Source organism: Pseudoalteromonas pernae (assembly GCF_039831865.1).
GTDB lineage: Bacteria > Pseudomonadota > Gammaproteobacteria > Enterobacterales > Alteromonadaceae > Pseudoalteromonas > Pseudoalteromonas pernae.
The window spans coordinates 525,539-583,209 of the sequence record NZ_JBDODM010000002.1 but is presented as its reverse complement, the minus strand read 5'-3'; the positions used below and the strand labels follow the sequence as shown (position 1 = coordinate 583,209).

At 45.3% G+C, this 57,671-nt stretch carries 54 protein-coding genes and 5 tRNA genes (2 of these 59 running past the window's edge); 39 read left to right on the top strand and 20 right to left on the bottom strand.

All coding sequences use genetic code 11. The features are described from left to right. A protein-coding gene (locus V1358_RS06905) for a hypothetical protein (RefSeq protein WP_347393014.1) crosses the window boundary here: on the top strand, positions 1-374 show its 3' end. It extends 586 nt beyond the left edge of the window; 374 of the gene's 960 nt are visible here — the last part of the coding sequence; its start codon lies beyond the left edge, outside the window; it ends in the stop codon at positions 372-374. 49 nt (positions 375-423) lie between these two features. Here the strand turns inward: V1358_RS06905 and V1358_RS06900 are convergent, their stop codons facing one another. Beyond that, a complete protein-coding gene (locus V1358_RS06900) occupies positions 424-3,390 on the bottom strand; it encodes a TonB-dependent receptor domain-containing protein (RefSeq protein ID WP_347393013.1) in 2,967 nt (988 codons plus the stop codon). Positions 3,391-3,816: 426 nt separating this feature from the next. On the opposite strand from V1358_RS06900, the gene V1358_RS06895 reads away from it, so the two are divergent. The 4 genes from V1358_RS06895 to V1358_RS06880 all read left to right on the top strand — a co-directional run bounded on the left by V1358_RS06895 (position 3,817) and on the right by V1358_RS06880 (position 7,304). Further along, the gene (locus V1358_RS06895) at positions 3,817-4,050 is read left to right on the top strand and encodes an OadG family protein (RefSeq protein WP_347391755.1); all 234 of its coding nucleotides are present in this window, start codon (positions 3,817-3,819) and stop codon (positions 4,048-4,050) included. A gap of 14 nt (positions 4,051-4,064) precedes the next feature. Further along, a complete protein-coding gene (gene oadA, locus V1358_RS06890) occupies positions 4,065-5,852 on the top strand; it encodes a sodium-extruding oxaloacetate decarboxylase subunit alpha (protein ID WP_347393012.1) in 1,788 nt (595 codons plus the stop codon). Positions 5,853-5,860: 8 nt separating this feature from the next. Beyond that, complete coding sequence (locus V1358_RS06885; RefSeq protein ID WP_347393011.1) at positions 5,861-6,991, top strand: sodium ion-translocating decarboxylase subunit beta; 1,131 nt, start codon at positions 5,861-5,863, stop codon at positions 6,989-6,991. Positions 6,992-7,124: 133 nt separating this feature from the next. After that, complete coding sequence (locus V1358_RS06880; protein WP_347393010.1) at positions 7,125-7,304, top strand: hypothetical protein; 180 nt, start codon at positions 7,125-7,127, stop codon at positions 7,302-7,304. A gap of 70 nt (positions 7,305-7,374) precedes the next feature. Here the strand turns inward: V1358_RS06880 and V1358_RS06875 are convergent, their stop codons facing one another. Continuing rightward, positions 7,375-8,691, bottom strand: a complete 1,317-nt coding sequence (locus tag V1358_RS06875; RefSeq protein WP_347393009.1) for a peptidoglycan DD-metalloendopeptidase family protein — start codon at positions 8,689-8,691, stop codon at positions 7,375-7,377. 152 nt (positions 8,692-8,843) lie between these two features. Between V1358_RS06875 and tyrS the strand changes: the two genes are divergently transcribed. Then, positions 8,844-10,046 carry a tyrosine--tRNA ligase gene (tyrS, locus tag V1358_RS06870; protein ID WP_347391759.1) on the top strand — a complete coding sequence of 401 codons (1,203 nt, stop codon included), beginning with the start codon at positions 8,844-8,846 and terminating at the stop codon, positions 10,044-10,046. A 52-nt stretch (positions 10,047-10,098) separates the two neighbouring features. Here the strand turns inward: tyrS and V1358_RS06865 are convergent, their stop codons facing one another. From V1358_RS06865 to folE2, 4 genes are all read right to left on the bottom strand, one after another. After that, positions 10,099-11,040, bottom strand: coding sequence for a cobalamin biosynthesis protein (locus tag V1358_RS06865; protein ID WP_347393008.1), 942 nt, complete (start codon positions 11,038-11,040; stop codon positions 10,099-10,101). Beyond that, on the bottom strand, positions 11,041-11,748 hold the full coding sequence (mtnN, locus tag V1358_RS06860; RefSeq protein ID WP_347391761.1) for a 5'-methylthioadenosine/S-adenosylhomocysteine nucleosidase: 708 nt from the start codon (positions 11,746-11,748) through the stop codon (positions 11,041-11,043). Positions 11,749-11,819: 71 nt separating this feature from the next. Next, the gene (locus V1358_RS06855; protein WP_347391762.1) at positions 11,820-12,419 is read right to left on the bottom strand and encodes a DUF2726 domain-containing protein; all 600 of its coding nucleotides are present in this window, start codon (positions 12,417-12,419) and stop codon (positions 11,820-11,822) included. A gap of 74 nt (positions 12,420-12,493) precedes the next feature. After that, positions 12,494-13,417 carry a GTP cyclohydrolase FolE2 gene (folE2, locus tag V1358_RS06850; protein WP_347393007.1) on the bottom strand — a complete coding sequence of 308 codons (924 nt, stop codon included), beginning with the start codon at positions 13,415-13,417 and terminating at the stop codon, positions 12,494-12,496. 382 nt (positions 13,418-13,799) lie between these two features. Between folE2 and V1358_RS06845 the strand changes: the two genes are divergently transcribed. Both V1358_RS06845 and arcB read left to right on the top strand, forming a co-directional pair. Further along, positions 13,800-15,434: a type 1 glutamine amidotransferase family protein gene (locus tag V1358_RS06845; protein ID WP_347393006.1), complete on the top strand. Its 1,635-nt coding sequence runs from the start codon at positions 13,800-13,802 to the stop codon at positions 15,432-15,434. A 42-nt stretch (positions 15,435-15,476) separates the two neighbouring features. Next, on the top strand, positions 15,477-17,810 hold the full coding sequence (gene arcB, locus V1358_RS06840) for an aerobic respiration two-component sensor histidine kinase ArcB (RefSeq protein ID WP_347393005.1): 2,334 nt from the start codon (positions 15,477-15,479) through the stop codon (positions 17,808-17,810). Here arcB and arcA read toward each other — a convergent pair. From arcA to V1358_RS06830, 3 genes are all read right to left on the bottom strand, one after another. Further along, positions 17,807-18,529, bottom strand: coding sequence for a two-component system response regulator ArcA (gene arcA, locus V1358_RS06835; RefSeq protein WP_347391766.1), 723 nt, complete (start codon positions 18,527-18,529; stop codon positions 17,807-17,809). The two genes, arcB and arcA, sit on opposite strands and share 4 nt — an antisense overlap. Positions 18,530-18,634: 105 nt before the next feature. Continuing rightward, positions 18,635-18,871 (bottom strand): YfiR/HmsC family protein, encoded by a 237-nt coding sequence (locus tag V1358_RS17765; protein WP_440589750.1) that lies wholly within the window; start codon positions 18,869-18,871, stop codon positions 18,635-18,637. 276 nt (positions 18,872-19,147) lie between these two features. Further along, positions 19,148-20,767, bottom strand: a complete 1,620-nt coding sequence (locus V1358_RS06830) for a sensor histidine kinase (RefSeq protein WP_347393004.1) — start codon at positions 20,765-20,767, stop codon at positions 19,148-19,150. Positions 20,768-20,862: 95 nt separating this feature from the next. Here V1358_RS06830 and V1358_RS06825 point away from each other — a divergent pair, with 95 nt between their 5' ends. After that, positions 20,863-21,330: a DUF3293 domain-containing protein gene (locus V1358_RS06825; protein ID WP_347393003.1), complete on the top strand. Its 468-nt coding sequence runs from the start codon at positions 20,863-20,865 to the stop codon at positions 21,328-21,330. Here V1358_RS06825 and V1358_RS06820 read toward each other — a convergent pair. Next, positions 21,299-22,345, bottom strand: a complete 1,047-nt coding sequence (locus tag V1358_RS06820) for a methyltransferase (RefSeq protein ID WP_347393002.1) — start codon at positions 22,343-22,345, stop codon at positions 21,299-21,301. The two genes, V1358_RS06825 and V1358_RS06820, sit on opposite strands and share 32 nt — an antisense overlap. Position 22,346: 1 nt before the next feature. Next, positions 22,347-23,072, bottom strand: coding sequence for a tRNA (guanosine(46)-N7)-methyltransferase TrmB (gene trmB / locus V1358_RS06815; protein ID WP_347393001.1), 726 nt, complete (start codon positions 23,070-23,072; stop codon positions 22,347-22,349). A 130-nt stretch (positions 23,073-23,202) separates the two neighbouring features. On the opposite strand from trmB, the gene mutY reads away from it, so the two are divergent. From mutY to V1358_RS06780, 7 genes are all read left to right on the top strand, one after another. Continuing rightward, entirely contained in the window at positions 23,203-24,279 is a 1,077-nt protein-coding gene (gene mutY, locus V1358_RS06810) for an A/G-specific adenine glycosylase (RefSeq protein WP_347393173.1), read from the top strand. A gap of 57 nt (positions 24,280-24,336) precedes the next feature. Continuing rightward, positions 24,337-24,609: an oxidative damage protection protein gene (locus tag V1358_RS06805; RefSeq protein ID WP_347391771.1), complete on the top strand. Its 273-nt coding sequence runs from the start codon at positions 24,337-24,339 to the stop codon at positions 24,607-24,609. A 117-nt stretch (positions 24,610-24,726) separates the two neighbouring features. Beyond that, positions 24,727-24,802 (top strand) — tRNA-Phe (locus V1358_RS06800). 61 nt (positions 24,803-24,863) lie between these two features. Then, a tRNA-Thr gene (locus V1358_RS06795) sits at positions 24,864-24,939 on the top strand. A gap of 7 nt (positions 24,940-24,946) precedes the next feature. Further along, positions 24,947-25,022 (top strand) — tRNA-Phe (locus V1358_RS06790). A 37-nt stretch (positions 25,023-25,059) separates the two neighbouring features. Further along, positions 25,060-25,135, top strand: a tRNA-Phe gene (locus V1358_RS06785). Positions 25,136-25,196: 61 nt separating this feature from the next. Beyond that, a tRNA-Thr gene (locus V1358_RS06780) sits at positions 25,197-25,272 on the top strand. Positions 25,273-25,419: 147 nt separating this feature from the next. Here the strand turns inward: V1358_RS06780 and V1358_RS06775 are convergent. From V1358_RS06775 to V1358_RS06760, 4 genes are all read right to left on the bottom strand, one after another. Beyond that, on the bottom strand, positions 25,420-26,772 hold the full coding sequence (locus V1358_RS06775) for a M28 family metallopeptidase (protein ID WP_347393000.1): 1,353 nt from the start codon (positions 26,770-26,772) through the stop codon (positions 25,420-25,422). 185 nt (positions 26,773-26,957) lie between these two features. Beyond that, the gene (locus V1358_RS06770) at positions 26,958-27,644 is read right to left on the bottom strand and encodes an LrgB family protein (protein ID WP_347392999.1); all 687 of its coding nucleotides are present in this window, start codon (positions 27,642-27,644) and stop codon (positions 26,958-26,960) included. Beyond that, on the bottom strand, positions 27,641-28,030 hold the full coding sequence (locus tag V1358_RS06765) for a CidA/LrgA family protein (protein ID WP_347392998.1): 390 nt from the start codon (positions 28,028-28,030) through the stop codon (positions 27,641-27,643). Before V1358_RS06765 ends, V1358_RS06770 begins: the two co-directional genes overlap by 4 nt. Next, the gene (locus V1358_RS06760) at positions 28,002-28,793 is read right to left on the bottom strand and encodes a crotonase/enoyl-CoA hydratase family protein (RefSeq protein WP_347391775.1); all 792 of its coding nucleotides are present in this window, start codon (positions 28,791-28,793) and stop codon (positions 28,002-28,004) included. The genes V1358_RS06765 and V1358_RS06760 overlap by 29 nt, the downstream gene beginning before the upstream one ends. Positions 28,794-29,069: 276 nt before the next feature. On the opposite strand from V1358_RS06760, the gene V1358_RS06755 reads away from it, so the two are divergent. The 5 genes from V1358_RS06755 to V1358_RS06735 all read left to right on the top strand — a co-directional run bounded on the left by V1358_RS06755 (position 29,070) and on the right by V1358_RS06735 (position 35,128). Next, positions 29,070-30,254 carry an efflux RND transporter periplasmic adaptor subunit gene (locus V1358_RS06755; RefSeq protein ID WP_347392997.1) on the top strand — a complete coding sequence of 395 codons (1,185 nt, stop codon included), beginning with the start codon at positions 29,070-29,072 and terminating at the stop codon, positions 30,252-30,254. Positions 30,255-30,265: 11 nt separating this feature from the next. Next, a complete protein-coding gene (locus tag V1358_RS06750) occupies positions 30,266-33,391 on the top strand; it encodes an efflux RND transporter permease subunit (RefSeq protein ID WP_347392996.1) in 3,126 nt (1,041 codons plus the stop codon). A gap of 109 nt (positions 33,392-33,500) precedes the next feature. Next, complete coding sequence (locus tag V1358_RS06745; protein WP_347391778.1) at positions 33,501-33,815, top strand: HI1450 family dsDNA-mimic protein; 315 nt, start codon at positions 33,501-33,503, stop codon at positions 33,813-33,815. Between the two features lie 9 nt (positions 33,816-33,824). Next, a complete protein-coding gene (locus V1358_RS06740) occupies positions 33,825-34,652 on the top strand; it encodes a DUF481 domain-containing protein (protein WP_347392995.1) in 828 nt (275 codons plus the stop codon). Between the two features lie 20 nt (positions 34,653-34,672). Further along, positions 34,673-35,128, top strand: coding sequence for a hypothetical protein (locus tag V1358_RS06735; RefSeq protein WP_347392994.1), 456 nt, complete (start codon positions 34,673-34,675; stop codon positions 35,126-35,128). A 31-nt stretch (positions 35,129-35,159) separates the two neighbouring features. Here V1358_RS06735 and V1358_RS06730 read toward each other — a convergent pair whose 3' ends face one another. After that, a complete protein-coding gene (locus tag V1358_RS06730; protein WP_347391781.1) occupies positions 35,160-35,645 on the bottom strand; it encodes an FKBP-type peptidyl-prolyl cis-trans isomerase in 486 nt (161 codons plus the stop codon). A 12-nt stretch (positions 35,646-35,657) separates the two neighbouring features. Continuing rightward, positions 35,658-36,563, bottom strand: a complete 906-nt coding sequence (gene ygfZ / locus V1358_RS06725; protein WP_347392993.1) for a CAF17-like 4Fe-4S cluster assembly/insertion protein YgfZ — start codon at positions 36,561-36,563, stop codon at positions 35,658-35,660. A 213-nt stretch (positions 36,564-36,776) separates the two neighbouring features. Between ygfZ and V1358_RS06720 the strand changes: the two genes are divergently transcribed. Next, positions 36,777-37,028: an FAD assembly factor SdhE gene (locus V1358_RS06720; protein ID WP_347392992.1), complete on the top strand. Its 252-nt coding sequence runs from the start codon at positions 36,777-36,779 to the stop codon at positions 37,026-37,028. Continuing rightward, positions 37,021-37,443, top strand: a complete 423-nt coding sequence (locus tag V1358_RS06715; RefSeq protein ID WP_347392991.1) for a protein YgfX — start codon at positions 37,021-37,023, stop codon at positions 37,441-37,443. The genes V1358_RS06720 and V1358_RS06715 overlap by 8 nt, the downstream gene beginning before the upstream one ends. Here V1358_RS06715 and nadB read toward each other — a convergent pair. Further along, positions 37,427-39,034 carry an L-aspartate oxidase gene (gene nadB, locus V1358_RS06710; RefSeq protein ID WP_347392990.1) on the bottom strand — a complete coding sequence of 536 codons (1,608 nt, stop codon included), beginning with the start codon at positions 39,032-39,034 and terminating at the stop codon, positions 37,427-37,429. The genes V1358_RS06715 and nadB overlap by 17 nt on opposite strands. Positions 39,035-39,238: 204 nt before the next feature. Here nadB and rpoE point away from each other — a divergent pair, with 204 nt between their 5' ends. From rpoE to pdxJ, 10 genes are all read left to right on the top strand, one after another. Beyond that, on the top strand, positions 39,239-39,820 hold the full coding sequence (rpoE, locus tag V1358_RS06705; protein WP_347391785.1) for an RNA polymerase sigma factor RpoE: 582 nt from the start codon (positions 39,239-39,241) through the stop codon (positions 39,818-39,820). A 1-nt stretch (position 39,821) separates the two neighbouring features. After that, positions 39,822-40,418, top strand: coding sequence for a sigma-E factor negative regulatory protein (locus tag V1358_RS06700; protein ID WP_347392989.1), 597 nt, complete (start codon positions 39,822-39,824; stop codon positions 40,416-40,418). Between the two features lie 6 nt (positions 40,419-40,424). Further along, positions 40,425-41,366, top strand: coding sequence for a MucB/RseB C-terminal domain-containing protein (locus tag V1358_RS06695; RefSeq protein WP_347392988.1), 942 nt, complete (start codon positions 40,425-40,427; stop codon positions 41,364-41,366). Between the two features lie 8 nt (positions 41,367-41,374). After that, entirely contained in the window at positions 41,375-41,824 is a 450-nt protein-coding gene (locus V1358_RS06690) for a SoxR reducing system RseC family protein (RefSeq protein ID WP_347391788.1), read from the top strand. Positions 41,825-41,892: 68 nt separating this feature from the next. Next, positions 41,893-43,680, top strand: coding sequence for a translation elongation factor 4 (gene lepA / locus V1358_RS06685; protein WP_347392987.1), 1,788 nt, complete (start codon positions 41,893-41,895; stop codon positions 43,678-43,680). A 21-nt stretch (positions 43,681-43,701) separates the two neighbouring features. Then, a complete protein-coding gene (gene lepB / locus V1358_RS06680; RefSeq protein ID WP_347391790.1) occupies positions 43,702-44,637 on the top strand; it encodes a signal peptidase I in 936 nt (311 codons plus the stop codon). Positions 44,638-44,639: 2 nt separating this feature from the next. After that, entirely contained in the window at positions 44,640-45,317 is a 678-nt protein-coding gene (gene rnc, locus V1358_RS06675) for a ribonuclease III (RefSeq protein WP_347391791.1), read from the top strand. Further along, complete coding sequence (gene era / locus V1358_RS06670) at positions 45,307-46,218, top strand: GTPase Era (protein ID WP_347391792.1); 912 nt, start codon at positions 45,307-45,309, stop codon at positions 46,216-46,218. The genes rnc and era overlap by 11 nt, the downstream gene beginning before the upstream one ends. Positions 46,219-46,223: 5 nt before the next feature. Then, positions 46,224-46,919: a DNA repair protein RecO gene (gene recO, locus V1358_RS06665; RefSeq protein WP_347391793.1), complete on the top strand. Its 696-nt coding sequence runs from the start codon at positions 46,224-46,226 to the stop codon at positions 46,917-46,919. Positions 46,920-46,925: 6 nt separating this feature from the next. Further along, positions 46,926-47,657 carry a pyridoxine 5'-phosphate synthase gene (gene pdxJ / locus V1358_RS06660; protein ID WP_347392986.1) on the top strand — a complete coding sequence of 244 codons (732 nt, stop codon included), beginning with the start codon at positions 46,926-46,928 and terminating at the stop codon, positions 47,655-47,657. Between the two features lie 85 nt (positions 47,658-47,742). Here the strand turns inward: pdxJ and V1358_RS06655 are convergent, their stop codons facing one another. Continuing rightward, a complete protein-coding gene (locus V1358_RS06655; protein WP_347392985.1) occupies positions 47,743-48,087 on the bottom strand; it encodes a DUF6559 family protein in 345 nt (114 codons plus the stop codon). Positions 48,088-48,185: 98 nt separating this feature from the next. On the opposite strand from V1358_RS06655, the gene V1358_RS06650 reads away from it, so the two are divergent. Both V1358_RS06650 and V1358_RS06645 read left to right on the top strand, forming a co-directional pair. Further along, positions 48,186-48,401, top strand: a complete 216-nt coding sequence (locus V1358_RS06650; protein WP_347392984.1) for a DUF1289 domain-containing protein — start codon at positions 48,186-48,188, stop codon at positions 48,399-48,401. 167 nt (positions 48,402-48,568) lie between these two features. Further along, positions 48,569-49,051, top strand: coding sequence for an MgtC/SapB family protein (locus tag V1358_RS06645; protein ID WP_347391796.1), 483 nt, complete (start codon positions 48,569-48,571; stop codon positions 49,049-49,051). A gap of 474 nt (positions 49,052-49,525) precedes the next feature. On the opposite strand, the gene barA is transcribed toward V1358_RS06645, so the two are convergent. After that, positions 49,526-52,285 (bottom strand): two-component sensor histidine kinase BarA, encoded by a 2,760-nt coding sequence (barA, locus tag V1358_RS06640; protein WP_347392983.1) that lies wholly within the window; start codon positions 52,283-52,285, stop codon positions 49,526-49,528. A gap of 79 nt (positions 52,286-52,364) precedes the next feature. Here barA and rlmD point away from each other — a divergent pair, with 79 nt between their 5' ends. The 4 genes from rlmD to pyrG all read left to right on the top strand — a co-directional run. Further along, the gene (gene rlmD, locus V1358_RS06635; protein ID WP_347392982.1) at positions 52,365-53,672 is read left to right on the top strand and encodes a 23S rRNA (uracil(1939)-C(5))-methyltransferase RlmD; all 1,308 of its coding nucleotides are present in this window, start codon (positions 52,365-52,367) and stop codon (positions 53,670-53,672) included. A gap of 8 nt (positions 53,673-53,680) precedes the next feature. Continuing rightward, positions 53,681-55,846, top strand: a complete 2,166-nt coding sequence (relA, locus tag V1358_RS06630; RefSeq protein ID WP_347392981.1) for a GTP diphosphokinase — start codon at positions 53,681-53,683, stop codon at positions 55,844-55,846. Further along, complete coding sequence (gene mazG / locus V1358_RS06625; RefSeq protein ID WP_347392980.1) at positions 55,843-56,640, top strand: nucleoside triphosphate pyrophosphohydrolase; 798 nt, start codon at positions 55,843-55,845, stop codon at positions 56,638-56,640. The genes relA and mazG overlap by 4 nt, the downstream gene beginning before the upstream one ends. Positions 56,641-56,749: 109 nt before the next feature. After that, a protein-coding gene (gene pyrG, locus V1358_RS06620; protein WP_347391802.1) for a CTP synthase crosses the window boundary here: on the top strand, positions 56,750-57,671 show its 5' portion. It continues 713 nt past the right edge of the window; only the first 922 of its 1,635 coding nucleotides appear in the window; its start codon is at positions 56,750-56,752; its stop codon lies off the right edge, out of view.

Sequence of the window (57,671 nt, the reverse complement as noted above, 5' to 3'; positions counted from 1 at the left end):
CAGGCCAAGCGAAGGAAGTTGGTTCTGATGCACTCGCGCCTGCGGCTATGGTTATATTTATTCAGGCAGATATTTACCAGCACAACAACTATGGACCCGCATGCAGTGCTCAGAAACAGACCCAGTGTGATGGCCTGAATCAATACCAAGTGCTCTTTGATGAGTTGGCAAAACAAAGCGACATTCCGGTGTTGCTCGTTCATGGTGATACCGCTGAGTTTTGTTTTTCTCGGCGCGAGTCTGGATTGTGGCACTTAAATGCGCCGGGTGATTTTCGAGTGCTAGATATCGCTCAAGTGACGGTTAACACCCAAAGTGATGAGGTTTTCTCCCTTACAACCCTTTTGGGGGCAGCACCGAGCCAATGTGAATAAAAAAACCGCGCAATGTTAAGTGCGCGGTTTTATATCGTTCGGGAAACGATTAGAACTGGAAGCGAACGCCCAATTTAAACTTACGTCCTAGAACGTCATAGTTACTCGGGAAGGTGTTACCTGAGTTTGAACTCGTATCACCTGCTTCACCACCTACTACAGGTGCATCTTTCTCAAATAGGTTATCAATACCTAGACTTGCTGTGATATTTTCGGTGATATGATAATTTGCATATAAATCAAAGTAATCATATGAGTCGATACTTCTAAAATCTTCGAAGTAATCATCGACAACAATCGGCTCTACGTCGATACCGTCAATGTGACGCCATTGCAATGATACAGTGAAGTCATCCATCGCCCAGGTGGTACGTTGAACCCATCTTAGCTCAGCAAGCGGATCACAGCTGGTGCTGTAGTAGCCTTTACAATCAATCACACGTGCTGTATCAGAGCTTTGTGATTCCTGAGTAAGGTATTTATTGATAGTTCCTGAGAACTGCAACTCACCCATGCTGTCTAGTGGCCAAGCAAAGTTGAAACCGAGCTCGACACCTTCAGCGCGAAGGTTCTTCAAGTTTGTGGTGTATTGTTCAATACCCGCACCGGCAACGGTTAAGTCACCACCAACACGTCTGATCTTGGCACACTCAGTTGTATCTCCTAGCTCATAACAGGCATCTAAAATCTCCTGTGCTGAGAATTCACCGATAATGTCATCGATGTCGATATCATAGTAGTCCAAGCTGATAGTGAAGTTTTGTAACGTATCGAACTCAGGTGTCCACACGATACCAGCGGTAAACGTCGATGCCTCTTCTGCATCAGGTGGATTCAATGGATCACTACCAGAGATAACCTGTACCTGACCTGAGATGACATCTTGTACGTTACCTACTTGCGCATCACTCATACCTGTTGACACACAAAGAGCACGAAGCGTTGCGTCGATATTACCTGCGTTACCCACAGAACAAGGGTCACCGCCGGCATTATCAAGTCCAGTTACAACCGGAGAAGCAATTTCCCCCACGTTTGGTGCGCGTGTTGCTTGTTGCTGCATTACACGAACAAGTACGCTGCTCACTGGGCGCCAGTTGAAACCTAACTTCCATGTTTCATTCGAGCCCACCGTGTCGTAATCAGCCCAACGGAAACCAAACTCAACATCGAGCGTTTCAGCTAAGGCCATGCTGTCCAGTACAGGTAGGTAACCTTCCAAGAAGAGTTCGTCGACTGTGAAGCCACCCTCGATAGGAAGCTGGTTACCACCGGCACCACCTTGACAGCTTGCAGGAGCAAGTTTCAAACACTCATCAGGCTCAAATAAACCTTTCTCTTTACGATACTCATAACCGAAGCTCATCGCCAGCGGTGCACCCGCACCAGGAATTTCGATAAACTCGATTGGACCATTCACCGTTGCAGTAGCAATACGTTGGCTATATTTTTGTTGCTGCAGCGCAATCGCTGTCGCATAGCCTGCCATTTCGTCTGTAATGGTACCAAAGCCGCCAAAAAGATTAATAGGCACACAGGTAGGGTCGCCATTTAGACAGGTAACGCCATCAGCTGTATCTAATGCATTTTGGATGTTAGTGAGGTTGGTGTAACCACCACGTACGGTAGTACGGTTGGACTCACCATATTGGAAGCTCACGTCATATTGCCAATCGTCAAAGAAGTAACCATTTACACCAGTCACGAATTGGAACAAGGATGTATCGTAACGCTCAGTACGTGCTCCTAATTCAAGAGTACGACGTCGTAGCTGTACGGTGAGGTAGTCTTCTTCGTCTACCACACCATTACCATTGACATCATTCCAGTTGTTGGCGCCCAGTAGGTTGTTCGCTAATGCTGTATTCCCTGCATCAATCATAAATTGGCGTGCTTGGTCGCCAATCAGTGGGTTGAATAATGGTAAGTCAAACGAAGAACCAAATGTGCCCGAAGGTGCTACTTGGGTATCAACGGAAATAGAGCTGTAGGTCAGTGATGAGTAGACCTCATGCTCGTCATTCAAGCTGTAGTGTGCCAATGCAGTACCAGAGTATCTTTCTGATGGTGTTTGGTAGAAGTTATAAGGGTTGAAGTTGAATACACTACAGGTATCAGCAGCGAGTGTACCATCGTTTCTAAATTGCCCAGATGAACTTGCGCCACCGCCGACGATAGCGAAACGTGTCGGTATAGCCGTTGTTGAACCGCCGCTTTCTACTGAGTTAGGAGCCTCACATTCTGGCGGTGCTGGGATAGGTGGCTCACCATTGAGAAATTGCTCATAGTTAGCACCTGAGTCCGTTTCGATGCCTAAAAGGCCAAGCGGACGATCGCCCAGACGGATATCTTTACGTTTTGTCCAATCTAACGACAATACAACGTTACCGCGATCATCGGCTAAATTGGAACCAATGGTGAGCGAGATATTATCTTTATCACCATCGTTTTCATCGGTTACTTGGTGTGAAGTATTCAGTGCAATACCTTCGAAGTCATCTTTGAGCACGAAGTTAACTGCACCGGCTATAGCGTCTGAACCATATACTGCCGAGGCACCACCTGTGACCACATCAATACGCTCAACAAGTGCCGCGGGTATTACGGAGGTGTCTACTGAACCGTTGTAGTTGTATGGGATCATGCGGCGGCCGTTCACAAGGATCAGCGAGCGTTGTGAGCCCAGACCGCGAAGGTTTACGGTAGCTGCACCAGCCGAGCCGTTGTTAACGTTACTACCATCACCAGGAATCGTAGATGGCAGAGTTCTGAGAACTTGTTCTACTTCGGGTTCTTGTTGGAAGGCAAGCTCTTGCTCACCAATTGAAGTGATAGGACTCGCTGATACCGCACCGGGTTGGCGAATACGACTCCCTGTTACCGCGATGACTTCTATGTCTTTGTTAGCTTCTTCATCTTCGCCAGCTGCAAAAGCAGTGGGTGAGGTAAGAGCTAAAGAGGATATTCCGACGCCGAGGGCGAGCTGAAGCGCCAGCGTAAGTCTGGATTTTAACATTGTCTTTCTCCCTAGTTATTAGAGTTATCTAATACTACAGGGACAATCAAACAGCGGTTGTTCCTAATTAGTGAGCTATAGCTTAGACCTAATAATCGAGTAATGCCAAAGGCTTAAATGAAAATAAATATTTTCGAATAATTGGTATTACCAATTATTCTTTATTTCAATTGTTAGCATAATTGCAGCATCTGCGATGATCTTATGATGTATAAACATTCGTTATATTGGATATTTTTATCGAATATACATATTTCTTAGTTTTTAATTTCGCTTTATTCGCTTGAAAGTGTGGTGTTTAGTGGGTTTGAAGTAAAATCTCAGTATTGGTAATACCAATTTACAAGGTGTGGACTTTTCATATTTATTTGATATGGTGTTGAACTGTTGTTTAATAAAATTTAACAAAATAGCACTGGAGTGAGGATGAACATTGCAGATCTGATGCTAGAAGCAGCCGGGTTAATGGCAACGGGCATGCTAGTGGTTTTTGTCTTTTTGATGATTTTGATTGGTGCACTAAAGCTAATGTCTTACTTCTTGGCTGATGACTTACAAGCACCAACAAAAAGCCTAGCACCCAAGCAAGCTCAAGGCGGCGCTAACAAAGCGCACATAGCAGCAATCGCTGCCGCAGTTCACCAGTATAAAAAGCAATAATGAGGGGTAACACTATGTCTAAACTCAAATTAACCGAATTGGTTCTGCGTGATGCGCATCAGTCTTTACTTGCCACACGCATGCGCATCGAAGACATGCTCCCAATTGCAGAAAAGCTCGACAAAGTGGGGTATTGGTCTGTCGAATCTTGGGGCGGCGCTACCTTTGACTCATGTATACGTTACCTAGGTGAAGATCCTTGGGAGCGCATTCGTTTGCTTAAACAAGCAATGCCGAATACCAAACAGCAGATGCTACTGCGCGGCCAGAACCTGTTAGGTTATCGCCATTACAGTGACGACGTTGTTACCAAGTTCGTAGAGCGTGCTCATACCAATGGTGTGGACGTATTTCGCATTTTTGATGCCATGAACGATGTGCGCAATCTCGAAACGGCAATTAAAGCTGCGGTAAATATTGGTGCCCATGCCCAAGGTACAATTTCATACACGGTATCTCCGGTGCACACATTAGATATGTGGCTGACCCAAGCAAAGCAATTGGAAGATTTAGGGTGTCACTCGATCTGTATCAAAGATATGGCGGGTTTGTTGAAGCCATACGACTGTGAGCAGCTTATCACCGGCTTAAAAGAAACGGTGTCAGTGCCCATTGCAATGCAATGCCATGCCACTACCGGTTTGAGTACTGCTACCTATCAAAAAGCGATTGATGCGGGTATAGATATGCTCGATACCGCTATTTCTAGTATGAGCCAAACCTATGGTCACAGCGCTACAGAAACCATGGTAGCGATTGTAGAAGATACGCCACGTGACACCGGGTTAGACCAAACGTTGTTAGAAGAAATTGCAGCCTACTTCCGAGAAGTACGTAAAAAATACGCCCAGTTTGAGGGCAGTCTAAAAGGCGTTGACGGCCGCATCTTACTGGCGCAAGTACCTGGCGGTATGCTTACCAATATGGAAAACCAGTTAAAAGAACAAGGAGCCGCAGATCGATTGGATGAAGTGCTTAAAGAAATCCCGAGTGTACGCAAAGATTTAGGTTACTTACCTTTAGTTACACCAACGTCTCAAATTGTTGGTACTCAGGCCGTGCTTAATGTGTTAACGGGTGAGCGTTATAAATCTATTACCAAAGAGACTGCAGGCGTACTCAAAGGTGAATATGGTGCAACTCCAGCGCCTGTTGATACCGAACTACAACAACGTGTGCTTGAAGGTGCACAAGCGATAACGTGTCGACCTGCTGATTTAATTGATGCGGAACTAGATAAGCTGACAGCTGAGTTAAAAGAGCATGCAAAGAGCAGTCAACTAACGTTGGCAGATGAAGAGATTGATGATGTTCTCACCTATGCGTTATTCCCGCAAATTGGTCTTAAGTTCTTAGCTAACCGTGGCAACCCAGATGCATTTGAGCCAGCGCCCCAAGCGCAAGAGCAAGTTGCAGCCGTAACCAAGGCGCAACCACAAACACCAGCGAAGTCTGGACCTGAGCGCTACAGCATTAGTGTTGATGGTAAAGCTTATGACGTTATTGTCGCTCCAGGCGGCGAGTTAGAAAGCGTTCGTGCAGTGCAAGGAGAAGGTGAAAACCCTCCGCAGTCCGCCTCTGTGAGTGGAGGCGAAACTCTAAATGCACCTTTGACGGGTAACATTTTTAAAGTACTTGTTAAGCCCGGACAACAGGTGAATGAGGGTGATGTCGTTGTCATCATGGAAGCGATGAAAATGGAAACTGAAGTGCGTGCTTTACATGGTGGTGAAGTGGCAGAAGTATTAGTGCGCGAAGGTGACTCTGTGAGTGCCGGTGATGCGCTAATAGCATTGGCATAGGAGGTTTTATGGAAGGAGTACTAAACCTCTGGCATGCCACGGGCATTGCCAATTTTTCGGCCGCGCAATTGATTATGATTGCAGTAGGGTGTTTGCTCTTGTATCTCGCTATCGCACGTAAATTTGAGCCACTGCTGCTTGTGCCGATTGGCTTCGGAGCCTTGCTAACCAATATTCCTGTGGCCGGTATGGCTGATCCTGGTGGTATCTTGTATTACGTGTATTACATAGGTATCGACTCAGGAGTCTTCCCACTACTTATCTTTATGGGAGTGGGAGCACTGACCGACTTCAGTGCTTTGATTGCTAACCCGCGTATGTTGCTATTGGGAGCGGCTGCTCAGTTTGGTATTTTTGCTACCTTGTTCGGTGCAATTGCCCTGAACTACATTCCAGGCTTCGAATTTACTATGAAGGATGCATCTGCGATTGCCATTATCGGCGGCGCTGATGGCCCTACCGCTATCTTTTTAGCGTCGAAACTGGCACCCGATTTACTGGGAGCTATTGCAGTTGCCGCTTATTCGTACATGGCTCTAGTGCCTATTATCCAGCCGCCAATCATGCGCGCGTTGACTACCGAAGCTGAGCGTAAGATAGAAATGCCACAATTGCGCCCGGTATCAAAGAAGGAAAAGGTTATTTTCCCGCTGATGGTACTCGCGCTCACTGCAATGTTCTTGCCTGCTGCTGCGCCGTTAGTAGGAATGTTCTGCCTTGGTAACCTAATGCGTGAAAGTGGTGTGGTGGATAGACTCAGTGGCACTGCCCAAAACGAACTTATTAATATTACCACTATCTTTCTAGGGCTTGCTGTAGGTTCCAAACTCGCGGCAGACAAATTCCTGACAGTGGAGACACTCGGTATCTTGGCATTGGGGGCTCTTGCGTTCTCTATCGGTACCGCCTCAGGTGTGTTTATGGCCAAAGCACTGAATCGCTTCTCTAAATCGCCCATTAACCCTCTAGTGGGTGCAGCTGGAGTGTCTGCAGTGCCAATGGCTGCAAGGGTAGTGAACAAAGTAGGTTTGGAAAATAACCCTCATAACTTCTTACTAATGCATGCCATGGGCCCGAACGTTGCGGGTGTACTAGGCAGCGCGGTAGCTGCGGGGATATTACTCGCGCTCGTCGGCTAATAGGCTCTTCCTAGCCTTTGGCGCATCTTGGTTTTGAACTCACCAAGATGCGCTTTTTTTTGCTCTGCATTTGCTTAGTATTCAGTAATTTGACAACATAGCTTGAGTTGCGTCTCACATGGAGTAAGCGCTCATGAATGCCGTTATGATCATACTGATACTATTGGTTGCGTTAGTAGTACTGATCCCCCTACTGGAGCGCTATCAAAAGCGTATGGGCTTCGAAAAGATGACTAAATACAGTAAGTACATCCTTCCTTTGGTGGCTATAAGCTTGATTGTTAAACTCATCTATATGCTTGTAAACCAATGAATATGTGATGCCTTCAGACATAAAAAACGCACCTAGATAGGTGCGTTTTTCATGTCTTTACTGAATAACCTTAGTTATTCATCGCCAACTGCATTTCACGCTCTCGTGTCAGTTGAGCCAGTAATGTGTCCGCTACTGGTTTGAACTTAGCCAGTTCTGATGCCGGTAAAGGCTCTGATTTTGGCAGTTTCACGGTGCGCGGATTACGGTGTACACCGTTTACCAAGAACTCATAGTGTAGGTGAGCACCAGTAACACGACCTGTCGCACCCACAGTACCAATTAGCTGGCCTTGCTTCACTTTTTCGCCTTGTTTCACTTTGCGCTTATTCAAGTGAAGGTACTTGGTGACATAGGTATTACCGTGTTGGATAAACACATAGTTACCATTGTACTTGTTGTAACCCGCTTTGATTACTCGGCCATTACCCGCCGAAACAACCGGAGTACCCGTCTTCGCTGCGTAGTCAATACCGCGGTGAGGTTTCACCGTCTTAGTTACGGGGTGTAAACGGCGTGGGTTGAAATTAGAACTTATATACTTAAAGTTAACCGGTGCACGAAGGAACGCTTTTTTCATGCTGCGGCCTTGTGGCGTGTAAAAATTGCCATCAGTGTGTAGCACAGCAGCGTAATGCTCGCCTTGGTTAATAAATTCAGCGGCTAAAATTTTACCAGTACCGATGTACTCGCCATCGACATGGTGAGTTTCATAGATAAGACTGAATTGGTCGCCTTTGCGTAAATCATTGGCGAAATCCACATCCCAACCAAATATGGTCGCGAAGTTCATGATTTGCTTCTCGCTTAAACCTGCTGCGATACCCGCGGTCCAGAAACTACCGTTAATAGAACCTGATGCTGATTTAGTGAGTGTTTGAATTTCTTTTGAATCGATTGAAGTGTCGTAGCTGCCTTCACTATTTAAAGTGACAAACAAGGTATCTGTTTTGCTTAATACATATTTAAGCTGCTGTAGCTCGCCTTGTTCATTTTTTGCAAAGCTTAAAACCTCACCTGGATGAATCTTGGTGAGTTTTTTGGTTTCTTCGTTGGTATTAACCAACTTATAAAGAGTTTGCGCTGAGAATCCCGCACGCTTAAAAATAATCGCAAGGTTGTCGCCGTTATGCACTTCATAATCAGTGTGTTCATAACTAGGCAATGTGAGCGCTTCTTCAGCTGAGTTCAACTCAGTGATTTTTTCGTCTTCATCGAGTTTAACTTGTAACTCATAGCGCTTACCAACCTCAAGAGGTTTAACGTCGTTATCCCTTGAAGCCGTTGCTCTTTCCGTAGGTATAAGCATTAGGGTTACAATAGTTACGAGGAAACCCACAATGAGCATTTTGTGTTTTTTGGGGAGTTTGTGTACCACGTTAACCATAACCTACCTTTTTCGCTGATAAGGAAAACCATATCTAACCAAAGGCTGAGCATATACCTAATAATCAGCAAATACCAGTGTTTTGTGCATTTAAACCTGCGCCAAAGTACGCTAGAATCGCGCGGTTAGCACATTTTTTATCGGAGAAATAAATGACAGACTTGGACAAGGCACTTGCTGAAATAAAGCGCGGTGCTGAAGAAATTTTACTCGAAGATGAGTTGGTTGAACGACTTAAGTCGGGGAAAAAACTAAAAATTAAAGCTGGTTTCGATCCTACAGCCCCTGATTTGCATTTAGGGCACACAGTTTTAATTAACAAACTAAAAACGTTCCAAGACCTAGGTCATGAAGTTATCTTTTTGATTGGTGACTTTACTGGCATGATAGGCGATCCAACGGGTAAAAATGTAACTCGTAAGCCTTTAACCCGAGAAGATGTGCTAGCTAACGCAGAGACATATAAAGAGCAGGTATTCAAAATTCTTGACCCAGCTAAGACCACAGTGGCATTTAACTCACAGTGGATGGAAAAGCTGGGAACTGCGGGAATGATCAAATTGGCTGCGCGCCAGACCGTAGCACGCATGCTTGAACGTGATGACTTCAAAAAACGTTATGCAAATGGTCAATCGATTGCGATTCACGAGTTTTTATATCCTCTTGTCCAAGGTTGGGATTCAGTCGCGCTTGAAGCCGACGTTGAGTTAGGTGGTACTGATCAGCGTTTCAACTTACTTATGGGTCGTGAACTGCAAAAAGATGAAGGTCAGAAACCACAAACTGTGCTAATGATGCCATTGCTAGAAGGTACTGATGGTGTCCAAAAGATGTCTAAGTCTCTTGGCAACTACATCGGTATTACAGATGCACCAAACGATATGTTTGGCAAAATTATGTCTATCTCCGACGACCTTATGTGGCGTTACTATGAGCTACTAAGCGCATTAAGCATTGAGCAAATTGAAGCGCTTAAAGGCGAAGTGGCTAATGGTGTTAACCCGCGTGACATCAAAATTAAGCTAGCGAAAGAGATTATCGCTCGTTTCCACAGCGAAGAAGCAGCGCAACAAGCGCATGATGACTTCACTCAGCGTTTTTCTAAAAATGCGTTGCCAGACGATATTGAAGAGTTGTCTTTAAGCGTGGATGAACAAGAGGTAATGATCACCGCTCTTCTTAAAGATGCAGGTTTAGTAGCCAGTACTTCTGAAGCGATTCGTATGATTAAACAAGGCGCTGTTAAAATTGACGGTGAAACGAAAGTGACAGACAGTAAACTGATGATAGCGAAGGGCACAACCGCAGTTTATCAAGTGGGTAAACGTCGCTTTGCTAAGGTGACACTGAACTAAGCAGGTGCTTGTTCTTAATAAATACCATCAAGCCACCTTTTAGGTGGCTTTTTTATGAAGTAATCAAATAGCCTGCACAGATTGCTAGTATCCAAAGTGCATTTACTTGTTCGACAGTTTTTAATGCAACGGTAATATCATCGGCATTGGGTTGTCGATGTAAGCCTACGCGCATTCGGTTGTGGCGAACATTATTGTAAAAGGCTGGTCCCCCCAGTTGAACTTGCAAGCGAGCGCTGAAAAAACACAACACTAAACCACTGCTGCGGTGATAGAAGTGCTGCCCGTATACCTTTATAAAGCGCAAAATTTCCAAGGCATACTTCGTAAAGAGCAAGGGCAGGAGGTAGAGTATCAACGCGGGTGCTTGGCAAAGGGCGAGTAACCATTTACTTGCCACCAAATAGGCACTGTCCGGCGCAGCCACTTGTCTCATTGCCTGATGTAAATGCCATAACAAGGTATATGCAAACGCAGCGTGTGCACCAAAAATGCAAAAGAGCAACAAAGGCGAGAAATACTCTCTAAGCATACGCAATACTAGTGACTCAATTGTTGCTTTGGCAATGCCTGCTTCTGTTAACTTAGCAGTTTCTCGTACTGTAATGGTTGCTAAAATAGCGCGCGCGAGTGACTTTCGGTGTTGCTTTAACGCTTGGCGAATTCGTTTCGCTTTGTTTTGTAGTGGGTTGGCTGATAAAGACAAATAGAGTAAAAATGCTCCCAGCAATTCAGGGTAATAGACAAGCTGAGAAAACAAAGAAATAAGGACGAGAGGCACTAGCACGCATATAAAAATGCTGAGCACCGAGGCCATAAGCAGGTAGGTTTTACTTGCGCTGGCATGGTAGGTTCTCTTAGCGAGGTTATTAAAACCCAGTTGCACTAGGGTAAAGGGGTGATACCAAGAGAGTAAAGGCAGCCATCGCTCGAGCGCAATGACTGCTAGCACTAGCAATAATTCAAGATGATTGCTGAGTAACTCGGGTGTCATTTATAGGCTGACGTCTGACAGCTTTGATAGCATTGCCATAACCATAGCTGATGAGTTCTTCGATGCGACTTCTAAGTACGCTTCGAATGAATCTGGAGATTCTTTGCCTGCGATATCAGACAGTGAACGGATCACAACAAACGGTGTGTTCAATAGGTGGCAAGCTTGAGCGATGGCCGCACCTTCCATTTCCACAGCCAGCATAGTTGGGAATTGTGAACGGGTTTGTTCGATACGCACAGGATCACACATAAATGAATCACCAGTACACACTAGGCCAATGAGAGATTTGCATTGTGCTAGCTCGGCAATTGACTTCTGAGCTACGTTAACAAGCTCTGGATGCGAGATATAGGCAGCTGGCATTTGTGGTACTTGACCAAACTCATAGCCAAATGCCGTCACATCAACATCGTGGTGGCGTAACTCGCTGGCAATTGCAACATCACCAACTTCTAAACGTTGATCAAAACCACCTGCTGAGCCTGTATTTACGACGCAATCAGGTTTGAAGTGGTCGATTAATATGGTTGTTGCAACTGCGGATGCAACTTTACCAATACCCGATTGAACCAAAGTCACTTCTTGCGCGTTCAATTGCCCGTGATAGAAAGTGAAGCCACCTTTTTCTAGGACTTCTACATCACTCATGTGTTCACGTAAAATTGCAATTTCCGGCTCCATGGCGCCGATAATACCTACTTTCATAGCATCTCTAATTAAAATGGCAAAAACAGCCTTTAGTATATCAAAGGCTGTTCCAATATGGCATGTCGCTTTTAGATTTCAGCGAGTTGAGTCGAAGGAGATACAGCCGTTGATTGCACTTTTACTTGTGCTGGAGACAGCACAGCTGGGCGGCTAGACCTGCGTTTAACTGCTGGCTCAGGTTTTCCTAACTTGAACAAAATAGCGTTGCGAACATCTTCGACGCGGTAGCCGCTTTTAACTTTCATGCGAATATGGGGGATACCCGCGGTTTCTAGCGCACCACTAACAAACCAATCTTTTTGTGCTTTATGGCCGCCTTTATTGGCGTTGTTTACTAGATCGACCGCAGCGACAATAGTGAGCTTAGTTTTATCAAGGAGCACGTAATCAAGTTGTTTATTTTTAGACTTACTCAAGGCGATACGCTTGGACTTATTACTCAAGCCGGGTTTGCAATCAATCACGTCCGATAGCATAACGCGGCTAACAATGCGGTAATTATCTCCGACTGCACGCTCTAGTAGGGAAAGAAAAGCGCTTTCTACCTGAGTGTACATCTCTTTTTTACGCACAAATGGGTAGGGGTTTTCATTGTTGTCAGTGAACTTTGCGGCGATCACTGAAGCAATCACAACTAACACTAGAATTGATAACAGCGCGAATTCCATTTTTTACTCCAAAACGAATAATTGACACGCCTATTTCAAAGCAATAAGCGTGCCTGTTATTTTGGAGCTATTAATTACGGCTGGTAACCGCCTTCGAGGCCTTTGGTGGCAATCGCTACGGCATCATGCGCATGCAGCGACTCGTAGTGGTTGATACGTAGCCAAAAATCCAACACGGATTCTTGAGCATTAAGGGCTGCTTTGATTTTGCGCGCTGCATCTTCGCAGAACATCAAGTTTTCACCGTTAAGGCGTGCAAACTCTTGCTCATCTTCACGTTTAACAGCTGTTTGCACCGGTGTTTTCAGCGTATTTTCGATGTTGTTGATAAGACCAAGGAAATCGAATTCAGTTGCTTTGCCGCTCAAGCGTACTTTTATTTGTGCTACGGAACGTTGTGAATGCGGTGTCGCGCTAACCCCCTCAGTGGTCCCTAGCCAAGCGTGAACATCATTAAACTGGATTTCTTTATTGGCAAAATCACGTTCAAAGTTTGCTTGAATAAGTTGTCTTGCTAATGCTGCTGAGCAAGGGCAGGTTGACGAGTAGGTGACATCAACGCTCACTTCAAAATCGACGTTGCCAGCATTGATGCGAGCATCAACCTTCACAGGATAAAACTTCCAGCCACTATTGTTACTCAATAATGCCGGGCGACGCAGCGGTAACTCAAAAGCAAGAGTAATACGAGCTTGGTCACTAATATCATGATGAGAACTGATAAAAGCATCCAGTGTTGATGAAATCTCTTTCGGTGTGACTTGCTCGGCGTGTGACAGTTGGTCTAACGCCAAGAATAAGCGCGACATGTGGATGCCTTTGGCATCTTTATCAACAAGGTTTACGAACGCTTGTGCTTTAGCGTTGACGACAACGGGAGTAAGGCCTTTGGAAGCGACCAACATTGGTAGCTCAATATCGCTCATACCTACCCATTCCAATGTTTCTTGAACTGGTGCAGAGCTAGTGTTAGCAATGTCTGGCATGGCGTTTTGCATGGCCTTCCTCATGGGTAATACTGAAAAGCCCGCTATTCTACCTGAAAAATTTTAAATGTGGAGCGCTGCAGTGGGTTATATGATTGAAGATGAATTTGTGCTGAAAATGTTAAGAACAAAAGTGTAACTATTCCAAAACAGTGCAAACATTGTTAATATTCTGTGTTGCTCATTAGAGCTAATTAAACCCATAACTTGCAAAATAATAACAATGACCAGTCCCATGAAATCATTTCTATTAAGAGTTGCCTCGCTTGCGGTATTCGGGAGCTGTAGTATTTCTTCAGCTTTTGCGTCACCTCAGTTGTTACTGATGGCCGACGACCTACAGGTGTGTTCTAGCGAACATCTGAAATTTTGTAATACCCAATCAAGAGAAAGTTTGAATAAGGATGCTTATAAACAGCAGCCAATATTTAAAATAACTGATGAAGGGCTGGATCGTATTCGCGATATGGCTTGGACCGAGCAGCCTGAGATCCGTACTCAAGCAGCTGAAATCTTAAAAAAGGCGCGAAGTCACTTTGGTGATGATGCGTTTGGGCAAACCGAATTCGAGCGTTACTTGCGTCGTAGCGATTTCACGCTGAGTAATTCAGATGAAACTGCTCGCGAATTTTGGTTTAGCCTGTTTGAATTTGAACAGCAAAACTTTTTTGATTTGCTTGAACAAAAGCAAGCTAATAGTAAGCGTCGTTTAACTGCCCGTGTTGATTTTGAAGGCACTCGTGACTGGGTCACTAAAGATGCATTCAAAGAGCTGTTTAAAAATGCACAAGGTATTGCCGACTCTAAACGCAAACCGCGTATAGCATTTGTGACCGGCGGTAGCCGCGACCCATACCGAGATGTTGATTATTACCAAGCGCTGTTTGAGCAACTTGGTTTTGAGGCTCATTGGTTGCCTATAGACGGTGCGATGCAAACGCTAATAGGTGCTAAGGATCCGGCGTTATGTGATGATTTGGCGCAGTACCAGGTATCACGTTTAGCGAGTTTCCGTCGCGACAGCTTGTATCCAGATTTGTATGAAAAACAACAAAAACTGTGTCGTGACCCAGAGCAACTTTTCGACTTATTGCGTCGTTCAGATGCCTTGTTCATTGCCGACTCAAGCCCTTTGTTGCTTTACCACGCTTTCTACGAAGGTGTGAACAAACCAAGTGAATTGCTAGAAAAAATCAAAGATATGGTCGCAAAGGAGCAGATCTTTGTAGCAGCGCAAGGTGAGTCAGTTAATGCGCTTGTTGGTGGTCAACGCAATGCCACTATTCTTTCTGGCGAAGGCGTGCAAGTATTAGCCGAAAATCCAATTATTTACGCTAATGGGTTTGAGGCCTGTCGCCTAGGTGTTGATTGTATTTCAGTGGCGACAAGTCGTGAGCTAAGCTACATCCAATCAGGGGTGTTAGGTCTGTTTCCTTGGGGCACACTCGATACACAAGTGGCGCGCTACGGTAAACAACCACGATTAATTAAAGCGGGTGTTGAAAGTTCAAGCTCTCTGATCTTCGGCCTAGACAGCAACAGTTACGCTATCGTCAATAACCTAGACAAGGAAACGGATGATATTGAACTGCAAGTGTTTGGTGAAGGTGGCATGTGGATTGGTGACTTACGTCAATCTAATGACTCAATGTCTGTAGCCTCACAGTTTGGCCCATTTGACAGCTACTTCTTGACGCATGAAGACAGTATCAATTTGCGTGGTGGTATCCTAAATGTTGATTTAGCTGCGTGGAAGCAGGCGGTAAACACCACAACTGTCGGACCGTTAGTCAATTCTTCGACGCCGTTTAGCCGTTCAAACTATCACAAGCTTGGACAGATGCAATGTAACACTGGCGCAGCTACGGCCGGTGGTACTAGTGATATCGATACGCAAAGTTATGAGCTGACACTCAATGCCAGTGGTGCGAGTAATATGCGAAAAGGGGTATTAGTTAAAGGCGGGAAACGCATGGGTGTATGTTCTTTCGCAAGAATATCAACCCAGATACTGCCAAAGATACTCTAACTTGATTACAATAGAGGGGTTTGCAGCAAAACCCCTTTTTTTATGATTGACTCTTCCCTGAGCCCTTGGGTTCGTGTTCTAACCAATTTACTCGTCCGTTTTGGGATCTGGTATGCAGCCGCTATCGTGTATGGTGTCTTCATTATTGCTGCCTTAATCCTAAGCTCGATGTATTACTACGTCGCGACGGGCGAAGTGATGTTGTTAGATGTGCTTGCTGTTGTATTTTTCACAGCTGTTAGCTCGCCATTGGTGATCATGGTGGTCATGCAGTCGATTGCGCAATTACAAGATTCACAAAAATTTCTCGAAACGGCTACCAAGCAAGAAAAGCTTTTAAACCAGTCACTCAAAGACAATATCCGGCTGCTAAACACAGAGATCGATGAGCGTAAAATGGCGCTTAACGCCAAATATCGTGCGATCGATGAACTACGTAAAGAAATCGCAGAGCGTAAGAAAACTCAGGTAGAGTTGGCTCAACAAGGTATGCTACTGCGCTCTATTGTCGACTCCTCTCCTGACTTGTTCTACTACCGTGACCAAGACGGCGTCTTTGCGGGCTGCAACAAGATGTTTGAAAAAGTAATGAATCGCAGCTCCGACGAACTAATCGGTAAAAAGGCCGAAGATATTTACCCAGTCGAGTACTTACCCGATGTATTGAAAACCGACAGGCAAGTTGAGTCGACGCATGAACCCCTTACTCTGGATGTTAAATATCCTGTTGATGGTGAGGAGCATTGGTTTGAAATGCGCAAGTTGCCATTCATTAACGATGAAGGTGAATACATAGGACTACTAGCATTCGGCCGTGATATTACCAGTCGTAAAGAAGCTGAGCAGGCGCTGGAAACAGCATATAAAGACAAGGGCAAGTTCATTGCTACTTTATCGCATGAGCTCAGAACACCTCTTAACGGTATTGTGGGTCTTACCCGTATGTTGCTTGATACCGATTTGGGTAAGCAACAACGTAGCTGGTGTAACACTGTGTTCTCAAGTGCTGAAACCCTAGGTAATATCTTTAATGATATTATCGATTTGGACAAAATAGACCGCGAACAATTAGATATAGTAACTGAGCCTGTCAGTGTTGTTAATTTCCTCGACGATGTCGTGAACTTTGGTGCGCTTATTGCCGAACAAAAATCCTTGTCATTCGATGTGACTCGTGTGGGTGATCTTGACGTTTATGCGCATATCGATCCAACGCGACTGCGCCAGGTACTTTGGAATCTTATCAACAATGCTGTTAAGTTCACTCAGCAAGGCGGGGTTGAATTAGAATGCCGACATCAACAACAGGGTGATCATAGCTGGTTGATTATGACGGTTACGGATTCAGGCATTGGTATTCCCGAAGATCAGCTTACGCATATTTTCGATATGTATTACAAGGCCCCCGATGCCAGCGGTGCTAATGCGATAGGCTCAGGTATCGGCTTAGCGGTAACTAAGGCGTTGGTTAAAGCCATGGGCGGTGAAATTCAAGTCACTTCGAGCCAAGGCAAGGGAAGTTGCTTTATGGTAATGATTCCATTGCAATTGACCGAAGCGCCGGTACAACAAAATTTCAGCTGTAAAAGCTTGAACATTCTTCTTGTTGAAGATGTGCCCTTAAACGCAGAGATCGCTACCAACTTGTTGGAACAAAGAGGTCATGAAGTGATATGGGCTGAAACCGGTGAAGATGCGCTGGCGTTTGTTGAAACTGAAGATGATCTCGATTTAGTACTTCTCGATATGCAATTACCCGATATCAACGGTGATGTTGTGGCGCGTGAGATTCGCGCGAATAGCGAATTTGATGCCCTTCCTATTGTTGCGTTAACTGCGAATGTACGCAGCGCCGAGGAGGAGCTTAAAGGCATTAGTATTCAAGGTGCGTTAGCAAAACCTATCAATACAGCGAAATTGGACAAGATGTTAGCCACACTATTTGGGCTGGAGCGAGAGTGTGTGCAGCAAGCGGCTGCGCATAAGTTAGTCGCTCAGCAATCGTCAGCTAATGTGGAAGTGAATGAAGCGATTCTCGACAAGGAAATTATTACTGAATTCCTCGACTCTATGGGCGTTAAGGCATTTTCACGCAGTGCTGACTTGCTCGCAAAGTTGGCGCCAAAATATCAGCAAGAGCTGCTCGATAGCGTCGAAAATGATGTTGAAGAATATAAATCAGTTGCGCATAAACTAAAAGGTGCGGCGGGATCGGTTGGCCTTAAAGCGGTACAATTGCACGCTAAGAAAATGGAAAATGAGTGTTTGGATGTGACCGTTGCTGAGCGCCAGCAGTGGTTAGATGAATTAGAGACACAAATAAAAGAAGGGCTCGAGGCCCTTCAGTCATTCTTATCTAAACTAGCTGTTGATTAAGCGTTGTTATCAATCTTACCAATGAAGCGATAACCTTCACCGTGGATTGTGCTGATCAACTCAGGCGTACTTGCATCACTTTCAAAGTGCTTACGAATACGACGGATTGTCACATCAACAGTACGGTCATTGGCACGAAGCTCACGACCAGTCATGTGCTTGATTAATTGTTCACGGCTGAAAATACGGCCTGGAGAATCAAGCATTAGACGTAATGCGCGATACTCACCTTTCGGTAGACGCTTAGACTCACCCGCTGGTGAAGTTAGGCAGCGACTATTCTCATCAAGTTCCCATCCGTTGAAATTAACAACGCCATCTGAATCAAGCGCTTGTTCATCCTTACTCGCTGCGGTGCGTGTAATTAGGTTGCGCGCACGAATAGTTAATTCGCGCGGGTTAAATGGCTTAGTGATGTAATCATCAGCGCCGATCTCTAGACCTAAAATACGATCGACATCGTTGTCACGACCGGTTAAGAAAATAAGGCCAACATTACGTTTTTGACGTAACTCGCGCGCGAGGATCAGGCCATTTTTACCTGGTAAGTTGATGTCCATAACAACCAGGTTAATATCGTCATTGGTGGTAAGCTTGTCATGCATATCATCACCATCAATGGCTTCAATCACTTTGTAGCCTTCAGCTTCGAATAAGCTAACGAGGTTTAGACGAGTAACATCTTCATCCTCAACGATCAGAATGACTGGCGTTTGCATTGTTTATTAACCTTTTCGGAATAAATTATTTACATAAAGACGGAAAACAGGAACTTCCCGAATACTTGCGATTATAGGAGTATATCTAAATGTTAACAAGTAAAATCAATTTGGATAAAATTTAGAAACACTCAACAGCCTAGCTTGTATCTTAAAATTAACGTGCGCTAGGCGTTCTTTATTGACATACAATCGGATTATCTTACCCCATTGAATCAGCGAAACGATTCCCTTAGCGGTAAGAAGCTCAAAACTGTCCCCGATTATAAACGTATTCAGGAGCTGAATTTTGAGCCAAGGAGATAGTATATCATTCTCTTTTGTACCTTCAAAGTATGTGATATCGCATTAGCTAGAAAGTTCCTTACTTTTTAAACTTTTACTCGAATCTATCAGCTTGATGTACCGACTATTGACTCAAATCGTGATTTTGCTTGCTAAAAGTTACATGTAAGCTGCGTTTAAGTTGCAAGAAGTACACAGATCTCAAAAACGGCTATGGGGCAAAACCATTAAGTAGAGCAAGTGATGTGAGTAGTCAGCGCGAGACTAATCTGTCTTTTGTGCAGTTGTTAGCGTTTTAAAAAACACCTAGCAAAATGTGCTCAACACGTCGGTTTATTTCACTTCAGAATAGGGAAACTGCAATACAAAATGACTGCCGTTATCATCAGAATGAGCTAAGTAAACGCTACCACCAAGGGCCTGTGTCGCGAGATTATAAACAAGGTGTAAACCCAAGCCGCTGCCACCAGAACCGCGTGTTGTGGTTACAAATGGATCAAAGATTCTCGGTTGCAACGTTTGAGCTATGCCTTTGCCGTTATCTTTAAAGTCAATTTGCACTTGTTTAGCAGATACCGTGACCTTGATGTCAATTTGTGCAGGGTTTTGCAAATCGAAAGCATGAGTCATAGCATTACTTATTAGTTGTTGCAGAATTTGTTGAATTGGACCAGCTTTGGCACTAATACGAAGGTCTTGAGGGCAATCTACCACAACCTTAGGACTGACGGTTTCCATTTCTGTATGCATACTTGTCAATACGTCAGCTATCAGGCTATTGAAATCGATATTGGTGACATGTTCGTTGTCTTGTGTAACGGCCAATTTTTTGAAACTCGTTACCAGCTCCGCGGCGCGGTTAAGATTGCGATAGATTAAGGATAAGTTTTCTTCTCCATCAATTATGAAGCGACCTAACTGCTGCGAAGTGAGTGTTTTGTTCTCGAACGCACTGTGAATCTCCATCAAACGATCGCGCATCAGTGTTGAGGCTGTTATACCCAATCCCAGTGGTGTATTTACTTCGTGAGCGACACCAGCAACCATTTGTCCAAGAGATGCCATCTTTTCACTTTCTACGATTTGGCTCTGATATTGATGCATCCGCTCGAGCGTACTTAAAAGCTCTTGATTTGCTTCACGCAGTGCATCTGTGCGCTGACTCACTTTTTCTTCTAGGCTGTGGTTAAGCGCCTCAATCTCACGTTTATCGGACTCGTGACGTTCGATATGCTTTTCGGTGCGATGCAGCATAGTGTTTACACTGGCTGTCAGTAAGTTTAACTCGGTAATTTTGCTATCAGGTGCCTGCACCTTGTAGTTACGGTTTTTAGCAACGTTTTGTAGCAGTCGACTTAGCTTATTGATGGGCTCGCCGACATGGTAGTGAAACAGGCGGGCAATTGCATAGGCCAAAATAAGTATGGCTAAGCTCAGCAGTAAATCTATAATGATTTTGCGATGTACGTAGTTATTAATATTTTCAAGGCTGGCACGAATATAGACGTAGCCAACGACTTTGCCTTCAAAAGGAACGTCCGTAATGTACTCATAGAAGTCGCTCGTTAGTACGCCTTGTTTATACTTATCTATCTGAGCGACCTTATGCTTGTGCGATACTGGGGAGGTTCTTGCTGCATTGTAGCTGGCAAAAAATTCTATTTGGGTGCCGTCAACTTTGTAAACATGCACATTTTTTATAGATTGTTCAGTGGCAAATGCTTTGAGTCGGTTCTCTTCTATACTTTTGTTATCGGTTATCACCGAAGATTGCGCGTCAAAAGCGGTTAGCTCGGCGAACGTTTTAACTCGCTCTTTGAGCATTTTTTGTTGCTCTTGCATATCGATATACGTAGATATGGTAATCGAGATAACGAGGGTGATGGTGGCAACGGACATAATCGCATAAATCAGCGCTTTTCTAATGCTAGTTGTCGAACCGTTGTTTATCATTGTGAACAGTCAATTTTGTAATGCTAGAGTAACAATAAACTAGTTTAGCAAATCATTGAATAGGCGAAGGTTAAATAAAGGCAAATCTCACCATCATGCATCTAAACACTATCACTGAGGTTACATTAGACGCCTACCTCAACGCTTATTTCTATTTGCCAAATTTGCCCATAAGATACCAATCAGCATGTGTAATTACAGCTTGGAATCCAAACGGTGTGGCGGTCGGTGCGCGAAAAAACAGGCAACGTTCTCGGTTATTAGTTAACACCCACAAACACCGACTAATGAGCCGTGGTTATGGTGGTAACAAGGAGATGACTTACCGAGAGTTCAGTGTATTGCTTAAGGGGGATCGATCTCAGGCCTTACATCTGATGCAGTGCTACCATCAAAAAGGCGTGTATTACATCAATAAAGGTAAAATCGAGCTGTTGTTATCGGATGGACGAAGTTTTGAGCTTACAGGTACGGCGAAAAGCCGAGTGTTCAAGCGAAAACGCTTACCTCGGCTTAATAAGGCGCAGTACTTTAGCGGTTTTGATAGACCGCGAAACGCTTAGTTTTCGCAATTGTTTCGTGATGTTTGAATTGTGCCTCAAGTTGCGGAGGATAGGCCAAGAAACTATTCGCGACTAACGTTAGTTCACCACCGCGATTTAAATGCTCTTTTGCTGAGGCAAAGAATCGTTCGGTAATTTTGTAATCCGTTTTTAAACCAGTGTGGAAAGGTGGGTTACTTACAATTAAATCGAAACGCGATGTCACTTCACTTAGGCCATCGCTCAGTAGCACTTCACCTTGGATGTCATTGGCTGCAAATGTTTGCGATGTGGCGTAGCCGGCAAGCGCACTCACATCTAGGCCAGTAACTTTCAACTTCGGATTTCGCTTGGCACAGAAACTGGCGATAATGCCGGCGCCGCAGCCAAAATCTAATAACGTTTTAGCTTTTGGATACGCAGGTAAGCTATCAAGCAGCAGCGCAGTGCCATCATCAAGTTGCCCGTGATTGAAAACGCCCGGTAGACTAACCACTTTACAGCTGATCTTTTCACCCGCTACCTCACGCTCGAGTGTGAACGTTTTCTCGTAATCACTGATTGCAAACTCTGCAAGTGTGTCTATTTCAGAGTATTGGTACAACTGACAGTGTTTCGCTGAGTCGACTTTATGGCCGTGCGCTAACCCCTTGAGTTGTTTTTCAATAGACTTAACGCCACCTTTTTTCTCGCCAACAACCAGCAAAGTTGCATCGTCACTCATTACAGCGCGAATATTGTCGAGTGTCATCAAAGCTTCAGCTTTCGCCTTCGGGTAGTAGTAGATGACTAAATCGAACTTCTGTTGTGGCAGCTGATGCGACACTGAAGTTTCAATTTTTGCTACATTAAGATGTGTTTTAGCAAACTGGCCATCAGCAAAGTTGTAGCTGAAAAAGCAGATCGTTGCGTCGGGATTCAACTCCCTTAATTCATGAGCAAAGCCATCACAATTAAAGTTAACGACTAAAATTGAGGCGCCAGTTAATAGCTCTTCGGAGCGCAGCAACAACTGCGATGGGTTACTCAATTGCATCTTATTTCACACGCTCAAACATGAGATCCCATACACCGTGGCCTAGACGATGACCACGCTGCTCAAATTTAGTCAGCGGGCGAGCATCAGGGCGCGGCACATAGTCGTTTGTAGCTGATAAGTTGCTGAACTTCTCGGCACTTTGCATCACTTCAAGCATGTGCTCAGCGTAGTTTTCCCAGTCAGTTGCCATGTGGAACACACCACCGATTTTTAATTTGCTACGCAGATTTTCAACAAACTCAGGTTGCACGATACGACGCTTATGGTGGCGCTTTTTGTGCCAAGGATCAGGGAAAAACAGTTGTAACTTTGCCAATGAACTGTCTGCTATACAATCCGCAAGTACTTCAACCGCATCGTGTTCGAAAACACGCAGGTTAGTAATACCTTGCGCATCGGCATCCATCAAACAAGCACCTACACCTGGGCGGTGCACTTCGATACCGATGAAATTGGTATTTGGGTCGTTTTTGGCCATTTCTACCAACGACTTGCCCATACCGAAGCCGATCTCTAAAACAACGTCATTGTCGTTGCCAAATACCTTCGTGAAATCAAGTAGACCATCTTTGTGCTCAAGCCCCATCGTTGGCCAGCATTTTTCTAAAGAAGCGGCTTGCCCTTTAGTTAAGCGGCCTTCACGTTTTACAAAGCTGCGTACTTTGCGGATGTATTTTCCTTCGCGCTCGGCTTGCTCTAATGCCTGTTGTGTTGATTCACTCATGATATTGACTGTCTCTCATAAAAATGGGTGCGTATTATCCCCGCTTGCGTGTCTAAGTACAAGTAATGGGCTATTGATATTTGCCCAGACAATTATAGACTGAGCGCAATTTACAGAGCTTAAGAGTGAAATTGTGGAGTTATCGCAAGACGTAACGCAGTGGTTTGCTAAGCAAATTAAGGATTGGTATGAGCTTTATGGGCGCAAGACCTTACCATGGCAATTAGCAAAAACGCCTTATAAAGTATGGGTATCAGAGATCATGTTGCAACAAACACAGGTTGCTACGGTGATCCCCTATTTCCAGCGATTTATGGAGCGCTTCCCAACTATTGAGCAACTAGCGAATGCACCTGAAAATGAGGTCTTGCATTACTGGACGGGACTGGGTTATTACGCTCGAGCGAGAAATTTGCATAAAACAGCAAAAGAGATATGCGCTAAGTTCGACGGTGAGTTCCCTAATACGCTTGAGCAGGTAATGGCATTGCCGGGGATTGGTCGCTCCACTGCGGGTGCTATATTGAGTTTATCTAGAGGTGAGCATCATCCAATACTCGATGGCAACGTGAAGCGGGTGCTGGCGCGTTTCTTTATGGTCGAAGGCTGGTACGGGGTAAAGAAAGTAGAAAACCAATTGTGGCAACTGAGCGAACAACTCACACCGAAAGAAGGTGTGACGCAATTCAACCAAGCGATGATGGATTTGGGGGCCAGTCTGTGTTCACGTAGCAAGTATGATTGTGAGCCTTGTCCATTGCAGAGTCGTTGCCAAGCATTCAACGCCAATAAGGTAAAGGAGTTCCCACACTCTAAACCGAAAAAAGAAGTGCCTAAAAAAGCTTGTACCATGCTTATCCCCTTGTATAAGTCACAGACCTTTATGCAGAAAAGGCCAAATAGTGGCATTTGGGGCGGCTTACACTGCTTTTTGGAACATGCGAACGAAGATGATGCTATTGCCTATGCGGCGCAACAAGGTTGGCAAGGAGAGCAACATGAGTTAGAGCCGTTCACTCATGTATTCTCGCATTTCCAATTAACGATTCATCCTTTGGTTATTCACTTAAACAATGACATCAATACACTGGGCGAAACCTCGTTGATTGAGTACGACCTAGTAAAAGAACCGCAAGTGGGGTTGGCTGCACCCACAAAGAAGTTATTAAAGCAGCTTAAAAAGTATGTGGCGGATGTCAGCGCGTAAGCATTGATGTAAACTACCCGCAAAAGAGTATGACCAAACTGGTATAAGAGGAATGTTATGGCACGCACTGTATTTTGCCAAAAATTGCAAAAAGACGCCCCAGGTTTAGATTTTCAACTTTACCCAGGAGAAGTGGGTGAGAAAATCTTCAACAATATCTCCAAAGAAGCATGGTCACAGTGGCAGCAAAAGCAAACGATGCTGATTAATGAAAAACATTTGAACATGATGGACCCGGAACACCGTACCTTCTTAGAAGAGCAGATGGTAGGCTTCCTTTTTGAAGGGAAAGACGTGGAAATTGAAGGCTATCGTCCGCCGGAAAAGTAGGCTATTTGCTGGGATTTTCGGCAAAAAATCCCAGTTTGCATGAATTGTGTGCAAACGAATTGTTTATTTTAAAAAATGGTTGACTTGGTTTCCTAAAAACCGTTTAATACGCCGCACGCCCAGATAGCTCAGTCGGTAGAGCAGGGGATTGAAAATCCCCGTGTCGGTGGTTCGATTCCGCCTCTGGGCACCATTATTAAAGGTGTCTTTGATTATTCGAGGATACGTGCAATAAAATGCACACAGTTTTGTGTGCCTGCTTAGCTCAGTTGGTAGAGCAACTGACTTGTAATCAGTAGGTCGCCAGTTCGACTCCGGCAGCAGGCACCATTTATTCGCCCAGATAGCTCAGTCGGTAGAGCAGGGGATTGAAAATCCCCGTGTCGGTGGTTCGATTCCGCCTCTGGGCACCATTATTAGATTATGGTGCTTACCAAAACATCATATATCGCCCAGATAGCTCAGTCGGTAGAGCAGGGGATTGAAAATCCCCGTGTCGGTGGTTCGATTCCGCCTCTGGGCACCACTGTTTAAAGGTGTTCTCGATTTCGAGTTCACGTGCAAACGATTTGCACACAGCTTTGTGTGCCTGCTTAGCTCAGTTGGTAGAGCAACTGACTTGTAATCAGTAGGTCGCCAGTTCGACTCCGGCAGCAGGCACCATTTATAAACAAACCCCGATCAGAAATGGTCGGGGTTTTTTATTGTCTGCAATTTTCTCTTTTAACCATGCTACTAAAAAATTCAAAGAACTAGCCGAAAAAAAAGCGACACATAGGTCGCTTTTTTAAATGAACAATCATGCCCGTGTTAGTAAATCTTACCTTCACTTTGATCTTTCAAAGGCGCCACACGCGACGGTGTAAACTGTGCTCTGGCCAGCGGTGCACTTGCTTTTGCAAGCAACGTCACTGATTTATAGATTGAATCGAAGTCTAGGTTTGCTAACTCATCATTAGGGGTGTGGTAATGGTCGTTATTTTCCATATCCGTAGAGCTAAAGCTATGAGCTGGTACGCCCATACTCGCTAATGACGCGTTATCCGAACGATAAAACAGGTTTAATTTCGGATACGGGTTTGCTTGAATGTGGTTTTCTTCTGGCAAACTTTGGTTTAATACTGCTTGAAGGTCTGACTTATCAGCACCTGTCATCCATAAGTTACCGCTACCAAACGGTGAAGGTTTACCAATCATTTCGATGTTGATCATTGCGGTGATGGCATCAGGATTTTGTGTAGTTGCGAAATGCTTAGAGCCTATTAGCCCCATTTCTTCCGCTGTGAACGCAGCAAACATCAAGGTACGTTCGTTGTCAGCTAAATGCGCGTAGTGCTGAGCTAAATTTAGCATTGCGCCAGTGCCCGACGCATTGTCATTAGCGCCATTGTAGATGGTGTCGTGTTCGTCGCCGTGTTCTTCATCATGCTCGTGTTGCTCACCCTTTTTTTGACCAAGGTGGTCGTAATGAGCACTGAATAATACTACTTCGCTATCTTTTTTCTTGCCTGGAAGGACACCGATAACATTGGTCAGTCGTTGCGATTTAAGTTCGTTTTCAACCTTTACGTCCAGCGCTGAAACAGCCTCGTTTTGGCCTAAAATAAGCACCATCGCCCCTTGGTCTTTTAACTCGAGCTTCGTAAGGCCTGCATTGAAGTAGTTCTGATATCGAGAAAACATCTCTTCATGGGCATTATCGACAATAACAAGGTGATTCCCGCCCAGATGATTCAGTTCGCGCAACGTCGCACGCAAGTCCATATCAGCTGCAATGTGAGTAATTGTAGCATCACTAGGTTGTAACCATGTAAAACCAGATGACTGCGAAACAACTGCTAGTTTGCTGGTATCAACAGCTTGGTTATTTAGTGACACGGCAACATTTTTAGGCGTCACAGAATGCAGTTCAAATTGCTGCTTGAAACTGTTAGCGCCCGCCATAGGCTCTAATCCGATGCGCGTGAAGCGCTCGGCAATATAATCGGCAGCAATATCAATTTCAGGGCTAAAGCTTTTACGGCCTTTTAGGTCATCGCTTGCTAGGTAACTGATATCTTGCTCTAGTTGGCTGCGCTCAAAGTGCAGTTCTGATTGGGTCGAGCTGCACGCACTAAGTGTTGCCGCGGCAATAAAAGATAGTATTGGGAGACTTTTTCTCATTATTAATTCCCTAAAAAGAGTTAAGTTGCGGCCACTATGCATGTGCCTACGAATATGTGACGCAGTGTAAAGGATTCGCCAGTCAATCAGAAGAAATTAGCGTTTTTTACTGATGCGGATTTGTATAGAAATGTTTCTACTGTTTTTAGTAATGGCTTGTATGTGAGCTAATAATCCATTTAAAATCATGTGGTTATCTGTACAAGGAAAGGATAGTACATAGGTGTAATGATAGGTGTGAGGATGGCACTTAATGCCATTGCGGTGGACGCATAGGCTGCACTTATTTCATTATCGGCAATGGCGGTTGCTGTACCAATTCCATGGCAGGCAGCACCTAGTGCAAGCCCTTGTGCTGATTTATCTTGCACGCCTACAAAGCGCAACAAAGCAAAGCCAATTACTGCGCCAACGACGCCAATTAGGATAACCATAGATGCAGCGATACTGCCAATCCCCCCCAACTGTTGTGTGACTAGCAAGGTAATGGGTGTAGTTACGGATAAGGTCGCTAACGAGGCTTTGAGCTGTTCAGGCGCGCCTAACCAAGAGGCAATAACATAGGCTGAAGAGGTCGCAAGAATAATGCCCGCAGACACGCTGAGAATAATGGCAGGTAATTGCCGTTTGAGTTGATGAACCTGTTTGTATAAAGGAATAGCCAGTGCGACAACGGCTAGCTCAAGTAAGTAAATAAATGCGGCGGTTTTTTCGCTGTAATCGGAAACATCTAGGTTAAAACTCATCAATATCGCCGCGGAAGCAACAATGGTCCACAACACAGGGTTGAGTAGAGGGGAATTGAATCTACCATGTAAAGCGCGAAGCAATAAATACAACAACACTGTCAAGGGTATGGCGAACCACATCATGATGATTTCCCCAAGCGTTGCATTATGAGGCCAATACACATAAGCCCACACATAGGCACTAACAATAGGCACAGAGCAAGTACCAACCAATGCTGCGAAATAATGGCGCTGTGCTCAACTACTTTAGCTGCTGCGGGTACAAAGAACAGCGGCATAAAGTTGAGTAATGGATTGGCACCGGGTGTTAACCAATCGAGCTTGATCACTTTGAATTGCAGAGCAGCGAACAACGCCAGCATCGCACTCAAAGCCGGCGGAAAAGTCCACGCAAAGTAATAACTGACACCATAGGCAAGCACCAAAAAGCCGCTGAGAATGACCCAGCTAATCAACATCTTGAATGCGTTGCTAAGGTGCTTACCAGTTTTTTCGTTGTTTGAATTCATGCTTTTCGTCATGGGTTGCATTGTGAATGGCGATACGAGTGTTTTTATTCATCAATAATCGTATTTGCGCGAATGTTTCTTTGGCTAATTGACGGCGATGGTTATACCGGTAAGCCCCTTTATTTAAGCGTTTGATTGCCGCGATGGCGTCGGGTGAACGTTGCTTTAGCTCATCTACTAGTGACAGTGCCGCTTGCATGGGGTGTTCGTCAATACGCGACACTAGACCTATTTCATTTGCCTGCTCGGCGCTGATAGCATCAGCGTTCATGGCGAGGCGAAGGTAGTCATCGGCTTTTATAATACCTGGAACCAACAAACTAGCGCCCATGTCTGGACATAACCCCCAGCGCGCTTCCATCACGGCGAAGCTCGCTGTGGGAGTAACGATACGATAATCGGCTCCTAGTGCTATTTGCATACCGCCACCCCAACAGCGCCCTTGAATAACCGCAATAACGGGAACATTCAGCTCTTGCCAGCCAAGGGTAACGCGCTGCGCTAAATTCTGATTACCGGGTAACCACTTAAATAGTAATGACAATATGTGCTTGGGTTTTGCCATGACGCCTTTTACATCTAAGCCGGTACAAAAGTCTTCGCCTTCGGCATTGATAATTACTGCGCGGATATTGCGGTCTTTTTTCAGTTTTTTAATCACACTATCTAGACTTTTGAACATTTCAAAATTAAGAGAGTTGCGCTTTTGAGCACGCGCGAAAGTGACATGGGCAACGTGTTGATGAATTTCCAGGGTTATCATTTTTATCTCCTCTGACCACATGCAATTTAACCCAAACAATGTGCTATGTCATTTTGTCGTGCATTTCAATTAGTTAGTATGTAACTTAATTAGTGACAGGCTTTTTGATACAAACTAGTTATACAGGTAACAGAGCCGTACAGGGAGTAACAAATTAGTCTATATTCTCAATGAACTAGACGTTTATTGTCGAGTCAATGAGGCCACAATCCAATCGCGATGACCTAAATTGCGCTAAAAGCGAAAGCAGAAGATAAAAGACTGAGGAGAGGGAGTATGTCAGGCGTACCTTCGTTTAATAACATTACAAAGAGCTTAGTTGCCGCATCCTTATTGGGCGCAACTATGATTACAACACAGGGGTGCTCTGAGCAACCGGCAGTAACTCAAAATGCGCCAGCACCAGCGGTATCAGTGTATGAGGTGCAAGTAGAAGAAGTAGGGCGCTATCGAGAGTTTGTGGCCAGAACCGAGGCTTATCAAGAAGCAGATATTCGCGCGCGCGTATCAGGTGAATTAATTGAACGTACCTTTGTTGAAGGAGCTTATGTAGAGGAAGGCGACCTGTTGCTCAAAATAGACCCTTCAGAGTATCAAGCGAGTGTTAACGAACTTCAAGCATCATTGAAAAGCGCAAGAGCCAGTGCTGATCGCGCTGAGCGAGACTTGAAGCGCGGAAAGGAAATCGCGGGTGATGGCTTTATATCTGCCGCCGATTTGGACAAGTTACAAACTAATTTCGATCAAGCAATAGCGTCAGCAAAAGCAGCAGAAGCATCGCTAGAAAAGGCTCGCTTAAATTTAAGTTATACGGAAATTCACGCACCATTTAGCGGGCGTATTGGCAAAGTGTCATTTGATGTCGGCAACATAGTTGATCCCAGCTCAGGTTCGCTTGCTGAGCTCACTGACATCGATCCTATCTACGTTAATTTCCAAGTAGAAGAAGCGGATTACATCAGCTATCAACAAAAGCATATCGCCGATGGCGGTGATCCGAGTAAGGCGGCTATTGATATTCGCTTGCGCTTACCGAATAACACGGATTATACCCAACCCGGTGAATTGGACTTTGCCGACACCAAGATCGACAGAAGCACGGGCACAGTGGAGCTCAGAGCAAAGTTTAATAACCCTGACTCGATTGTAATGCCAGGGTTATTCGTGACCTTAATCGTTGAAAGCAAAGACAAACAACAACAAGCCTTGGTTCCCCAGGCTGCGGTGCAGGTAAATCAACAAGGTAATTTCGTTTTGGTTGTCAAAGAAGACAACACCGTTGGGCAACGTCTTATCCAGCTGGGTCGTCGCATTGATGCAATGTGGGTAGTGACCTCAGGTTTAGAGCAAGGTGAGCGTGTGATTGTTGAAGGTATTCAAAAAGTGCGTTCAGGTATCACTGTACAACCCGTTACTAAGCAGGTTGACAGAAAAACTGGGACTATCAGCGACAAAGCATAAGTGAGCGCACAATGATCAGCAAAACGTTTATTAATAGACCTAAATTGGCGCTGGTGATCTCTATTGTGATCACTCTTGCGGGCTTAATTTCACTGAGCCAATTGCCAGTTAATATGTATCCACAAATCACACCGCCACAGGTATCCGTAACCGCAGTGTACCCAGGAGCTAGTGCGCAAACGATTGAGGAGACAGTAATTCGCCCCATTGAAGAAAAAATCAATGGTGTGGAAGACATGATGTATATCGAGTCGACCTCGAGTAACAATGGCTCAGCGAATATCACTGTGTACTTTAATGTTGGTACTGACACCGACATGGCGCAGGTGAACGTGCAAAATCGCGTGTCACTCGCAGAACCTTCGCTGCCACAAGAAGTGCGTACGCAGGGGGTGTCAGTTAAGAAACGCTCAAGCAACATGCTCATGGGGGTCAGCCTGTATTCGGATGACCCGAATATGGATTTAATGTTCTTGAGTAACTACGCCACAAATTACCTTACCGAGCCGTTGGGGCGTATCCCAGGTGTTGCTGCCGTCGAAGTGATGGGCGATAAAACTTACTCTATGCGAATTTGGCTCAAACCAGACAAAATGGCCTCGTTAGGCGTTACTGTGGCTGAAGTACAAGCCGCCATTTCAGAGCAAAATACCCTTGTTGCTGCGGGCAAACTTGGCTCTGCACCTGCTTTGCCAAATCAGCAATTTGAATATGCCATTCAAGCGCAAGGCCGCTTGGTGTTACCTGAGGAGTTCGGGCAAACCATCATTCGGGCTAATCTAGATGGTGACTTTGTGCGCTTAAAAGACATTGCACGCATAGAGCGCGGCTCGAAAAACTATGGTGGTTCGGCAAAACTCAATGGCAAAGACACGGGCTTCATAGTCATTTATCAGTTAACTGAAGCGAATGCGACTGAAGTGGCAGCTTTGGTTAAAGAGCGTATGGTAGAGCTATCGCAACAATTTCCAGACGGCCTGAAATATAAAGTTCCTTACGACACCACCGAGTTTATTAATCGCTCCATAGAGGAAGTGGTGGTGACTCTTTATCAAGCTGTTGCCTTGGTTATTCTAGTGGTCTTTTTGTTTTTGCAAAACTGGCGTGCCACTTTGGTGCCAACCGTTGCTATTCCGGTGTCGCTCATTGGTACTTTTGCCGCCATGCTGGTAATGGGGTTCTCTGTAAATTTAATCACTTTGTTTGGTTTAGTGTTGGCCATAGGTATCGTGGTGGATGACGCTATTATCGTTATTGAAAACGTTGAGCGAATATTAAGAGAAGATAAGCTGCCCATCAAGGAGGCGGTAACCAAAGCCATGGAGCAAGTGGGCGGGCCAATTATTGCAACCACCTTGGTTCTACTCGCGGTATTCGTGCCTGTTGGCTTTATGCCGGGCATTACAGGTGAGCTCTATAAACAGTTCTCTGTCACCATTTCATTCGCGGTACTTATTTCATCAATCAACGCGCTAACCCTAAGTCCTGCGCTGTGTACCTTGTTGCTATCGGCTGACAATATGAAGCCGATAAAGTGGCTACGCCCATTTGAAAAGGGCATTACCAAATCAACCAAAGGTTATACAGGCATTGTTGGCTTTATGCTGAAACGCGCTGGGCGAATCGGCATTGTCGTTATCGCTTTGTTTGCAGCCACGGGCTGGTTAGCTAAAAATGTGCCATCAGGCTTTGTGCCTTCCGAAGACCAAGGCTTCTTATTTGTTGATGTGCAGCTACCTGATGCTGCGGCAACTGTGCGCACTGATAAGGTGATCGAAAAAATTGCCGCTATTGTGAGTAAAGATCCCGCTACCGAAGACTTCGTCGGCGTATCTGGATTCTCAATTCTAGGCGGTGCGGGTTCTAACAACGCACTGGGTATCATTGTGCTCAAAGACTGGGAAGAGCGGCAAACGCCAGAGCTGAGTATTGATAGCATTGTTCAGCGGCTACAAGGACAGTTGTGGGCGATGCCTGATGCGCAAGCGATGGTCTTTAATGTACCGCCGATCCCAGGGTTAGGTGCAAGTTCTGGTTTTGAATATCGATTACTCGACTCCGAAGGGCGTTCACCAGCAGAGTTAGCAGCGGTAATGAATGGTTTGATTTATGAAGCCAACAATCGCCCTGAACTTACAAGCGTATTTAGTACATTCCGTGCAAATGTACCGCAGTATTTCCTTGAGGTTGACCGCAATAAAGCCAAGGCTCAGGGGATTTCTCTAGGCAACATATTCCTGACCTTACAAGCGCAATTAGGGTCGCTTTACATCAACGACTTCAACCAATTTAGTCGCACCTATCAAGTGAAAATCCAAGCAGAGGCGCAGTATCGTGCCAAACCTGAAGATCTTCAATATTACTATGTGCGCAATAGTCAGGGCGACATGGTGCCACTGACAACGGTGGCGACACTAAAACCTATCCTTGGCCCAACAAGCATGGACCACTTCAATCTCTATCGCAGCGTCAGTATCAGCGGCAGTGCTGCAGATGGCTATTCAAGTGGTGATGCCATAGAAGTCATGAAGGAGTTGTCAGCGCAATTGCCTAATGGTTATATCTTTGATTGGGCAGGGCAAACTCGCCAAGAAATCATGGCAGGTGATGTGGCGGGCGTACTGTTTGGTTTAGCTATTTTGTTCGTATTCCTGTTCTTGGTGGCGCAATATGAAAGTTGGACTATCCCATTCTCGGTTATTGCTGCGGTGCCATTGGCTATATTTGGCGCCATGATCACCTTGTATATGCTCAGCATGACCAATGATATCTACGCCCAAGTTGGTTTCGTATTGTTAATAGGGATGTCGACCAAAACGGCGATACTCATCGTTGAGTTTGCGATGGAGCAACGGGCCGCGGGCAAGAGTATTCTTGATGCAGCACTGATGGCAGCGCAACAGCGTTTTCGTGCGGTATTGATGACGGCACTGTCCTTTATTCTTGGGGTATTACCATTGGTAATGGCTTCAGGAGCCGGGGCTGCAAGCCGGATTTCCTTGGGCGTCACGGTTATGTCAGGGATGATAGCTGCGACGGTTTTGGGTACCTTGCTTGTTCCGCTATTTTATACTTACATACAAAGTATGCGTGAGGCGATTAAGAGAAAATTTAGCAGTGAACCCAGTTCTCAATAAAGTTTAAACAAGCCGGGAATTTCCCGGCTTTTTATTGGTCGTAGTTCTGTGCACATTGAAGTTAACTTTTGATATCATCGTCGAAAACAACGTAAGTGAAGTGACAAACATGTCCGGACCCAGGTTATTTACCGAAGAAGAAATCACTCATCACGCGTATGAGGTGTTTCTTGAACTGGCACCAGAGCATTTGAGCGAGCAGGATATCGAAGACTTTAACGAGCATCGAGAGGCGCTTGGATTTATCGAGGAAAGTGCTCCGGGTGAGCATTGGCAAAATATCGTGGCGATGGAAATTGAGCCGCAATACTACAGTGAAGTAACGATAGGGCTTGAGTTGGAAAACGAAGACCTTATTTTTGCTCAAGTACTTATCAGCCGCGACCAAGATGCGCCGTTTTGTCACATTATTTGGAAAGAGTAAGTAGTCGTTATGCGTTTTTTGCCTCTTATTATTGGTTGTTGGAGTGTGAATTGTTGGGCGGTAGATCCCTTTGAAGACTTTCACGAATATGGCCAGTTAACAGACGCAGAAATTCACAAAATCCACAAAGGTGAAATGTTTTACGGTGATGCTGAATTCGGCTTCATCGTCACCAGTGGTAACACCGATTCGACCAGTTTAAAGTTCCGTGCCAACGTTTATCAGGATTTTACTCACTGGCGAAACCAGTTTAAGTTTGATTCCTTGTATCGTCGCGATGTCGATGGCGAAACGGGTAAAGAAACTATCTCCGCACAGCGCTTTTTCGCCTCAGGGCAATCTAACTACAAAGTTGGTTCCAAAGACGCATCTTTATTTTTGTACGCTGATTATGAAGACGATGAGTTTTCCGGTCTGAAATACAAAACTACCGTTGCAACAGGATACGGTAACCGACTATATCGTGGTGTGAAAAACACCGTGGATTTTGATATTGGTCCAGGTTTGTATTACTCGCGTGCCCAGCAAGGTGGCTTGAGCGAAGAGGAATTAGCGGCTCTAGAAGACAAAGACGTGACCGGTTATTTATTACGCCTAGCGTTACAATGGGAAAGAAAGGTTTCCAAACGAACTCGTTTCAATCAGTTCGTTAGTGCCGAACAATCCCTTTCAGGTCTTAATTCTCGCCTTAAATCAGAGACTTCACTGATCAGTCAGATCATGGGGCAACTTTCGCTAAAGTTTGCCTACTTATACCGGTATAATTCAAAACCAGAAAGCGACAAGCGTAATTATGACTCCGAGTTAAGCGCAACCTTTGTCTTTAGTTTTAATTAATCATTCGAGTAACGAATTATATGTATCAGCATAAACAGTATGCATGGGCTATTTTAGCCATTTTGGTGTGGATAGGCGCCTTTGTTTCTATGGCATTTTATTTGATGGGAGGAGACGGTCCTCTAATGTTGTTTGCTGCTGTGCTGGTGGTGTGTGGCTTCTTATTTCATGGACTAACGGTAAAAGTTGATGACCATGGCGTGCAGTGGTTTTTTGGCCCAGGCGTAGCCAAAAAGCAGGTAGCATTTGCGGATATTGAGGGCGTCGAAATGGTAAGTAACTCATTTCGTCATGGCATTGGTATTCGTATTACTCACGATGGTTGGGTTTACAGTGCTAGTGGCTTTTCCGCTGTGGCTATCGAAATGAAAGATGGCACATTTTATCGAGTAGGCAGTAACGATGCCCAAAACCTTGTTAGTGCAATTCGTAGGCACTTGCCACACAACACTTCAACATTAAAAAAGGACGCATAAGCGTCCTTTTTTATTTCATTGTATGCGCTGATTAGTGGTCGTGACCACAACCGCCAGCACCGTGTACGTGACCGTGAGCGAGCTCTTCAGCCGTAGCGTCACGCACGTCAACAACCTCAACGTCGAACTTCAGAGCAACGCCAGCAAGTGGGTGATTACCATCAACGATTACGTCTTCGCCCTGAATATCAACGATCATGACTGTTTGCTCGCCGTCATCTGTGGTGGCACGGAATTGCATGCCAACTTCGATATCCATGCCGTCAAACATTGCTTTTGGTACCGCTTGCATCAGTTGCTCGTGGCGGTCGCCGTAACCGTCTTTAGGCTCAACTTCAACACTGAAAGTGTCGCCTGCTTTTTTGCCGATAAGGGCATCTTCAAGGCCAGGGATCAAAAAGCCAGTACCAACGATAAATACCAGTGGCTCACCGTCAAACGTGTTATCGATGGTGTTGTCAGCTTTGTCGACTACGCTGTAGTGCATAGTTACAACTTTGTTCTCGGCAATATTCATATTCAGTCCCGATTATTCTTCTGTAAGTGAGTACGGAAGTGGTTCTATATTGAACAACACTTCAGGAGCATGTTTTGCACGAAGCTGAACATCAAGTTCAGTATCGTTTGGCAACACCGCTAAGCCAACGAGCTCACCATTATGACAAGCTTGTGAAATTAGTGTTCCTGCGCGACGCCAGTTTTCGCCAACTTGACGTTCTAAGTCTAGCGTATGTTCTGGCGATTCTTCATTAGCGCCAAGCAATTGCGAGTAAGCAGCTTTAACGATAAACATGGCACGTTTGTTTTTGCCTAAGTACTTCATGCGCGCGACGGTTTCTTGGCCAGTGTAGCAGCCTTTTTTGAAGCTGATACCACCGAGAGCCTGTAAGTTAACCATCTGCGGCACGAATTCATCGATGGCAGCGCTGTTTAAGCTAGGCTCACCAGCTTTAATTTGTTGCGCCAACACAGCTTGAGTTTGCTGCACATCAGAGTCTTTAAATTGCTCGCCAATATAGACATAACGGTCAGGTGCAAGGCGCAGAATTACGCCGCCATCAACAACATTCACACTGTTTGCAGAGTCGATATTAAAGTGCGTCGTAACTTCTTCATCGCTAGACAAAATACCCACAACAGGCAGAGTTGCTTGGCTAATTTCCACTTTGCTAAATACCGCGTACTTTTTCAACTCTCCTAAAGCAACTTGTGCTTCGGTTGAGCTGCAAAGCAACGCATAACCTTGCTCATAGTGACAGACACGCAAACAAGCCCACAGCTTGCCTTTGGCACTGCAATGTCCAGCCCAACGCCACTGACCTTGGGGAATGTCATTCAAGTCTTGTGTTAGTTGTCCTTGCAGGTAAGATTTTGCATCATCACCTTGAACATAAATAACTGTGTAATCGCTAGCGTGAACCGACAACGCGGACATGCCTCACTCCTTATGTTTCTGAGCAATTAAACCTAAGATCTGTCGACCTTTGTTTATCATTCTGAACCGTTAAATCTACCGCTTTAATGCAAAAGTCCAGAGTGCCTAGTGTAACGTATGCGTTATGCTGATGACAGCGTCAAAGAGCAAAATAGCTGTGTATCCAGTGAGTTTTTGTTAAACTGCCTGCAGCAACAAAATGAGAGGAAAACAATGGCAAATTTAGATAGTAAAGCGCGTCTGCGTTGGGCATGTCGTCGCGGTATGTTAGAGCTTGATGTATTGTTCATGCCATTTGTAGAGCAGGGCTATGATGCGCTTAATGACGAAGACAAATTCACCTTTCAGCGTTTGTTAGAAGCTGACGATCCGGATTTGTTTGCGTGGTTTATGGGGCATGAGCAGTGTAAAGACCCTGAACTCGCGCGTATGGTTAAAATTATTCTAGACCGCGTGCGTGTATAGCGGCTCATTTTCTGCAAATATTCCCACACACCGCCCAATCGTGGCGGTGTTTGCTCTTACCTTCATCTTATTCTTTTTAAGTAACCCAAGCTTGCCTTGGGCACTAATCTGCGCGCCAATTATGGTGTTAGCGTATGTGCATTTTTATAAGGCTTATCGGTGCTGTTGGCCGCATCAAGGGATGATTACTGTAAAAAGGAATCGCATCGAACTGTGTGCCGATGAAACTATTTCGGGCGTCATTTTGCCGCAGTCACAGGTGTTTTCTGGCCTTGTTTACCTGCACATACGTGATGATTTAACAACAAAGCGCCGACGCGTATTGATCAGTGAAAAGGCTATGCAGCCAGAGCACTTTCGTGCTCTAGCGAGAGCCGTTCTCGACAGCGTTAAAACGCCTAAGACTGAGGTTTGAGCTCGGTGATAGTTGGCTCTGGCAAGTGATCGGGATAATCCAAAGTGTAATGCAAACCACGGCTTTCTTTGCGCTCAAGTGCACTGCGAATGATAAGCTCGGCAACTTGCACTAAGTTACGTAACTCAAGGAGGTTATTGCTGACTCTGAAATTAGCGTAGTACTCGTGGATTTCTTGTTGCAATAACTCAACACGTCTTAACGCACGCTCTAATCGTTTGGTAGAGCGCACAATGCCGACATAATCCCACATAAACAAACGTAATTCATGCCAGTTGTGAGTAATAACAACTTCTTCATCCGAGTCGATGACACGGCTCTCATCCCAATCTGGCAAAGCATGCGGTTGGTAATCTAAACCCAGTTTAGCAACGATATCTTTAGCCGCGGCATGGGCGAAGACAATACATTCAAGCAGCGAGTTACTAGCCATGCGATTGGCGCCATGAAGGCCTGTGTATGCCACTTCACCTATCGCATAAAGGTTGTCGAGATCAGTTTTGCCGTTGAAGTCTGTCATCACGCCACCACAGGTGTAATGGGCCGCGGGTACAACAGGAATTGGCTCTTTAGTGATATCGATACCTACGCTTAAGCACTTTGCGTAAATCGTAGGAAAGTGCTCGATAATAAATTCTTTATCGCGGTGCGAAATATCTAAATAAACACAGTTAGCGCCAAGGCGCTTCATCTCAAAATCGATTGCGCGGGCGACTACATCGCGAGGCGCGAGCTCTGCGCGCTCATCAAACTCTGGCATAAAACGGGTGCCGTCTGGACGCAATAAGTAAGCACCTTCACCGCGCATTGCCTCGGTGATCAAGAAGTTTTGCAGCTTTGGATGATACAAACTAGTCGGGTGGAATTGATTGAATTCCATATTGGCAACACGGCAACCGGCACGCCATGCCATGGCGATACCATCCCCACTGGCTACATCAGGGTTGGATGTATAAAGATACACTTTGCTTGCGCCGCCTGTTGCTAGGGCAACAAATCGGGCACTGATGATCTCTACACGCTCTTTAGCGCGGTTGAAAACATACACACCGTGGCAATGTTTACCCTCGTTACCTAACTTTTCATCGGTAATCAAATCGATGGCGTTGTAATTTTCCAGCAAGGTAATGTTTGGGTGTGCCTGTACGCGTTCGATAAGGGTTGTTTGCACCGCTTTTCCTGTTGCGTCAGCGGCATGCAAAATACGTCGATGGCTGTGTCCACCTTCTCGAGTAAGGTGATAACGCTCGTGACCTTTTGAGTCTGTCTCCATATCAAATGGGACACCTTGCTCGATAAGCCAACGCATACATGTTTTGGCGTTTGAGGCAGTGTAATGCACAGCGGCTCTGTCACATAAACCGTCCCCCGCGGTAAGAGTATCTTCCACGTGAGATTCAACGCTGTCATTTTTCTTATCAAAAACGGCGGCGATACCACCTTGCGCATACAAGGTTGAACCTTCGTTGAGTGCGCCTTTGCTAATAACCGTAACTTGACAGTGATTAGCGAGTGATAAAGCCAATGAAAGGCCAGCTGCACCGCTACCTATGATAGCCACGTCGCTGTGATGTTGTTTGTTTGGGTTCATGTTATAGTGTGGGCTGAGGTTTCACTTACCTAAGATACGTGTATATGTATCATATTTACTGCGCTCGCACGACTGTAGTTAACTAAAGTAAGAAAAAAAATGCAGATATTGCGAACTTTTTCTTTTCACCTAAGTCTGAGAGAGTGTATTTGGTAGCTTGGATACAACACGTAAAGCAATTAACGCAGAGGAGTACCGGCTCGAATGAGCGAGCAGGATTTGGATTTAGCGCTGGTTAAGAAGGTTCAACAAGGAGATAAAAATGCTTATAACCTGTTGGTCACCAAATATCAGAATAAAGTGGCAGGACTCATATCACGTTATGTAGCCAATCAAGGCGACATAGCTGATGTAGCTCAAGAAGCGTTTATTAAGGCCTATCGAGCATTGCCTAATTTTAGGGGCGACAGTGCGTTTTATACGTGGCTCTATCGTATAGCTGTGAATTGTGCAAAGAATTATCTTGTTGCGCAAGGACGTCGGCCGCCAGCCAATGATGTTGATGCCGATGAAGCTGAGTTTTACGATGGTGCGGATTCATTACGCAGTAATGCCAGCCCAGAAAACCTGTTGTTGAGTGACGAAGTGCGTGACGTTATCTTCGCCACCATAGATAAGCTACCTGAAGATTTAAAGACAGCCATCACTCTAAGAGAATTGGAAGGGATGAGCTATGAGGAAATCGCCGCAGTAATGGACTGCCCAGTAGGTACCGTACGTTCTCGTATATTTCGTGCCCGTGAAGCGATTGACAACAAGTTAACTCCGTTAATAGGTGAGTCGTAATATGACTAAAGTAAAGTGTAGTGAGCAGGACAAAGCGTTGATCTCTGCCTTGGTCGATAATGAAACCAATGTGGATGCGCTTAATGTCTCTGATGTGGACACTGAAACCTTCGCGCGTTATAGCCTAATCGGCGATGTAATGCGTTCTGAAACCGCACCTAGTATTCAAATTGATATTGCGGCGAAAGTAGCAGAACAACTAGAACAAGAACCTGTACATGCCCAATTTGGTAAGCAAGACGGTGTTGCTGACAAACTAGTTTCCAATGGTAACACAGTGGTGCGTGGTAACTGGTGGCGTGGCATTGCGCAAACAGCAATCGCGGCAAGTGTCGCTATCGTTGCAGTCGTAGGTGTACAACAGTACGGCGCAACTGGCGCAAGCCCAGAGCAATTACCACCATTGCAATCGAATCCTTTTATTGGTGCGGCATCACCAGTAAGCTATTCATCAGAGCCGGCACTCGAAAGTGCTGAGCGTGGTCTGCGTGAACTTCAGCAGCAACGTATTGGTGCACTAGTATTAGAACATAAGCGCCAAACTCGTGAAGCTGCACGTATCGCAGCAAATGATGAGACTAAAGAACAGGAACAATAACACTTAATGAAGTACCTCTATGTTGCGCTATTGTGCCTGAGCCTTATTCCTACTCAGGCGCTTTCTCAAGCAACTGCTAAGCAGTGGTTAGACGATATGGCCGCTGCTGTTAAGCAGCGTAACTTTGTCGCTTCGTTCGTGGTCGTAAAAGACCGTGCAACAGAACCTTACCGTTGGAGTCACGGTAACCAACAGGGCCAAGAAATTGAACTACTTACTCTGCTAAACGGAGCAGGGTTAGAAATCGTGCGTGTTGGTGAACGAGTGACTTACTATGAACCGCAAGTTCAACCTTATTCAGTGCGCACCTCAGCTATCACGGGCCCTATTCCCGAGGTCTTGTTCGGTGAGGTTGATAAACTCGAAGAAAATTACAACTTTGTTCTTGGCAACAAAGACCGTATTGCAGGTCGCCCTGCGCAACTACTGCGAATCGAAGCCAAAGACCAAGACAAATACAGCTATTGGGTGTGGGTCGATACTGAAACGTCACTGTTGTTGCGTTCAGCATATGTGAACAGCCAAGGTGAGTTTCTTGAACAATTACAACTTAGCCATATCAGTGTTTCTGAAACACCTGCCCCCGAGCTGATTGAGATCAGCAAACGCGAATTCCCAGAGCCGTTACCAAGTGTCGAGGCGCAAAAAGACACAGGGAGCTGGCAAATAGGTTGGTTACCTGAGGGCTTTGAGCTGCTAAAATCAGACAGACATAAGCTTGATTTAAACAACGAATTAGCCGACTACTATTTGTATTCAGATGGTTTAGTGGATGTCTCTGTATTTGTGCAACGGCCATTGGCAGGGCAACGCCCCAGTGGATCTTTAACCTCAGGGGCAACCACAATTTACATCCACAATGCAGGCGCTTTCGACGTTTCTGTGATTGGTAATATCCCCACACAAACAGCGAAAAGTATCGCCGAGTCAGTGCAACGTCCGTTGTAACCTTTATTATGATTGAACAAGTTCTTACTGTAGTGTCGCGTAAAGGCGACACTGCGTTTTTACAAGCAGAGCCAAAACCCGCATGCGCAGGGTGTAACGGTAAATGCGGCTCGCAAGTCTTTGCCAAACTCTTTGGTACTGATAAAAAACAGTTCCCTTATAAGTTCGATCAACCTGTTGAGGTCGGACAAAAAGTGAAACTTGCCCTCGATGACTCACACATCGTTTCGAGCTCATTCGTTGTTTATATTTGGCCTTTATTGTTCGCTTTAGTCAGTGCCGTGATAGCACAAAGCGTTTTTGCATTGAGTGAATCAGGACAAATATTCGTGGCATTTAGTGCAGGTATTTTAGGCTTTGTACTCGCCAAACAACGACTTAAACGTGTCGTACATGATGTAAAAGTATTAAAAATCTATCCAATTAGTCTCCCTATCTCGCAAAGAGATGGTGATTAGCGTCAATTACAGGTAAAATCGGGGCCTTTGTTTATACACGCTCAGTTTAAGAAGTCAGAATCCAATTTATGAAGCATATCCGTAACTTTTCGATCATCGCCCATATTGACCACGGTAAATCGACCCTTTCGGATCGTTTGATCCAGGTGTGTGGTGGTTTAACCGACCGCGAAATGCAGCAGCAAGTATTGGACTCAATGGAACTTGAGCGTGAACGCGGTATTACTATTAAAGCGCAAAGTGTAACGCTTAACTACACCGCCAAAGACGGCGATACGTATCAGCTAAACTTCATCGACACGCCAGGACACGTTGACTTTTCTTACGAGGTGTCTCGCTCTCTTGCAGCCTGTGAAGGTGCATTACTTGTAGTTGATGCTGGCCAAGGTGTGGAAGCGCAAACACTTGCAAACTGTTATACAGCGATTGAAATGGACTTAGAAGTAGTGCCAATCTTGAACAAGATTGACCTACCGCAAGCTGATCCAGATCGCGTCGCTGAAGAAATCGAAGACATCGTTGGTATTGATGCAACAGATGCTGTGCAGTGTAGTGCGAAAACAGGTATTGGTATCGACGACGTGCTTGAGCGCATCGTGCGTGATATTCCGCCACCACAGGGTGATACCGATGGCCCATTAAAGGCACTGATTATCGACTCATGGTTTGACCCGTACCAAGGTGTTGTATCACTTGTACGTATTATGCAAGGTCAGTTGAAGTCTGGCGACAAGATTAAGATCATGTCGAACGAACAAGTCCATATTGCTGATAAAGTAGGTATTTTCACTCCTAAACAAACTAATACCGGGGCGTTAAATACTGGTGAAGTTGGCTTTATTATCGCGGGTATCAAAGAGATCCATGGTGCACCTGTAGGTGATACTATTACGCTGGCTCGTAACTCAGCAACCGAACGTCTACCTGGCTTCCAGCGCGTTAAGCCTCAGGTATACGCAGGTATGTTCCCGATTTCTTCTGACGAGTATGAATCATTCCGTGATGCACTTGATAAGCTAAGCCTTAATGATGCGTCATTGTTCTTCGAACCTGAAAACTCAACAGCATTGGGTTTTGGTTTCCGCTGTGGCTTCTTAGGTATGCTCCACATGGAAATCATTCAGGAGCGTCTAGAGCGTGAATATGATATTGACTTGATCACGACGGCACCGACCGTAGTGTATGAGGTCGAAACAAAAGATGGTTCAATTCAGATCGATAACCCATCTGAGCTACCAGCGGTTAACGACATTATCGAAATTCGTGAGCCTATCGTAGAAGCCAATATTCTAGTGCCACAAGAGTACTTAGGTAACGTAATCACGCTGTGTATTGAAAAGCGTGGTATGCAAACCAAGATGAACTATCACGGCAACCAAGTTGCAGTAACCTATGAGTTGCCAATGGGTGAAGTAGTGATGGATTTCTTCGATAAGTTGAAATCAACCAGTCGTGGTTTCGCGTCACTCGATTACAACTTCAAAGAGTTCCGCCCAGCAGATATGGTGCGTGTAGATATTCTTATCAATGGCGATAGAGTGGATGCGTTGGCGATTATTTGTCACCGTGACCAAGCGCAAGGCCGTGGCCGTGAATTAGCAGAAGCGCTGCGTGAACTAATTCCTCGTCAAATGTTCGATATCGCTATTCAGGCGGCAATTGGTAATCATGTTATTGCGCGTTCAACAGTGAAACAGCTTCGTAAAAACGTAATCGCGAAATGTTACGGTGGTGACGTAAGCCGTAAGAAGAAACTACTTCAGAAGCAAAAAGAAGGTAAGAAGCGTATGAAACAGTTGGGTAACGTTGAAGTTCCTCAAGACGCATTCTTAGCGATTTTGAAAGTCGGAAAATAATAATAAAAGGAAAGGCTGTAGATGGCTGGATATTTCTCTGTTTTTCTAGTGGTACTGACCTTAGGCTCAGGCTTAATTTGGCTTGTAGACCATTTGGTCTATGCACCTAAACGTAAAGAGCGTATTGCGCTTGCCGAAGGGGCAGCAGGTAAACCGCTAGATGATGAGCTAAAAGAAGAAATCGCACCCATGCCTGTGCTTACAGAGCATGCAAAGTCGATTTTTCCTATGATTGCGGTCATCACAATTTTCCGCTCATTTATTTTCGAACCTTTCCAAATTCCGTCAGGTTCAATGATGCCAACGCTGCTAGTGGGAGATTTCATCCTAGTTCAGAAGTACTCATACGGTATTAAAGACCCTGTATGGCGTAGCGAATTAGTTGCAACAGGTGAACCTGAGCGCGGTGATATTGCCGTATTCAAGTTTCCACCAAACCCGAAATTGGATTTCATCAAACGCGTGATTGGTTTGCCAGGCGACCACATTGTGTATCGCAATAAGCAACTGTATATCAAGCCAAATTGTGCAGAAGGTCAGACTCAACAAGGAGAGTTACAGTGTGGCGAATACAATAAAATTGCACTAGACATTATTAATAGAGACGAGTTTAAGCAAGGCAACGAACAGTTAGTGCGCCTTGAAGAAAATCTTGCCGGTATTAAACACGATATTTTAATTAACCCGACGCGCCCTGAGTTCAAAAGTAACTACTACCGTCAACAAGGTACCAAAATTGACGAGTGGGTTGTTCCAGAAGGCCACTATTTCATGATGGGTGACAACCGTGACAATAGTGAAGATGGTCGTGCGTGGGGATTCGTTCCAGAAGCTAACTTAGTAGGTAAGGCCGTATTTATCTGGATGAGTTTTGAATTTGAAAACACGCCAGAGGATTTCTTACCAAGTTGGGTTCCAACCGGTGTTCGCTTTGAACGCCTAGGTAATATTCAGTAACAATGAAGAAAAACGTAACAGAACTGTACGACAAAATAGGATATAGCTTTACTGATCAGGGTTTGCTTGAGCAGGCCCTTACTCATCGTAGCCACAAAGGTCAGCACAATGAGCGCCTTGAGTTTCTAGGTGACTCGATTCTAAGCTTTGTTATCGCTAATGCCCTGTACCATAAGTTTCCAAAAGCACGTGAGGGCGATTTAAGCCGCATGCGCTCTACGCTTGTGCGTGGGCAAACATTGGCAGAATTTGGTGTTGAGTTTAACCTTGGCGAGTATCTACGTTTAGGTCCGGGTGAGCTGAAAAGTGGTGGATATCGTCGCGAGTCCACACTTGCTGATGCTGTAGAGGCAATCATCGGCGCAGTATTCCTTGATTCAAACATAGATACTTGCACTGAGCTAGTATTGAGTTGGTATGCATCGCGTTTAGAGTCGATTTCTCCAGGTATGAACCAAAAAGACCCTAAAACCTTGCTCCAAGAGTTTTTACAAGCGCGTAAATTACCCTTACCAGGGTACACGGTTATCGATACGAAAGGTCAGGCACACAACCAGACTTTCACGGTTGAATGTATCGTAGAAGGGATGGAAAGCATTATCTCTGTAGGCAGCTCTCGTCGTAAAGCCGAGCAAAAAGCCGCAGAAAAAGCCTTAAAGATGTTAAAGAATGACAGCTGATACGCATACACAAACGCATTGCGGTATGGTGGCCATTGTTGGTCGCCCTAACGTAGGTAAATCTACCTTGTTGAACAAAATTGTTGAGCAAAAGGTGAGTATTACTTCACGTAAACCTCAAACCACGCGTCACCGCATTATGGGTATCCACACCGAAGACAATTACCAAACTGTTTATGTGGATACGCCAGGCCTGCACATTGAAGAAAAGCGCGCAATCAATCGTCTGATGAACCGTGCAGCATCGAGTTCAATCGGTGATGTGGAATTGATTATTTTCGTTGTTGAAGGGACGCACTGGACCAATGACGACGAGATGGTGTTAAACAAAGTGTGCGCAGGTAAAACACCTGTACTACTGGTGATGAACAAAACCGATCAGGTAAAAGACCAAAACCTGATATTGCCGCACATTAAATGGTTAAGCGAAAAGGGTGATTTCGCCGGTATTATTCCTATTTCGGCGAAGCAAAATCGTAACCTTGATCTGATCAAAAAAGAAGTACGTGCGCGCTTACCGGAAAGTGAATTCTACTTTCCAGAAGACTACGTAACTGATCGCTCTATGCGCTTTTTAGCCGCTGAAATTGTCCGTGAAAAGCTGATGCGTTTTATGGGTGACGAATTGCCTTACTCTGTGACGGTGGAAATCGAGCAGTTCAAGTGGCAAGACAATGGTGTGTGGCAAATCAACGCCTTGATCTTAGTTGAACGTGAAACGCAAAAGCGTATGGTGATCGGTAACAAGGGTGAAAAGCTCAAGACCATTGGCCGTGAAGCCCGCCGCGATTTAGAAAATATGCTTGATAACAAAGTATTCCTCGAATTGTGGGTGAAGGTTAAATCTGGTTGGGCGGACGACGAACGCGCCCTGCGTAGTCTTGGTTACGGCGAAGACTAACCTTTATGAACGCCGGCTTCGACCGCGCCTTTTTATTGCACCGACGAGCGTTGAGCGACTCTCAATGGCTCGTCGATTTCCTTGTAGAAAACCGCGGTGTAATGCGCATGATAGCGCGCATTAGCGGTAAACAAGCCATCAAACACAAAGCTCAGCTGCAACCCTTCCAAGCATTACTCATTCGTTATCAAGGCGGTGGTGAGCTTAAATATTTACAACACTTCGAGCTCGACATTGCCGTACCCGCTTTGCATGGCAATAAGCTTTATTGCGGCTTTTATATGAATGAGCTGGCTGCTCGCATCATTCCCATCAATGAACCGCTTGAACAAGTTTTTGATTTATATTTGCATCATTTAAAGGCTTTGGCGGCAACCGATGATTTAGGAGCGAGTTTGCGTTGCTATGAATTACAGCTGCTCGAAGCACTTGGTTACGGTGTTGATTTTGACACCGACTACCTCGGTGAGGGAATTGAACCAAACAGTCAATACGATTACTATCCAGAGCAAGGATGGGTGCGCCAAGAGCAGCCTATTCAAGGCTATGGTTTCAGTGGTGAACATATTCTGGCGTTTGCGCGCTATGATTTTTCCAAACCACAAATTCAGCAAGCGGCAAAGCATTTTTGTCGATACATTCTCAAACCTCTGCTAGGGAATAAGCCGCTTAAAAGCAGAGAACTTTTTAAATCAAGGTAAGGCAAGATGAAAGAGATTTTATTGGGTGTAAACGTTGATCATATCGCAACTTTGCGCCAAGCACGTGGCACGAGCTACCCAGATCCAGCCCATGCAGCAGCGGTCGCTGAACATGCCGGTGCCGACGGTATTACTATTCACTTGCGTGAAGATAGACGCCACATTCAAGACCGCGATGTATATGTCATGAAGGATACGATTCAAACCCGTATGAACTTAGAGATGGCGGTAACCGAAGAGATGCTAGCTATCGCTTTAGAAGTGAAGCCGGCATTTGTTTGCCTCGTTCCTGAAAAGCGCGAAGAACTAACTACAGAAGGTGGTTTGGACGTAGTAGGGCAGTATGACAAAGTTGCAGATGCCGTGCGTCGCTTGAGTGATGCTGGTATTAAAGTCAGCCTATTTATCGATGCTGACGAAGCGCAAATAGATGCGAGTGTAAAAGCAGGCGCACCGTATATTGAAATACACACAGGTGCGTATGCAGATGCTGAGAATGATAAAGCGCAAGCCGCAGAGCTTGAGAGCATTCGCAAAGGCGTGCAATACGCCCATGCTAAAGGTTTGATTGTCAATGCCGGTCATGGTCTGCACTATCACAACGTAAAACCTATTGCGGCGATGCCTGAAATTTACGAACTCAATATCGGCCATGCGATTATTGCTCGCGCTGCCATCGATGGTATGGAAAAAGCGGTACGTGATATGAAGCGTTTGATGCTTGAGGCTCGTGCATAACTAAATTTACCGTGTTGGTGACGCAGCCCAAAGGGGAGTGTTCGATTCCCCTTTGCAAAACACCGCGAAGCCATAGTTACATCGCTCATTCACCTCCTCCAGAGCCACCGTCACCAGAGCCAACTTCGTTTGAATCTGCGCTCATAAATACTGAATCAATTGAGGCGGCAAAGAGACCACCGTCCAACGCTGATGTGATTGAGGCCTTCATTTCTTCTATATCATTATCGTTGAACAGTTGTGGGTCTAGCTCATCGATATCACAGTACAGAATATACGCGTAAAGAGCATAGCGCTTGTTTAAGTTTAATACTTGGATGGTAGTATCGACTTGTCCTTGAGTGTACTGTTTAGCGCGGCCATATCGTTTGGATAAAGCCAGTGGGAGGGTTTGGTGATATTTACGTATTGCCGCTTTGCTGCCAAACATATAGTTATATCCTTCAACTTGCATTCCTAGCCATGTATAAAATTTTCAAACGTCTCGAGTGAGAGTTATGATTTAACATTACACCCAAGGGGAAATACATGCCAAGCAGTAAGCGAATTGAAATGAACAAAGAGCACCCAGTAAAAAGTCCATGCATAGATCAATGTTGTCTAAATCCAGATGATGTATGCGTAGGGTGTTTTCGAACTTTAGATGAGATTTTGGATTGGTCCTGTTCAACTAATGAGCAAAAAATTGCCATTTTGCAAAGTTGTGAGCAGCGCCGTAAACAACACGGAAGTAGCTCTGTGTAACGTTTAACAAGTCACAATGCTTTGTACAAAATAGCGATTTAATAACACTTGAATGTCAGTTCTTCAGCGGTATCAAAAACAGCATAAAATCTCATTGACGTTGTGGCTATTTCAGCCGCATAATCCGCCGATTTTTTATCAATGATTATTTAAGAGAGCCTGACTTTATGAATCTTGGAGCCCTATTTTCCGTTGACCCTTTTAGCTGGGAATCAATCGGAACGGCGGTTGTGTGTGGCACTGTTGTTGGCCTTGAGCGACAGCTTCGCGGTAAGCCTGTGGGGATCCGTACCTCTTCACTGATTGTGCTTGGTACCTACCTGTTTATAGCCGCATCCTTGTTGGTTGAAAACGAGGTCACAGATACGTCGCGGATTATTGGTCAGGTAGTAACAGGCATAGGGTTTCTAGGCGCTGGTGTCATGCTAGCAAAAGATGGTGCTGTAGTCGGTGTAACTTCGGCTGCCACTATATGGGCACTTGCCGCAATCGGGGTGTGTATTGCAGTGGTTGATAGCTTTGTTGCGTTCAAGCTCGCTATCTTGTTGGTGCTGATTTTATATGGCGTCGACCTACTTGAGAATTACTCTACTCTCTTTACCCGAGGCGTCCATTCAAAGTACACCAGATGGCGCAAGCGTCGCTATTAATGCGCGCTAATACCCTTATTCAATGTGCTTGGGCGTTATCGAGTTAGGCAGTGGGATTTGCAGTGATGACACCGTGCGTTAGGGTAGCCAAATTGCGATTGCTGGACCAATAATAAATCATCCCCATAGGTAATTGAGATGTATTGCCCTTGCTTACCGTTTTTATGATCCAGTTAAGCAAAGCTCGCAAAAGGCAAACAAACAGCGCGAGGGACTAAACACCTCGTTGAGCGCAGAGGTTAAGGGTTGTTTGTGTTGCCTTAATGGTCATTTTAGTTGCGCCACGAAAAGGATCTTCGCTTGGGCCGAGCATACCTCGGCCGTTTAATTCAATGGCAGAGTTATCCTCAGCAATGCCCCAACACGTTTGGAAAACGTGTTGATTTTACAGATGAAACGTCCACTTTGGCATTGCCCAGCAATGTGACTTCTATACTGTAATGGCTAACAATTTCTTGTAAGCACCACCTAAGATCAGTAAGAAGTATTTTTCTCTAATCCTGCATCGTCCATTAAGTTTCTGAGTTCATCTTGCAGTTCAAGAAGCTCAGGCTCTATCTCATTGATAGTGGCGTGCTCTTTCATCGCTGTTTCAATAAGTTCAGCGAGCTTTTTCAGCTTAGGTACGCCGGTGTAACAACATGCACCGTGGAACTTATGAATGATGGAGAGCAATCGTTCCTGTGCGTTGGCTGCCATTGCTTCTTCAACCAGACTTAATGTCTCAGGGATACTTAGTAGCAGCATATTGAGCATTTCATGGGCTAATTCTTCTTTTCCGCCAGCGCGCTGCAGCGCAAGTTCCCAGTTCAAGCAAGAACTTTCGAAAGGAGGCTCAATAACCGTCGTTTTGCCATTACTGCGTTCACGCCACTGTTTTTGACTTGCGGCATGCTGCATCAATACTTCCCCTAGCATGTCTTCATCAAGTGGCTTGGTGAGGTAACTTGCAAAACCGACTTCTTTGAGTTGCTCTTTCTCCCCAGCTAATGCATGGGCTGTTACCGCAATGATTGGCGTTTCTTCATTGATAGACGATTCTTTGATCAGTTTGCACGCTGTAATGCCATCCATAATGGGCATCTGTATATCCATGAAGATCAAATCGTATTGATAGCTTTTACACACTTCAACGGCTTGCGCACCGTTATGTGCGGTGTCCATGTTATCAACTCGGTCTTCAAGTAATGCACAAATGAGCTTTAAGTTGGCATCGTTGTCATCGACAACCAATGCTTTAATTGGCAGCTTGGTTGTTTTGCTGTCTTGGGTGTGAATCGTTGGATGGTCCAATCGATACGGCGCCGCCAACATTTCACAGAATTTACGGTGATTCACCGGCTTACTTAAACAGCCGTCCGCACCACTGCCAATGAGTGCTTCGCGCATATTGTGCGACACCGTGTTCAACAATAGGTATAGGTAGTCGCTGTGTTTACGCACCACAGTGATAAGTTGTTTAAGCAAAGACATGGACTCGACGCCACCAGGGTCACCGATAATGCAGATATCAAAGCCGAAATCAGCGGCCATGGCTTCTTCGAATTCTTCTAAATTTCGACATCCAGTCAGATGTACGCCCCAGCTGTTAAGAATGCTGGTGGTGGCCATGTAGCTGTGTTCACTTTGCTCGAAATAGAGCACGCGCTTGTTAACCAGGGATGCGCAAGGCAGTTCACTTTGGAAGTGATGGTCAGGCACTTTAAAGACGGCATTAAAGGTAAAACAGGTGCCTTTGCCTGGCGCGCTATTGAGCGTAATGCGCCCACCCATGGCTTCAACCAAATGTTTTGTAATGATCAAACCAAGACCGGTGCCACCGAACTTACGGGTGATACTGGAATCGGCTTGGCCAAACGGTGTGAATAAAGCGTCTTGCTTATCCATAGCAATCCCCACACCGGTGTCTTTCACCGAGATAAGCAGTGAGGTACGCTCATCTGCGAGTAGGCGGCTGCTGATATCTATGGTGACTTCGCCCTTTTCGGTAAACTTAATAGCGTTACTGACAAGGTTGGTCAGGATTTGCTTAAAGCGGGTAGGGTCTCCCATTAAGTGTTCAGGCACTTTGGGGTTCACATGAATCGACAACTCTAAGTGTTTTTCATGTGCCCCAGGCGCGAGTAAGGTAAGCACCTCATTCACCGCATCTCGCAATTGGAACTGAATATTTTCCAGTTCCATAGCACCGGCTTCTAGTTTGGAGAAATCGAGGATGTCGCTGATGATAATGAGTAGGCTGTTGGCAGAGGCCTCGATGGTATCAAGATAGTCTTTCTGGCTTTTGTTCAATGGCGTTTTATAAAGCTGACGGGCAAAGCCGATTACGCCATTAAGGGGCGTGCGTAACTCGTGACTCATTTTTGCTAAGAAGTCAGATTTAACTTGGTTAGCCGCGAGCGCTTCACGTTTAGCGATATTGAGCTGGATATTCTGTGTTTCGTACTGTTCCAGTGTTTCTTGATAATCTGCAGTGGCTTGGTCGATGTGGCGTTGCATCTCATCTTTTTCTTGCGCCATATATTCGGTGATATGCACAAGTCCCTGGCGCAGCTGTTCCAGCTCGCCTTGCATAGGCTGAATAATATTTTGCGGCTCTTTACCGTGTGCGACTTCAGTTGCAGCATGCACTAAACGGCGCATCGGTTGAGTGATTAACCTACTGAGCCTGATAGAAATAACAACGGCAAACCCGATGGCCAACAAGATGACCGCAGCACTAATCAAAATCGCTTTTTGTTGCTCAACTATCGCTCCTTGGCGATTAAATTGAATCATCACCGTACCATTGGTACTAAATGGCAAAAGGCTGGAGGCGTTGGGGTCTAAAACCCCTTGATAGAATATTAAAAAATCACCGTCGCGGATCACCTTATTTGAGCTTTGGTGCGCTTCTATTGGCACATTCCTAAGCTGATCAAAATTGCGATGGCGAGGACTGGCCGCTAACAGGGCGTCGCTGGTATCAAACACCGCCACAGATTTTATCAATGGCGAATGGGCATTATGAATATGCTGAACGATTCGATTGAGCGTGGCTAAATCGTTTTCAGCTAGGGGCTTTTCTATGGCAATGCTTAAGGGCTCGATGATGGTATTGCCCTGTTCGATGAGAAATTCATCCAACTCAAGGTAGCGATTTATAGTAAAATAACCACCAAGCAAGAGACCAATCACCACAGTAGGCACCAATGTCAGGATTAGTACTGAATCCCGAAGGCCTAGTCGGTTCATAATCAAACAAATTAAAAAGTCTGTGTTAAGTTTAGGTTATCGCTTACATCGACCTTTAGCAATGTAATTAGGGCAGCCAATGGCGAACTTTTATAAGCCAACAAAGAAAAAAGTGAAAAACCAAAGCCAAGAGCTTCATATTGAGAGCTTGGATCATCATGGGCGTGGCGTCGCCAAAAGTAACGGGAAGGTTATTTTTGTAAATGGTGCGCTGGCTGATGAGCAAGTTAAAGCCACTATTTTGAGTGATAAAAAGCAGTACGCCGAGGCACAGTGCACAAAAGTTATCACGCCAAGCCCACAGCGAGTTGAGCCCCATTGCGAACACTATGAGCAATGTGGCGGCTGCACCTTGCAGCATTTGGAAGCGTCAGCGCAACTGCATGCAAAACAGCATGCAGTCAGTGCGTTATTCAAAAAGTTCAGTGGCTTAGCTGATTTACCCTGGCAAGATGCTATCGACAGTCAGCCTTGGCATTATCGCCGAAGTGCCCGTGTAAGTGTGTACGATGATAAAAATCAGGGTCTAAAAGTTGGCTTTAGGCAAAAAGGTTCTAAGCGCATCGTCAATATTGATAAATGCCCAGTGCTTGATGAAGGCTACAACGATGTTTTTGCTTTTTTCCGAGCGCAAATCAGCCAGCACAGGGCATTGCGTTGCGTCACTCACTTACAATTGGTGGCGGCACAGCCACAGCATTTTGTAGTCGTGCGTCATACAAAAGCTATCCCTGAGCCCCTAAAAGATGCCATTGCCAAAGATGCAGCGGTAAACGGATGGACAATAGTTTGGCAAGCAGATGCTGAACAAGCACTACCACATGCAAGTTATCAGCTGGAGAACGAGTTAACCTTGGCATTTGGGTTGGATAACTTTATTCAAGTGAATGCTGATGTAAATGACAAAATGCTGCACCAAGCAATGCAGTGGTTGGCATTGAATGAGCAACATCAAGTCCTTGATCTTTTCTGTGGGGTTGGCAACTTCTCATTGTTGGCTGGTACAACAGCGCAGCGAGTGGTGGGCGTTGAGGGTGTTGAGTCTGCAGTTCAGTATGCGCAATCCAATGCCCAAAACAACGGTCTTAACAATTGCCAGTTCCATTGCTTTGATTTAACTGAGCCTTTGTACAAGGCAAAATGGTTCGATAAATCATTGGATGTACTCATTCTTGACCCGTCAAGAATGGGAGCCGAAGCGATACTTGCGCAATTACCGCTCAAACAGTTCAAACGCGTCTTGTACGTGTCGTGTGATCCCGTTACTCTGGCTAGAGACAGCAAAACGATACTCACGGCCGGATTTTCGCTCAGTAAGTTAGGGATAATGAACATGTTTCCTCATACCGGCCATATAGAAACAATGGCTTTATTTGAACGGGGGTAGAGTCCGCCATGGTGGCCACTAGAAAGTCGCATCGCACTCACATAGATAACTTTGACACTGCGTTAAAGCAGTTAGGCATGAGTGAAGATAAGTATCTACTCGTTAAAGCAGCCGCCGATTTTTGCGGGGAATCGCGTTGTGCTGAGAATGACAGATTGGCGCTTGAGATGGTTGAAATCCTTGCGCAACTCAACTTGGATGCGACCTCTCTTGCTACCGCTTACCTCACACCCTATTTCTTGGCACAGCATGTAGTCATTGCCGACGTTAGCGATAAATTCAACAAAGATGTTGGCTTACTGCTCAAAGGGGTTGAGCAAATGGCCACGATCAGCACGCTTGCCCATGCTTCGAGTGGGCAGGTGCAAGTAGACAAAATTCGTCGCATGCTCCTAGCGATGGTAGAAGATGTGCGTGCTGTGGTAATCAAACTCGCACAGCAAGTGTGTTATTTGCGAGAAGTAAAAAACGCTGAGGAAGAAGAGCGCGTTATTGCCGCTAAAGAAACCACCAATATTTTTGCACCTTTGGCAAACAGACTCGGTATTGGTCAGCTCAAATGGGAGTTAGAAGATTTTGCGTTCCGTTACCTTCATCCTGATACCTATAAACGCATTGCGAAATTATTAGAAGAGAAGCGTCTAGACCGCGAAGCTTATATGAGCGATTTGGTTGAGCAGGTGCAATCTAAGCTGGATGAAGCGGGCATCAAAGGGGAGGTATACGGCCGCCCTAAACATATCTTCAGCATCTACAAGAAGATGACCAAAAAGAACTACGAGTTCGATCAGCTTTTTGATATTCGCGCGATGCGCATTGTGGTTGAACGCATTCAGGACTGTTATGCGGCGCTTGGCATAGTGCATACCAGTTGGCGTCATCTTCCCAAAGAATTCGATGATTATGTAGCAACACCAAAACCTAATGGCTACCAGTCAATCCACACCGTTGTGTTTGGTCCAGAAGGTAAAACCGTAGAGATTCAAATTCGTACTCATGAAATGCATGAGGATGCCGAATTGGGGGTCGCTGCGCACTGGATGTACAAAGAGGGAGCCCTCGGCGGTCGTGATTCAGGCTACGAGCAAAAGATCAGCTGGCTGCAAAAAATTCTGCAATGGCAAGAAGAGGTGGTGGATGGCACCGACCTTGCTGATGAGCTAAAGAATCAAGTGGTTGAAGACCGCGTTTACGTGTTCACGCCACGTGGCGATATTTTTGATTTGCCCTTCGGCGCGACGCCTTTGGACTTCGCCTATTATATCCATTCAAATGTAGGCCACCGCTGCATCGGCGCAAAAGTGTTCGGTAAAATAGTGCCGTTCACGTATCAGCTGCAAACCGGCGATCAAGTCGAAATCCTAACGCAAAAAGAACCTAATCCGAGCCGAGATTGGCTCAACCCTTCATTGGGTTACATTCGCTCTTCGCGTGCTCGCGCGAAGATACATCATTGGTTCAAGCAACTTGATAGAGATAAAAACCTGCAAGCGGGTAAAGATATTCTCGATAACGAATTACAAAAGCTTGATATCACCTACAAAGAACTTGAACCTGCGATTGTGCGCTTTAACTTCACCAGCCTTGATGACTTGTTGGTGGCGATAGGTGCTGGTGATGTGCGCTTGAATCAGTTGCTCAACTTCGTGCAAAACAAAGGTGAGCCTGAACCACAAATCAAATTTAAACAACCGAGCCGCAACACCAAAGGTGACAAAAACGGTATCGTCGTTGATGGTGTGGGGTCACTGATGAGCCATATGGCGGGATGTTGTGAACCAGTGCCTGGGGATTCGATTTGCGGCTACATTACTCAAGGTCGCGGTATTGCCGTACATCGGAGCGACTGTGAGCAATTTGCGACATTACAAGAGCGCCACCCTGAACGTATTGTTGAGGTAAGTTGGTCAGCTAAAACAAGCAGTGACTTTGCGCTGTCCATCAAAGTTGAGGCGACAGACCGCCAAGGCTTAATTCGTGATATCAGCTCAGTGTTAGCGAACGAAAAAGTCAATGTCATGAGCATGAACGTCAATACCATAGATGAAAAGCAGCTGGCGATTTTTAATATGAAAATCTCTGTCTCCGATTTAAGCACCACCAATCGCTTGCTCACCAAGCTAATGCAAATCGAAGGTGTGTATGATGCCTCTCGCGTGGGGGCGGGCGGATGAGTCAAAATGCAATTGAAGAGTTGCAAGCAATAATGGCAAAGTTGCGTTGTCCTGAATCAGGTTGTGAATGGGATTTAGCGCAGCGCTTTGACACCATAGTGCCGCACACAATTGAAGAAGCCTATGAAGTGGCTGATACCATTGAGCGCGGCGCCCTTGATGAACTCAAAGCCGAGTTAGGTGACTTGTTGTTTCAGGTGATTTTTTACAGCCAGCTGGCAAAAGAAGAACAGCGTTTTGACTTCAACGATGTAGTGCAAAATCTTAATACTAAACTCAAAGCGCGCCACCCGCATATTTTTGCACGACAGCCAGTCACAGAGAATTGGGAAACACGTAAATATCAGGCTCGGCAAGAACTGGCTCAGCAAGAAAATGCTCAGCAAGAATATGTCCCTCAGCTCCTATTAGCCGATATCCCGACTAACTTACCAGCGTTAAGTGCTGCGAATAAGGTACAAAAAAGGGTTGCTAGTGTTGGGTTTGATTGGCCTAGTATTGATGGCGCCTTGGATAAGGTTCGTGAAGAAATTGACGAAGTAACAGAAGCTATTGAACACGATCCAACAAGTGAGCACTGTGCTGAGGAAATCGGCGACTTACTCTTTGCGACCGTGAATGTCGCGCGCCACTTAAATAAAGATCCTGAACAGCTATTGCGCCAAGCGAATCGTAAGTTTAGCCATCGATTTAATCAGGTCGAAATCCATTTAAATGCGCAAGGTCAAACACTTAGTAGTGCAAATCTTGAGCAAATGGAAGCCGCATGGCAAGCGGTTAAATCGCGCGAATAACTCCTACCCAAAGAACTAATTTTAACTGGATTGGAATGGGTGACTTTGCTATACTATCGCCCCGTCTTGATTCTATATTTAATCCATTTCCTGATATCTTAGGGTTCGCATGAGTACAAAATTTATCTTCGTTACGGGCGGGGTGGTTTCCTCGTTGGGTAAAGGTATTGCTGCTGCATCATTAGCAGCGATCTTAGAAGCACGTGGCTTAAAAGTCACAATCTTAAAGCTGGATCCTTATATCAACGTTGATCCGGGCACAATGAGTCCGATTCAACATGGTGAAGTGTTCGTTACCGAAGACGGTGCAGAGACGGACCTTGACCTTGGTCACTATGAGCGTTTCATCCGCACCAAGATGACCAGCCGCAATAACTTCACACAAGGCCGCGTATACGAAGACGTACTTCGTCGTGAGCGTCGTGGCGAATACCTTGGTGCAACCATTCAGGTTATTCCTCACATCACAAACGACATCAAGCGTCGTGTTGTTGAAGGTGCAGAAGGCCATGATATCGCTATCGTAGAGATCGGCGGTACAGTGGGTGACATCGAGTCGCAACCATTCTTAGAAGCAATTCGTCAGCTTGGTACTGAAATTGGTCGTGAGCGTGCATTGTTCATGCACTTGACTCTTGTGCCATTCTTAGGCCCTGCAGGTGAAGTGAAAACTAAACCAACGCAACACTCAGTAAAAGAGCTACGCTCAATTGGTATTCAGCCAGACATCCTAGTATGTCGTTCGGCGTGTAAACTACCGGGTAATGAGCGCGCGAAAATTGCTTTGTTCACTAATGTTGAAGAAAAAGCAGTTATTTCTCTACAAGACGTAGACAGCATTTATAAGATCCCTGCGTTACTTAAATCACAGGATCTAGATAACATTATTTGTCGTCGTTTCCACCTAGACTGCCCTGAAGCAGATCTATCAGAGTGGGAACAAGTGCTTTACCAAGAGTCGAACCCTACTGGTGAAGTAACGATTGGTATGGTTGGTAAGTACATTGAGCTACCAGATGCATACAAATCAG

Bases quoted from the DNA above. Each gene is read 5' to 3' on its own strand.
- V1358_RS06900 (WP_347393013.1), bottom strand. From the start codon at position 3,390: ATGTTAAAATCCAGACTTACGCTGGCGCTTCAGCTCGCCCTCGGCGTC.
- V1358_RS06895 (WP_347391755.1), top strand. From the start codon at position 3,817: ATGAACATTGCAGATCTGATGCTAGAAGCAGCCGGGTTAATGGCAACG.
- oadA (WP_347393012.1), top strand. From the start codon at position 4,065: ATGTCTAAACTCAAATTAACCGAATTGGTTCTGCGTGATGCGCATCAG.
- V1358_RS06885 (WP_347393011.1), top strand. From the start codon at position 5,861: ATGGAAGGAGTACTAAACCTCTGGCATGCCACGGGCATTGCCAATTTT.
- V1358_RS06880 (WP_347393010.1), top strand. From the start codon at position 7,125: ATGAATGCCGTTATGATCATACTGATACTATTGGTTGCGTTAGTAGTA.
- V1358_RS06875 (WP_347393009.1), bottom strand. From the start codon at position 8,691: ATGGTTAACGTGGTACACAAACTCCCCAAAAAACACAAAATGCTCATT.
- tyrS (WP_347391759.1), top strand. From the start codon at position 8,844: ATGACAGACTTGGACAAGGCACTTGCTGAAATAAAGCGCGGTGCTGAA.
- V1358_RS06865 (WP_347393008.1), bottom strand. From the start codon at position 11,040: ATGACACCCGAGTTACTCAGCAATCATCTTGAATTATTGCTAGTGCTA.
- mtnN (WP_347391761.1), bottom strand. From the start codon at position 11,748: ATGAAAGTAGGTATTATCGGCGCCATGGAGCCGGAAATTGCAATTTTA.
- V1358_RS06855 (WP_347391762.1), bottom strand. From the start codon at position 12,419: ATGGAATTCGCGCTGTTATCAATTCTAGTGTTAGTTGTGATTGCTTCA.
- folE2 (WP_347393007.1), bottom strand. From the start codon at position 13,417: ATGCAAAACGCCATGCCAGACATTGCTAACACTAGCTCTGCACCAGTT.
- arcB (WP_347393005.1), top strand. From the start codon at position 15,477: ATGATTGACTCTTCCCTGAGCCCTTGGGTTCGTGTTCTAACCAATTTA.
- arcA (WP_347391766.1), bottom strand. From the start codon at position 18,529: ATGCAAACGCCAGTCATTCTGATCGTTGAGGATGAAGATGTTACTCGT.
- V1358_RS06830 (WP_347393004.1), bottom strand. From the start codon at position 20,767: ATGATAAACAACGGTTCGACAACTAGCATTAGAAAAGCGCTGATTTAT.
- V1358_RS06825 (WP_347393003.1), top strand. From the start codon at position 20,863: ATGCATCTAAACACTATCACTGAGGTTACATTAGACGCCTACCTCAAC.
- V1358_RS06820 (WP_347393002.1), bottom strand. From the start codon at position 22,345: ATGCAATTGAGTAACCCATCGCAGTTGTTGCTGCGCTCCGAAGAGCTA.
- trmB (WP_347393001.1), bottom strand. From the start codon at position 23,072: ATGAGTGAATCAACACAACAGGCATTAGAGCAAGCCGAGCGCGAAGGA.
- V1358_RS06805 (WP_347391771.1), top strand. From the start codon at position 24,337: ATGGCACGCACTGTATTTTGCCAAAAATTGCAAAAAGACGCCCCAGGT.
- V1358_RS06775 (WP_347393000.1), bottom strand. From the start codon at position 26,772: ATGAGAAAAAGTCTCCCAATACTATCTTTTATTGCCGCGGCAACACTT.
- V1358_RS06770 (WP_347392999.1), bottom strand. From the start codon at position 27,644: ATGATGTGGTTCGCCATACCCTTGACAGTGTTGTTGTATTTATTGCTT.
- V1358_RS06765 (WP_347392998.1), bottom strand. From the start codon at position 28,030: ATGAATTCAAACAACGAAAAAACTGGTAAGCACCTTAGCAACGCATTC.
- V1358_RS06760 (WP_347391775.1), bottom strand. From the start codon at position 28,793: ATGATAACCCTGGAAATTCATCAACACGTTGCCCATGTCACTTTCGCG.
- V1358_RS06755 (WP_347392997.1), top strand. From the start codon at position 29,070: ATGTCAGGCGTACCTTCGTTTAATAACATTACAAAGAGCTTAGTTGCC.
- V1358_RS06750 (WP_347392996.1), top strand. From the start codon at position 30,266: ATGATCAGCAAAACGTTTATTAATAGACCTAAATTGGCGCTGGTGATC.
- V1358_RS06745 (WP_347391778.1), top strand. From the start codon at position 33,501: ATGTCCGGACCCAGGTTATTTACCGAAGAAGAAATCACTCATCACGCG.
- V1358_RS06740 (WP_347392995.1), top strand. From the start codon at position 33,825: ATGCGTTTTTTGCCTCTTATTATTGGTTGTTGGAGTGTGAATTGTTGG.
- V1358_RS06735 (WP_347392994.1), top strand. From the start codon at position 34,673: ATGTATCAGCATAAACAGTATGCATGGGCTATTTTAGCCATTTTGGTG.
- V1358_RS06730 (WP_347391781.1), bottom strand. From the start codon at position 35,645: ATGAATATTGCCGAGAACAAAGTTGTAACTATGCACTACAGCGTAGTC.
- ygfZ (WP_347392993.1), bottom strand. From the start codon at position 36,563: ATGTCCGCGTTGTCGGTTCACGCTAGCGATTACACAGTTATTTATGTT.
- V1358_RS06720 (WP_347392992.1), top strand. From the start codon at position 36,777: ATGGCAAATTTAGATAGTAAAGCGCGTCTGCGTTGGGCATGTCGTCGC.
- nadB (WP_347392990.1), bottom strand. From the start codon at position 39,034: ATGAACCCAAACAAACAACATCACAGCGACGTGGCTATCATAGGTAGC.
- rpoE (WP_347391785.1), top strand. From the start codon at position 39,239: ATGAGCGAGCAGGATTTGGATTTAGCGCTGGTTAAGAAGGTTCAACAA.
- V1358_RS06700 (WP_347392989.1), top strand. From the start codon at position 39,822: ATGACTAAAGTAAAGTGTAGTGAGCAGGACAAAGCGTTGATCTCTGCC.
- V1358_RS06695 (WP_347392988.1), top strand. From the start codon at position 40,425: ATGAAGTACCTCTATGTTGCGCTATTGTGCCTGAGCCTTATTCCTACT.
- V1358_RS06690 (WP_347391788.1), top strand. From the start codon at position 41,375: ATGATTGAACAAGTTCTTACTGTAGTGTCGCGTAAAGGCGACACTGCG.
- lepA (WP_347392987.1), top strand. From the start codon at position 41,893: ATGAAGCATATCCGTAACTTTTCGATCATCGCCCATATTGACCACGGT.
- lepB (WP_347391790.1), top strand. From the start codon at position 43,702: ATGGCTGGATATTTCTCTGTTTTTCTAGTGGTACTGACCTTAGGCTCA.
- rnc (WP_347391791.1), top strand. From the start codon at position 44,640: ATGAAGAAAAACGTAACAGAACTGTACGACAAAATAGGATATAGCTTT.
- era (WP_347391792.1), top strand. From the start codon at position 45,307: ATGACAGCTGATACGCATACACAAACGCATTGCGGTATGGTGGCCATT.
- recO (WP_347391793.1), top strand. From the start codon at position 46,224: ATGAACGCCGGCTTCGACCGCGCCTTTTTATTGCACCGACGAGCGTTG.
- pdxJ (WP_347392986.1), top strand. From the start codon at position 46,926: ATGAAAGAGATTTTATTGGGTGTAAACGTTGATCATATCGCAACTTTG.
- V1358_RS06655 (WP_347392985.1), bottom strand. From the start codon at position 48,087: ATGTTTGGCAGCAAAGCGGCAATACGTAAATATCACCAAACCCTCCCA.
- V1358_RS06650 (WP_347392984.1), top strand. From the start codon at position 48,186: ATGCCAAGCAGTAAGCGAATTGAAATGAACAAAGAGCACCCAGTAAAA.
- V1358_RS06645 (WP_347391796.1), top strand. From the start codon at position 48,569: ATGAATCTTGGAGCCCTATTTTCCGTTGACCCTTTTAGCTGGGAATCA.
- barA (WP_347392983.1), bottom strand. From the start codon at position 52,285: ATGAACCGACTAGGCCTTCGGGATTCAGTACTAATCCTGACATTGGTG.
- rlmD (WP_347392982.1), top strand. From the start codon at position 52,365: ATGGCGAACTTTTATAAGCCAACAAAGAAAAAAGTGAAAAACCAAAGC.
- relA (WP_347392981.1), top strand. From the start codon at position 53,681: ATGGTGGCCACTAGAAAGTCGCATCGCACTCACATAGATAACTTTGAC.
- mazG (WP_347392980.1), top strand. From the start codon at position 55,843: ATGAGTCAAAATGCAATTGAAGAGTTGCAAGCAATAATGGCAAAGTTG.